Genomic DNA, 55,194 nt, shown 5'->3' on the forward strand with positions numbered 1-55,194 from the left:
AACGATCACGCAACTGCATATTGACCAGGCTCAGCAGCATGTTGACATCCATGGTGGCGAAATTGTTCAGGTTCATGACTTGTGCTCGCTATCCAGCAGGTGCAGTTGTTCGATGGCGTCGCTGACACTTTGCAGGTGTAGACGAATGGACTGACGCGCCTCGGCAGGCAGGTAATCGGTGAGGGTATGCTGCCAGCTGCCCGCTTCGGTCTTGAGCTGCTGGAACAAGGTGAGCCCGGCATGGGTGAGAGAGACCAGGCTGACCCGCTTGTCCTGTTCGCTGCTCTCGGTAAACAGTATCCCCTTCTCCACCAGTCGGTGGATTTCGCGGGAGATCCGCACCTTGTCCATCCCGCTCGCCTCCACCAGCTCTTTCTGGCTGATGGGGTAGTTGGGGCCGAGCACCATCATGAGGCGCCATTGGGGCACCGTCAGCTGATAACGCTGCTGGTAAAACTGCTCAAAGGTATCGCGCACCATCTCGGCGGCGTGAACCAGCTGATAGGGGGGGTAGTGCGCAAGCAGCTCTATGATCTTTGACATATGACATCCTGCTGTGACGGCTGCATCGAGTGCAGTTTCTCTTGATACTTTGACCTTGATGATACGTAACACAAGGGCGTTTGTCTGAACATGCACCAGAGAAATGTGCGGTTGCGCACGTCATACGCCGCAACCGGGTCTGTTCGAAGCTGATTTATACGACTGGCTGCTCAGCCTTTACGCAACCAGATCAAGGCGTTGTGCTTGAGCCAGGCCTCGCGGCTCTGCAGTGTGTAGAGCACTGCTTCATCGCGACTGCCCGCCTGCCAGCTCTGGGGCTCCTGTTTGGGCAGCTTGCGCTGGCCCAGCAGACAGGCCGGAATATGGGCATTGGCCTTGATGGCGGCGTCCAGCTGCGGCTGAGCCGCCTCGGGGCCGTCACAGACAAATGCCATCAAGGCCCTGTTGTAAAGCAGCCAGCTGGAAGCCTCGTCGAAGCGCACCAGCAAGGCGCGCAGGGCGGCCCAATCCCCTTGCAGCGCATAGAGACTGGAAAGAGGATAACGGCAGCCCAGCTCGTCGGCGATGCACAGGTCGAGCAGCGCCAGATATTCCTGGCGAGCCTGCTCCAGCTGGCCGATACGCAGCAGGCAATCGGCCCTGCCGGCCCTGGCGGCGAGCAGCGGGCGTGCCTCGTGGGCACTCCAGCCGTGGCCAGCCATCTGCTGCCAGAAAGCGGCATCGAACAGCGGCTCGGCATCGTCAATCACCTTGTCAAACCAGCCAAGACGAGCCAGGGGATCGCGGCAGGCATCGGCCAGTTCGAACCACTGCTGCCACTGTTCGGCCTGCTCGCTATCGAGGGCTGCCTGAGTGCCGGGCACAGCTTGATACTCATCCAGTTGCAGCAGCTGGTTGAGCGCCGCCTTCATGTTCTGGCGCTGGCGTTTGCAAAATTCCATAAAGGGCAGCTCACTGCCGGCGGCCGCGTGCAGCATCTGGGCCATGGGCTTGTCGCGAAACAGACTGAGTTCGGCAGCGAGGCTGAAACGGTACTGGGTGGTGGGATCGTTCAGATCCTTGGGCTTGGGCCAGCTGGCAAATCCCTGACTGAAGCCGTAGCACCACTGGCCGAGGGGGTGACTTTGCTCGAACACTTGCTCCGGGCCGTCGGTAGAGAGGCGGCACTGGCTTGGCAAGGCCAGCTGGGCCTCGTCGGCCTGAGCTTCCAGCTCGGCGATCAGATGGTGCAGCGCCTCTGCGCTCTTCTCATCCAGTTCGGCGTCATGTGGCAACAGACCGGCCAGCGGGGCCTGCCAGTCAGGGGCATCCGGCCCCACCAGACGGGCGCACAGAAAACCGTGCAGCGCCGGGTAGGTCATGTCCTGCCCACTGTGGGTCTGGATCCATTGATTGAGATGACGGGTACGAGTGGATGGATTCATCGACAGTTCCTCAGGATTTGAACAGCGGCGCAGTCTACCCAAAAGTGGGGGTATTTGCAGTAAAGCACCGGCCGAATGACGATTATATCGCCATAAACCGTGAAAACGGCCTCGAAAATCATGCGGGAGCAGGGCAAGGGGCTAGGCCCTGTTGCCGCTCTTGGGGTAACATGCGCGCCCATACGGGCAATGAAAAATTGACCATCCGGATAATGAAAGAAGAGATCAGCATGTTACAGATTGGCAAGATGAACACCCTCACCGTAATCGAGCTCGAAGACAGGGGCGCCTGGCTGGCGGCCGACGAATATGGCGAGCTGCTGCTGCCCAAGCGTCAGCTGCCTGAAGGGGTGGCTGAAGGTGACGGTGTGGAGGTCTTCCTCTATCTGGATGCCGACTGTGAGCCGGTGATCACCACCGACAAGCCGTTTGCCATGGTGGGCGACATAGTCGGTCTCAAGGTGGTCAATGCCAACAAGATCGGTGCCTTCCTCGACTGGGGCATGAAAAAAGATCTGTTTGTGCCGACCCGTGAGCAGAACAAGCCGATGCAGGTGGGCCACGTCTATCTGGTGCATCTGATGCTCGACAACGAAGGCCGCATGGTAGGCACCAGCCGGCTGGAGCGGTTCCTGCGCACCGATAACCCCCCCTTCAAGGCTGGTGACGAGGTAACAGCACTGCCGGGTGAGCACACGCCGCTTGGCATCAAGGCGATCGTCAACGGTGAATATTCCGGCATGCTGTTCAAGAACGAGGTATTTGGCCGGGTGATGACGGGTCGACCGCTGACCGCCTGGGTCAAGCAGGTACGTGACGACGGTAAGCTGGACTTGACCCTGCAAAAGCCGGGCATGGATCGGATGGACGATGCCAGTGGCCGGATCCTGACCCGGCTGATGAAGCAGGGTGGCAGTCTGGCTGTCGGTGACAAGAGCGAACCCGAGCTCATCTACAAGCTGTTCAACATGAGCAAGGGCACCTTCAAGAAGGCCATCGGCGGCCTCTACAAGCAGGGCAAAATCGTCATCGAAGACAACTGCATCACCCTGGTTGCCACAGATACCGACTCGGCAGTGGACAGCGAGTAAGTGCCGAGCCCCTGTATCGGCCACTGTCAGGCCAAGGACGGGCTCTGCCTCGGCTGTGGCCGTACCCTGACCGAGATTGGTCACTGGTCGGCCATGGAGAGCGACGCCCAGCTGGCCGTGATGGCAGAGCTGGATGGCTCGAAAAGCACCCATGCGTGCCCTGGCTGTGGCGAGCCGGCATTTTGCGCCGTGTCGGCCGGTGCAACGATCGCACAGTGCTGGTGCAGCCAGTTGCCTGCTCTGCCCATGAGCGATGCCAGCGCCTGCTGGTGTCGCCGCTGTCTGGCCAAGGCCATTGCAGCGCAGCCCTGAGCGGGGGCATACCAGAAAAGAGAAAGGCGCCGAGGGCGCCTTTTTTATGCCTGTTGCTGGCGATGCCAGCGCACATGGACATCGTGCTCGTTAAGAAAGCGGGGCAGCAGGAAGGTGGCGTAGATCACCTCAAACTCATCCTGATGGTCCAGCAAGCCAACCCACACCTCGACCCAGGACTCCATGTCGACCGGTACACCGAGTTCGGTTGACCAGTCTCCATTGGGCAGGGTCGCCTCGACGGCGCCACGCTGTTCGAACTCCAGTGTGATGTCGACGATTTGTTCGGGGGCCAGCATGTCTGCGGCCTGCTCAAGAAACTGATCATAGGCCCATTCGACCAGCTGATCCGGGGTACGTTGTTCCATGAAATCACTCCAGATACATCGAGGTTCGCTACTGTAGCAAGTATTGGCGGTGGCGGCCAGACCGGTGCGGATACCGATCCGCCACCTATCCAACGGCGTGGGTAGAAGGTATGGTTTAAGGGGGATCCACTGGAGGGGTGTCATGAAGCGACGAGTGCGGCGACAGCAGATCAAGCGACGACGGGAGGCCTGGTGGTGGCACTATCTGCCGCTGCACCAGAGCACTGTGGGCGGTCATCTGGGCCCGCCGGCAGAGACATTGCCTGATGACCCCGATCCCTGATAGGAGACTCTGATGCGCTCAGAGGCGATGTACGGCCATCGGGCATTAGTAGAAGTGGCTCTGTGCCCGATGCTCAATCGTCCTTGTATACCTTGTTGAGGGTAGCCTGGCCAAGTTGACCCATCTGGCGACGGATCCAGGCCGAGCGTTGCTGAACGTAGGGGGAGGGAGGCTGGACCCGGTAGCGCCAGGGATTGGGCAGGGCGGCAGCCAGCAGAGAAGCCTCGTAACGAGTCAAGCGGGCGGCCGATTTGCCAAAATAGTGCTTGGCGGCGGCCTCGGCGCCATAGATGCCGGGGCCGAACTCTACGATATTGAGATAGACCTCGAGGATGCGGGATTTGTCCCAGCCCAGCTCCATCAGCAGGGTAAACCAGGCCTCGATCCCCTTGCGCAGGAAGCTGCGATCGCTCCACATGAAGAGATTCTTGGCTGTCTGCTGGCTCAGCGTGCTGGCGCCACGTACCCGCTTGCTGCGCTGGTTGTGCTTGAGTGCCGAGCTGATGGCATCCATGTCAAAGCCGCTATGGTCGGCAAAGCGCTGATCCTCTGCGGCGATCACCGCCAGTTGCAGTTCCCGCGAAATACGATCTATGGGCACCCAGTCATGCTTGACCACGGCTATCTTGGCGGGCGGAAACAGGGCCCGTTCGATGCGCCAGGTCCACATGGGGGGATCGATGAAGCGCAGCAGCACCACCGAGACGATGGAGCCGAGCAGGACTGCCACCAGCAGCTTGCCGAGCCAGCTCAGCATGAGCCGTCCCAGAGCCGGACGTGCCGGCTCGGGGGCATAATAGCGGGGACGCAGATCATCGGGATCCGGAATTATTGGGGCAACCATTCGATGTGGCAGAACTTCTCGTCAACACGGCGGGAGAGCAGCATGCGGGCAAACAGGTGCTCATATTCTTGTTCGGCATTACCAAGCCCGATCCAGATCTCGGCATACTCGGTATCGCTTACGGCAAATCCCACGTCCGCTTCCCAGTCATCGGCCGGATCGGTTTCCGCCAGCAGGCCGCGACTGTTGAACTCCCGGTTGAAGACGGCAATCTCCTGCTCCGGCAAGTTGTCGGAGGCCAGCTCCATGAAAAGTTCGAGTGCGGTGTCGAGCAGTTCCTCGACGCTGTGCATTTCATCGTTCAAAGACATAGATCGTCCGTTCCAGATAATAAAAATGAGACGCCCCGTCGGCAAAGCCGAACAGTGGCGCGCGGTATTCTAGCTGGCCCCCTCTTCCTTGGCGAGATCAGGCGTGTGGCCCGCCCTGTTTGCGGCAATAAAAAACCGGACCCTGGTACAGGATCCGGTCTTCATTGGGGGAAGGGGTCACGCATGTGGCGTCAGCTCATCCCTTTTTGTCATCGGCGAAGGTGATGTTGAGCTCCAGCACAGACAGCTCATCACTCTTCTTGTCCAGCTGGACCGTGATCTTGTCAGGGTCGATCTGCACATACTTGCGGATCACATCCAGCAGGTCCTGCTTGAGCTGGGGCAGGTAATCCGGCCCCCCTCTGGATGAACGCTCGTGCGCGACTATGATCTGCAACCGCTCTTTGGCCAGTTGTGCGGTGTTTTGTTTCTTGTTGGAACGAAAATAATCCAATAATGACATGTTTAACTCCCGAACAGTCGGCTAAAGAAGCCCTTCTTTTCTTCTTCCAGAAAACGAAAATCCTTGGTGTCGCCCAACAGGCGGGCAACGGCATCCTCATAGGCCTGACCGGCATCGGACTCCTTGTCCAGAATGACCGGCTCCCCCGAGTTGGAGGCGCGCAGCACAGCCTGGGACTCCGGGATCACCCCGAGCAGCTTGATGGCCAGGATATCCTGTACATCCTGTACGCTCAGCATGTCGCCACGGTTGACGCGGGTCGGGCAGTAGCGGGTGAGCAGCAGGTGTTCCTTGATTGGGTCTTCGCCGCGCTCGGCACGACGGGACTTGGAGGCCAGAATGCCAAGGATGCGATCCGAGTCACGCACGGAAGAGACTTCCGGGTTGGTGGTGACGATGGCCTCGTCGGCGAAGTAGAGCGCCATCAGGGCACCTGCTTCGATCCCGGCTGGCGAGTCGCAGACGATGTAATCAAACTTCATTTCCGCCAGCTGATCCAGGATCTTCTCGACCCCTTCATGGGTCAGGGCGTCCTTGTCCCGGGTCTGGGACGCGGGCAGGATGAACAGATTTTCGCAGCGTTTGTCCTTGATGAGGGCCTGATTGAGGTTGGCCTCACCGTTGATCACATTGACGAAGTCATACACCACGCGCCGCTCGCAGCCCATGATGAGATCCAGATTTCTCAGACCGATGTCAAAATCGATGACCACAGTCTTGTGGCCACGCTGAGCCAAACCTGTACTCAGGGCCGCGCTGGTTGTGGTCTTGCCAACGCCACCTTTACCCGATGTAACGACTATGATTCGCGCCATTCTCGCTTCCTTGTAACTCTATTTGATATGGTCTATTCGGAGTTGTTCGTTATCCAGCCGGACATGCACCGGCTGTTGTATCAGGCCTGCCGGCAGTGCATCGCTCAGTTGGAACGTGCCTGCGATGGATAGCAGCTCGGCCTGCAATTGCTGGCAATAAATCCGTGCCTGGGTGTTGCCCTTGGCACCGGCAATGGCCCTGCCACGCAGGGCGCCATAAATATGTATGCTGTCGTCGGCGATAACTTCGGCCCCCTGGCTCACCGAGCCCAGTATCACCAGCGAGGTGCCGGCGGCGTAGAGCTGTTGGCCGGAACGCACGGGGCCCACGTGCACCTTGCTCGGCACCAGAGGCGCCGGCGCGGCCTTCACCTCGGCCACCGGAGACGGGGTAGGTTCCGGCAGTGGCAGCGGCTCGACCTTGCGGCTCTTGCCAGAGGCCATTACCGCCAGGCCCGCGGCCTTGGCTGCCGTCTTCATCGCCTCATCCCTGGCGCCCGTGATCCCGACCAGCACGAAGTCCTCTGATTCGACCAGCCCTTTGAGCTGGTCAAAGTCGGGGATATCCGCGAGTCGTTCCACATTGATGACGAGGGGGGCACAATTAAAAAACTGAGGCGCCTGGGCGACTTTTGCCGCCAGTAACTGACGGATCCGCTCAGGCTTGCCATCGCTGATATGCAACACAGAAATAGTGAAGGTAGTCCCTTTCAATTCGTTATCGCGCTCAACCATGATCTTCCCCGAGACAGAGACGGTAATCCGTTATTGTTATTCAATTCCTGATGTTATAGTTTGCCACCATCAGAGGCAATAAACCTGTCGGATTATATCAACTTCCATGTTATGTGCAGTCTATAAAAGTCGTAAAAAAGCCGAGACCTATCTTTTTGTTGAAAGAAGAGAGGATTTCTCCCGCGTACCCGAGGTGCTGATGAGTACATTTGGTCGTCCCGAGCTGGTATTGATGACCAAGCTGGATCCAGCCAAGCCCCTGGGGATCGCCTCGACCAGCCGGGTCATGGAGGCGCTCGGTAGTCAGGGCTTCTACCTGCAGGTGCCACCGCCGCCCGAGAATCTGCTGGAACAGCACAAGGCACAATTAAAGGTCAGCCGCTGATGAAGGGTCAGCTGGCACTGTTATTACTGGGGGGACTGTTAAGTACTCCGTTGCAGGCCAGCCCCGATTTTGAGCGTTACGTGATTGGCCTCAAACAGGAAGCACTGGCGGCCGGTATCAAGGCCGAGACAGTGGCGGCTGCGTTTGCCGATATTCGGGTCATCGAGCCTGCCATCAAGCACGATAAAAACCAGCCGGAATTTAAAGTGACGCTGGACACTTATATTCCCCGTGCGGTCCCGCAGTGGAAAGTCAATCAGGCCAGGGCCCTATATCGTCAGCATTTGCCGCTGCTCACAAAAATAGGGGCAGAATATGGCGTACAACCGCGCTTTATTGTCGCCTTGTGGGGCGTCGAAACCAATTTCGGTAAATTGACCGGTAAATTCCCGCTCATTTCTTCGCTGGCCACGCTGGCCTGGGATGGTCGACGTGAGGCATTTTTCAAAGGGCAGCTGTTTGATGCCCTGCATATCATAGAGCAGGGACATGTGACCCCTGCGGCCTTCAAGGGCTCCTGGGCCGGTGCCATGGGGCAGGTGCAGTTCATGCCATCTTCCTTCCTCAAATACGCAGTCGATCAGGATGGTGACGGCAAGAAGGATTTGTGGGGCAATCTCGCGGATGTGTTTGGTTCGGCAGCCAATTATCTGCATCAGAATGGCTGGCACGGGGATGAAACCTGGGGCCGTCAGGTCAAGGTGCCCAAGACGCTGGATCCTGCCTTGCTCGAGCTGGAACAGTCCAGGCCGTTATCGGCGTGGCAGGCACTGGGTGTGAGGCAGCTCGATGGCACAGCCTTGCCCCGCGCCGAGATGCATGCCTCCCTGGTTCGCCCTGACGATGGGGAAGGGCGCGCCTATCTGGCTTATCCCAACTATCTGGTACTGCGTCACTGGAATCGCTCCCACTATTTCGTGGTGGCTGTGGGAACCTTGGCCGATCGCATCGTGGAGTAGCTGACTCAGGTCTTGGCACTTCCTCTGATTGGGCATTTCATAGGATGAACAAGGGATGCTATTGCAGAGTGAATAAATCGCAGCGGTAATCCAGATGGCGGGCGTCTCCAAATAGCAGGCAACAAAAAGGCGGGAATTCCCGCCTTTTTGTGTTTTTGGCAAACACTGCTTATTCGCAGGCAACCTGCATCACCTTGATGGCCAGGCCACCACGGGAGGTTTCACGGTACTTGGAGTCCATGTCCTTGCCGGTGATGTACATGGTCTCGATGACCTTGTCCAATGACACGCGCGGCTTGGAGGTGCGACGCAGGGCCATGCGGGAGGCGTTGACCGCCTTCATGGCGGCGATGGCGTTGCGTTCGATGCAGGGGACCTGCACCTGACCGGCCACAGGATCACAGGTCAGACCCAGGTTGTGCTCCATGCCGATCTCGGCGGCTTCACACACCTGTTCCGGGCTGCCACCCATCAGTTCGGTCAGACCGGCGGCGGCCATGGAGCAGGAGACCCCCACTTCACCCTGGCAGCCCACTTCGGCGCCGGAGATGGAGGCGTTCATCTTGTAGAGCATGCCGACGGCGGCGGAGGCCAGATAGAAGCGGGTGTATTCGTCACGGCCGACCGGCTGGATGAACTTGTCGTAGTAGGCCAGCACGGCCGGTATGATGCCCGCGGCGCCGTTGGTCGGCGCGGTCACCACGCGGCCACCGGCAGCGTTCTCTTCACTCACCGCCAAGGCAAACATGTTGACCCAGTCGACGATGCTCATCGGATCGTTGGAGAGATGTTCATTGGTGGTCAGCTGACGGTAGAGCGGGGCGGCACGACGGGGCACGCGCAGCGGGCCGGCCAGGATCCCTTCGGTACGGCAGCCGCGTTCGATCCCCTCCCGCATGGTGGTCCAGATCTTGCCAAGTTTCTTGTAGATCTCTTCCGGGGTGTTGAAGCACTTCTCGTTTTCCAGCATCAGGGCGGAGATGGAGAGACCGGTCTGGCTGCAGTGGGCGAGCAGCTCTGCCGCACTCTTGAACGGATAGCTCACCGACATGTCGCCGCTGTCGGCCTTGCCGAAGTTCTCTTCGTCGACGATGAAACCGCCACCGATGGAGTAATAGGTCTTGCTGTAGATAGCCTCATCTTCGATGAAGGCGGTCAGCTTCATGCCGTTTTCGTGCAGCGGCAGCGCCTCGTCATGGAACACCATGGCGCCCTGCGGGAAGCTGACGGTGTGGCAGTGCAGGCCGATCGGCAGGCGGCCGGTCTGCTCGACACGGGAGATGAATTCGGGGATGCCGTCGATGTCGACGTTCTCGGGCAGGTTGCCCGCCAGACCCATGATGATAGCGGTATCGGTGTGATGACCTTTGCCGGTCCAGGAGAGCGAGCCATAGACATCGACCTGGATCCGGGTGATGTCACGGATCTTGCCGCCAGCACGCAGTTCATCCACGAACTGTTTGGCAGCTTTCATCGGGCCGACAGTGTGGGAAGAGGAGGGGCCAACACCGATTTTGAAGATATCAAAAACGCTGATCATGTAACAATTACCTCAGGATAGAAGGGGGCGCCATGCCCACTCGCAGAAACGGGATGATCCATGGGACGAGGGCGTCGTCGCCGAGGTCAATGAACCAGATAACCCTAGTGTAACGATTCAAAGCCTAAAAAAAGTTGAAATAGATCTATTTTTGTTGAATCAGAGGCGCGAGTATAAAATTTATTTTGATGCTTATCCATTTTGTTAAGCACTTGGCAAACGTTTTGCAAAAAAATACCCGGCCAGGCCGGGTATTGCGGGAAAAAGTGGAGTCAATTGGCTGTTTTTAACATTCTGTAATGTTAACAGCCAGGCCGCCGCGGGCTGTCTCCTTGTACTTGGTCTTCATGTCGTTGCCGGTTTCCCACATGGTTTTGATCACCTTGTCCAGCGACACCTTGTGTTCACCTGTGCCACGCAGGGCGAGGCGGGCGGCATTGATGGCCTTGACTGCGCCCATGGCGTTGCGTTCTATGCAGGGCACCTGCACCAGCCCTCCCACCGGATCGCAGGTGAGACCCAGGTTGTGTTCCATGCCGATCTCTGCGGCGTTTTCGACGATGGCGGGGCTGCCGCCCAGGATCTCGGTCAGGGCACCGGCGGCCATGGAGCAGGCGACGCCCACTTCTCCCTGACAGCCCACTTCGGCTCCCGACAGCGAGGCGTTTTTCTTATATAGAATGCCGATGGCGGCGGCGGTGAGGAAGTAGCTCAGCAGCAGCTCGTCATCCACCTTGCGCACAAAGCGATCGTAGTAGTGCAACACGGCGGGAATGATGCCGGCGGCGCCGTTGGTAGGGGCTGTGACCACACGGCCACCGGCGGCGTTCTCCTCGTTGACGGCCAGCGCAAACAAGTCCACCCACTCGATCACCATCAGGGGATCCTTGTTGAAGTTGGTCTCGCAGTTGAGCTGGCGATGGAGGGCCGGGGCCCGGCGCTTCACTTTGAGGCCGCCCGGCAACACTCCTTCGCTGCGACAGCCGCGTTCGACACAGGCCTGCATCGCCTGCCAGATCTTGCGCAGACCGGCTTTGATTTCCTCTTCGCTCCGAAATACCTTCTCGTTGGCCAGCATCAGACCCGAGATGGAGAGACCGCTCTCCTGGCAATGGGCCAGCAGCTGGGCGCCGCTCTCGAACGGGTAGGGGACGGGGTGGGCTGCATCGAAGCGGGCCGCCTCTTCCTTGGCGTTGGCAAAATGGCTCTCCTCTATGATGAAGCCACCGCCGATGGAGTAGTAGGTCTGCTCAAGCAGCAGAGCCTTGCCTGCAAATGCGCGCAGCGTCATGCCGTTGGAGTGAGCGGCCAGGGTTTTGCGGCGATTGAAGATGATGGCACCGACCCGGGCGAACTGGCATGGCTGCTCACCCGCCAGCAGCAAGGACTGGCTGCGATCCACTTCGCTCAGGAAGGCGGGAATGGCTTCGATATCCACCGATTCCGGTTCAAAGCCAGCCAACCCCAGAATGATGGCCTTGCCTGTGCCGTGACCCTTGCCGGTCTGGCCGAGAGATCCGTAGCACTCTACTTCCACCCGTTCTGTGCCGGGCAGCAGACCCTGCTGCTTGAGCGCGTTAACAAAGGCGTAAGAGGCCCGCATCGGCCCCACCGTATGGGAAGAAGAAGGGCCGATCCCGATGGAAAACAGGTCGAAGACACTGATCATGACACCACTCCGATTATGGGTTTCGTCTAAACATTGTAAATTTTTTGTAGTCGATGGAAAGCGGGGAAGCTGAGGCGTGTGATGGCGGCATACAAATGAGTGGCTGGCAGCGGGCAAAGAAGGTTGGAATGAGCGCACTGACATCAAAGAGAAGGAGCGAGACCCGGGCCCGCTCCTTTGCACTGTTCAGTCACTCATCTGCATTCGGTCACTCAGTCGAGGAATTCGCACAGATAGGCGGTGGGCGTTTTCACTTCCAGCTTGAAAGAGGAGTGGCCGGCCACCTCGAAGGATTGGCCCTGACTGTAGGTGTGCCATTCGTCCTCATCGGCCAGCTGTATGGTGAGAGCACCCTTGACCACAGTCATCCGCTCGGGGGCGGCGGTATTGAACTGGTAGTCACCGGCTTCCATCACACCAACCGTCGCTTTGTCACCTTTTTGCTCGAAACCGATGGATTTTACATTTCCGTCAAAATATTCGTTAACTTTCAGCATGTTTTCATCCCTGTATGCACGTTTGCTCAGCAAAAATAGCACAATGTTTTGCCAGTTGTCATGAATAAAGCTGGAAAAATCGTCATGTTCCTTTTGAATCTTCACTTTGTCGCAAAGTTATCAATAAGTTCCGTTAACGATTTGTCGATTTAAAACAGCAGATAAATATGAGATAAAACGCGCGCTCAGGGGAATGAACAGGTGTTTTTCCCCTGTCTGGTTAATTGCACTGGGAAAGTGTGAATTTTTGCTAATTAAAGGAACATTCTGTGTTAACAAAAGGACTCATTAAGAACATTGGCTTCCAGGTTGTGGTTGCCATGGTGCTGGGCGCACTGGTGGGGGCGTTCATGGGTGAACAAGCCAGCATCTTTGCACCGCTCGGTACCCTCTTTATCCAGCTGATCAAGATGCTGGTGATCCCGCTGGTGGCCGTTGCCATCCTGTCGGGGGCGGCCAATCTGGGCGCGAGCCCGGCTGCGGGCAAGATAGGCGTCACCACTCTGCTCTTCTTCCTCGGTACATCGGCACTGGCCGTGCTGCTGGCGCTGGTGATGGGACAAATCTTCAAACCGGGTGTCGGCGTTGAATTTGGCTCCATGGCCTCCATGTTCACCGGTGACTACGCCGACAAAGGCGCCCTGCCTGATGCGGTATCTACCCTGCTTGGCATGATCCCGACCAACGTCTTCCAGTCATTGAACGAAGCCAACATACTGCAGATCCTGGTGTTCTGCATGTTCCTTGGCATCGCGTTGGCCAAGCAGCCACGCGAGCGAGCCAAACCGCTGGTTGACGGGCTCAACACCCTGGTGGACGCCTTCGTCTGGATGATCAACAAGGTGATGCTGATTGCACCGCTCGGTGTGTTCGGCCTGATGGCCGAGGCCATAGGGACTTACGGCTTTGACGTGCTGACTCTGGTGCTCAAGTTGTTCGTGGTCTATGTGGCTGCCATCCTGATCTTCGGATTCGTGGTCTACCCGCTGCTCATCGTGCTGTTCTCCAACACACCGGTACGCAAGTACTTCTCCGCCATGAAGAAGCCGCAGATCGTGGCCTTCTCCACCGCCTCTTCCATGGCGACTCTGCCGGTCAACATGGAAACGTGCGAGCACGATCTGAAGGTGACCAACGCCACGGCTTCCTTTGTGCTGCCGCTCGGTGCCACCATCAATATGAGTGGCAATGCCATCTATTACGGTCTGGTCGCCATCTTCTTCGCTCAGGTTTACAACATAGATCTCTCCATGGGTGCCTGGGCTGCCATCATAGTGACGTCTACCCTGGGGGCGATTGGTCAGGCCGGTGTGCCTGGTCCGAGCTTCCTGGTGGTGGCTGTGTTGCTGGCTGCCGGTATCCCCATCGAGGGGCTGCCGTTGTTGTTCGCACTGGATCGTCTGTTCGACATGATCCGTACCGCGCTGAATATCACAGGGGATGCGGCCTGCGCCGTCATCGTCGACCGTTACAGCCCGGATTACGATCCGGATCGCTGGTCAAAATAACAGGTACACAAACGAGTCAATGACAAAGGGGCCTGCCGGCCCCTTTCTTTATGGTGTCTCACCCGTGTTTCGCTGCAACTGGGCCAGCGCCTGCTGACAACGCTGCTCGGCGGCGTCGAGCTCCAGCAACACCATCTTGATGTCTTCCAGCTGCTGTTGCAGTGTTTCCCGCTTGTCGGCCACCAGTCCCAGCATGGTTTGCAGCTGGGTACGGCTGCTCTTGTCTGCATCATAGAGATCGAACAGATCCCGGATATCCGCCAGGCTGAAGCCCAGACGCTTGCCGCGCAGGGTCAGTTTGAGGCGAACTCTGTCCTGCTTGCTGTAAATCCGTGTCTGTCCCTGGCGGGCAGGATTCAAAAGTCCCTGATCTTCATAAAAACGAATACTTCGGGTCGTAACATCAAATTCACGGGCCAGTTCACTGATGCTGTAGGTCCGTGAGTCATCCTTGGTTCGGTTCATGGCGCTATCTTGACTGTCATTTTGTTGTCAATGCAGGCTGGCACCTTACCCAAACGTCAACTGCCCCGCAAGTCTTGTTCCAGCAGCGGGAGCAGCATATGTTATGTCCATGTAACAAGGAGAGTGCAATTGATGGATATTGTGATTGTTGCGGCCAAGCGTACCCCCATGGGGGCCTTCCAGGGAGCCTTGGCTAACCTGACTGCCCCCGAGCTCGGCGCTTGCGCCATTGCTGCCGCCATGGCACAAGCCGGGCTCAAGGGGGAGCAGATCGATGAAGCCTACATGGGCAATGTGCTCAGTGCCGGGGTGGGGCAAGCGCCCGCCCGTCAGGCTGTGTTGAAGGCGGGTTTGCCGGAGAGTGTGCCATGCACCACTGTCAACAAGGTGTGTGGTTCCGGCATGAAGGCGGTGATGCTGGCGGCAGACAGCTTGCGTCTGGGTGACACCGACATAGTGATCGCCGGTGGCATGGAGAGCATGAGCCGGGCGCCTTACCTGCTCGACAAGGCGCGCAGCGGTTTTCGCATGGGGCATCAGAGCGTGCTGGATCACATGTTCCTCGACGGCTTGCAAGATGCTTACGAAGGCCAGTTGATGGGGCATTATGCCCAGTTGAGTGCGGATCGCGCCGGTCTGGCCCGCTCCGACATGGACGCTTTTGCCATCGCTTCCCTGACGCGTGCGCTGGCTGCCCAGCAGAGCGGTGCTTTCAAGGCCGAGCTGGCCCAGGTTACTGTCGGTGACACCCTGCTGCTCGCCGAGGATGAGCAGCCAGCCAAGGCCAGGCCCGACAAGATCTCTCATCTGAAACCGGCATTCAGCAAGCAGGGCACCATAACGGCTGCCAATGCCAGCTCCATCTCGGACGGAGCGGCGGCGCTCATCCTGATGCGAGCCGAGACGGCGGCGCAGCTGGGCCTGCCTGTGCTGGCCCATCTGGTGGGTTATCAAAGTCATGCTGCTGCGCCTGCCGAGTTTACCAATGCGCCCATCGGCGCCATCAATGCCTTGCTATCCAAGATCGACTGGCGGGCGGAAGAGGTCGATCTATTCGAAATCAATGAGGCGTTTGCCATGGTCAGCATGCTGACCATGGCGGGTTGCAACCTGCCTCATGACAAGGTGAACGTGAACGGCGGGGCCTGCGCACTGGGGCATCCACTGGGGGCGAGTGGTGCCCGTATTCTGGTTACGCTCATTCATGCGCTGCATGCGCGCAGTCTGAAACGGGGTGTGGCAAGCCTGTGTATCGGTGGAGGGGAGGCGACTGCCGTCGCCATCGAGTTGAGCTAATCTGTTTCCGCCATGGCCTGGAATTGCTGATTGACCCAGGCGGTGGCGGCCAGATAGAGCTGGCTGACCTTCTCTTCATTGAGCCCGAGTCGGGCTGTTCTGGCGGTAATGCGCTGCCAGTTCGCACTCTCATAATCTTCACAAAACGAGAGATAGAAACCCAGGTTGCCCTTGCGTTCCAGCAGGGCGACCCGGATCTCCTCGATCAGGGGGATAGTGCCGAGCAGCCTGTCCATCGGCTGCTCCATCAAGACATCCAGCAAAGAGAACAGACCCGTGATAAAGGCTTGCTGCGCCTCCTGGGTGGGGGCATGGGTGTGCGCCAGCAGCTCGCAAAAGCGGGCCCGGATCATGGACATCTGATAGAGCTCGGCACTCTTGCCATGGCCCGCGCTGGTGGCTGCGACCAGGGTCACGAAGCGCTTGAGCTGGGTGTGACCCAGATAAACGGCCGCCTGGCGAAACGAGGAGATGGGGTTGGCGTGGCTCTTCAGGTGATTGACGTAACGCAACAGCTTGAGGGATAGCGAGATATCCTGACTCAGCAGCTGTTCGATACGATTGAGATCCGGCTCCTCCTGGTTGACTACATTGAGCAGTTGCATCACCACCACCTGGGCGGGCTGCATTGTGGTCTGCCTCACCATCTCGGGCCGGCTGAAGAAGAACCCCTGGAACAGATCGATACCGAGCCGCTTCACCCGTTCAAACTCCGCCTTGTCTTCGACTTTCTCCGCCAGATAAGTGAGCTTGAGATGCTGGTGTTGCTGGATGAACACCTTGATCCGCAAAAGCGAGGTGGCGCGCAGATCGAACTTGATGATGTGAATATAGGGCAGGAAGCGCTCCCATTCGTCCGACATGGTGAAGTCGTCCAGCGCCAGCTGATAACCAAGCTCATGCAACTGCTGCACTTTGACCAGCAAGGCATCGTCAGGATCTGCATCTTCCAGGATTTCGATGACGACCTTCTCTTGTGGCAGACATTCCGCCAGCCCTTCCAGCAGCAGGGAGTGGGGAAAGTTGATAAAGCAGGGGCGCCCGCCAAGCAACTGATCGATGTTCTGTTGCAAAAACTGCTCGACCACCAGTCTGGCCGTGGCCTGCTGGGAGGAAATCACCGGAAACACATTATCCAGACTGTCGCGAAACAGCAGCTCATAGGCATAGGTGTTCAACTCCCGATCCAGGATGGGCTGCCTTGCTACGTATGAATACATGCATCTCTCCAGCGTGAGTACTGGATTGATTTTATTGTGAAGATGAGCACTATGCCAGCGCTGCGGGACCGGAAACAGTCAATAACTGGCATAGTGCTTGAATGGGAGGGTACCGGGGTTGGAAGAGCCGGTTAGAAGAGATAGTTCAGCTGCAAGCCAGCCAGCCAGGCATCCCCTTCCGAGGTGCCCTGGAAGGTAGAGGTGGTTTGCGGGATCCCTGGCTTGAGCTCCATGGTCTCGGACACATCCACTTTCTTGCCGTCGATCAGCGTCAGGCCCAGATCCAGCGAGAGGTTGCGATCAAACTGATAGCCCACACCGGCGCTGTACCAGACCCGGTCCGAGTCAGGGATGGAGATGGTGCGGCGATCGGCCGGGACCGGGCTGCGATCATAGGCAATACCTGAGCGCAGTTGCCATTGTGGTGCCAGCTGATAGGTCAGGCCCAGCGCATAGCGCCAGCTGTCTTCCCAGTGCTCATCCTTGATGTGCATGATGCCGTGATTGTCGAGCTCGGATTCGAGCTGCACGAATTTGCTCCAGTTGGTCCAGTTGATGCTTGAGTGCAGCGCCAGGGTCGGGGTCAACTGATGGAACAGAGCCAGCTCGGCCGTGGCGGGCAGGGGCAGATCCAGGCTGCCGGTGTCGGTAAACGCCTGACCATTTTGCTCGATGCCGATGGCATCGCCGGAGAGTGTCAGGGTCACATCATGCCGGTAGGAGAGACCCAGGCGAGTTGTTTCTGACAGCTCCAGCAAAGTGCCAAGGTGCCAGCCCATGGCCCAGCCATCCCCTTTCAGGTGTTTGGCTATCTTGTTGTTGGAAGGGAAGGTGCCACCCACTTCTCCCTCACCCTGAATGGCGGAAAGGCCGCCGCCGACAGACCACATCTGATTGATGCGATAGGCCAGCGAAGCACTCAAATCCAGGGTCTTGATGTCCGAGATATTGCCGAAGTGACCGGCATTGTAGTTATCCGGCATCTCGACGCCGAGGCCGTAGTAGGAGGTGGCTGCCAGCCCCAGTCGCCACTGCTCATTGAGCGGGACTATCAGATAAGCGTTCGGGACCCAGGCATCGCCAGCAATATCGTGGGCTGCTGCATCCAGATTAACCGGTCCCATGGTGGTAGGCACCCGGGTGGTCCCCTCTATGTTGACGTCGGGGCGGACATAGATGAAACCACCAGAGAAAGCCACTGTATTGAAACGGGTCATGGCGGCCGCATTGCGGGAGAGCACGCTGGCGTTGTCAGCGATGGCTGCCTCGCCTGCGAAGGCGCGGCCCATGCCGGTAGCGGATTGTTCGGCCAGCTGGAAACCTGCTCCCTGGGCCTGGCTTGACAGTACCAGCAGGGCGACAAGAGATGGCTTCATAAAGGAGTGCATTGCGTTGTCCTTGAAAATGAACGCTGGGTTCAATCGGTCTTATGGTCGGGTGCAGGATTTTATATGGTATGACCAGTAAGGCAACGGGCTCAGCCCTGTGGGGTGTAAAACAAGATTAAATGCTGAGAAGTAGGGGGCTAATGGCTTGATAAAAAAGGAAATGTGAACAGGTGTTTGCTACAGCTGTACGCTGAAAACAGGATGTTGAATAAAAAAAGAGCGCCCGTAGGCGCTCTTTTGGTTCTGCAGATAATCAGAATTTCATGTTGAACTGAGCGGAGGCCAGCAAAGCAGTACCGCTAGAGGTACCCTTCCAGCGTACCGGATCGGAGTGGCTGGTAAGGCCTTCGTTCACGTCCACTTTCTTGCCATCCAGATAGGCCATGCCGAAATCGACACTCATGTCCTTGTCGATGTTGTAGGTGGCACCAGCGCTATACCAGACGCGGTCGGAGTCCGGAATGCTTAGGCTGCGATATTCAGCCTCGATTGCGGTCTTGTCATAGGCGAAACCGATGCGGGCTTCCCAGGACGGATTGATGTACCAGGTTCCGCCCAGAGCGTAACGGGTGGAGTCCTTGAACTTCTCGTCTTTTTGCAGACAGACGCCGCCGGCGCAGGAGTTGCTGGTGGCCTTGAGCTCCTGGAAGGCGCTCCAGTCAGTCCAGTTGACGGAGTAGTGCACGGCGAACTGCGGATTCAGACGGTGGTAACCGGCGAACTCGGCCTGGGCCGGCAGATCCAGTTTCAGATTGCCATCAACAGTGTTGTAGCCTGAGCTCAAACCCTTGAAGTCACCGTCAAAGCTCAAATCCACCTGGGAGCGATAGGTCAGAGCGAAACGATGATCCTCGTTTACCTCGTACATGGTGCCGACGTTCCAACCAAAGCCCCAAGTGTCGCCTTTCAGGTGCGCTATGGCGGTGTCGCTGTTATGGACTATACCTGTCTTGGCGGTCAGGGCCGGGGCGAGGGCACCGGCATAACGGTTTAGCTCGGCCTTGGCGTAGACAGCGTTGATGCCGGCACCGACGCTGAAGTTTGAGTTGATGCGATAGGCGATATTCGGGTTAATGTTGAAGGTCAGCAGCTCGGTATCACCGGCACCTGCACCGGCAGCGAAGTTCTTGGAGTACTCGGTCGCCAGACCGTAGTTGGAGAACATGCCGATACCCCAGGCCCACTGATCGTTCAGTGGCTGGATAAAGTAGGTAGCAGGGACGAAGGCATCCGGTGCGATATCAGACTGGCTGGCGCTGGCCATTTTAGCGGGGCCTGCATAGATATCACCTTCAACATCCACATCCGGCTTGATGTAAGTACCGGAAACGGAGAGTGCCATCTTGTCAAAACGGGTCATGGCTGCCGGGTTGCGTGACAACACGGAGGCGTTGTCGGCAATGGCGGCTTCCCCTGCATACGCACGACCCAGACCGGAGGCCGAGTGTTCGTTCAGCTGGAACGCGGCAGCGAAGGTTTGGGTACTGGCCAGGGTAACGGCGGCCGCGATCAGGCTTTTTTTGAAAAAGGCAGTTGTCATAGTGTTCTCTCTTGTAGGCAGATTTTCTGTCAGCATCGGGGCTTTTTTGCCACCGTATACGACAAGATCTGTTGTTATTTCAGCTTCTTCCCATTCAATTCTGGCGTGATTCTATGGATCTGGTAGGAGGTAAGAAATCAGACCAGTGACAGCAGAATACATAAAAGTGTCTATTGTGTTAATCATTTGTTTTAACTTGGCGTTTAAACAGTCTCTTTTGCCAGTTATTGAGTGAAAATTGAACGTTGATGCTGATCTGCATCACAAAAATAATTTTGGCTATTTGTGGTGATTGGGCGCTAATGGGTGAGGATTGTGGCGTTAAAGGAGAAGAACGAGCAGACAACCGGATTGTCTGCTCGTGTGACGGACGCTACGCAGCCCGAATCAGGATCGCGTTAAATCCGGTTAAATCGACCAGTGCAAACGGGACTCCAGTTCCTGCGCCACCGGGTTCAGTGACTCCTGCATATCCCCGATCAACACCATGTTGGCTCCCTTGAGCGGCACTATCTCTCCCTTGAGCTGGCCGTCATCGAAGTTAGGCTCAAGGGTCAGTGGCACATGCTTGGGTACCAGAAACAGGGTGACAGGCCCCATCTTGCCCTGGATCACCATGTGCAGCGCCGGCCCCTGATAGAAAGCACAGTGATTGACATAGGTTACTTTCATGCCGTCCATGCCCATCAGGGTGGCGCCATATTTCTCCATCTTGGCGTTGATGGTACGCAGGCTCACCTTCTCATCCACATCCTTGATGAAGGGCTCCTCCCCATAGACGTGAGCCATGGCGACTTGACCGAGGGAAAGCTCTCCCGGTGTTGTCAGTGGCCAGTTTAACCAGCGGGTACTCATGCCAAGCAGGAAGGCGACCGACGCTGCCATAGCCAGCATACGCCAGCTGGTGCGTGGGCGAGATGGCAGCGGGACAACCCTTTCTGGCTCTGCCTCCAGCGCTTGCCTGAGCAAAATACGCTCGGCCAACCCTGCCGGAACCTCGACCTTCATGGCCTGATGCAGGTGACGATCCAGCTGTTTCATCTCGTCCATGTGCTTGCGATTGGCAGGGGAAGCCTGCGCCGCTTCGAGAAACTCGGGAGTCTTTTCCAGTGGATGGGTGATGGCCCGACGGCGAAATTCCAGCTCATCCATGGGTATGTCCTCTTTGTTGTGTCTTTGACTCCATGGCCTCTTTGATCTGGTTGCGGGCCCGAAACAGGCGAGTCATGACGGTATTTTTGTTCAATCCCAGCTGCGTCGCTATCTCGTCGCCGCTGAATCCCCCCAGCACCTGCAGCAGCAAGGGTTCCTGATATTCGGCGGGCAGACGGGCGATATGGCGTCTAAGCCATTCGTGCTCCATCTCCTGCTCGCTGTGCAAGGTATCCGGATCGCTCTGGGGATGTTCGTCGAGATCGATGAGATCAAATTGCCTGCGCTCGAAACGACGGGCGTTCTCCCGCCGCAATATAGTGATGAGCCAAGCCTTGGCGGCTTTGTCATCGACCAGAGTATCAATGGCCTTCCAGGCGCGCAGGAAGGTCTCTTGCACCAGATCTTCCGCCACCTGGGGATCACGGCACAGCCAGTAGGCGTAGCGGTAGATGTCCCCGTGCAGGGCATGCACCAGAGCCTCGTATTTGGTTTGTTTGTCTGCCATGCCTTCATAGACCGGAGCAGCCGTTGGATCCTTTCCGACCGTGGCACCTTTTTTTCTGAAAAAACCTAACGCCATCGCTGGGCTTCCTTTTAAATGGGGGATCCTGAGGGATCAGCGGCCTCGTCGTGCCAGCTGCCTGAGGCCATAGGCTATCGCAAATGTCTCGTACGCGCACAGCGGGCCGGCGAGCCCTTGCCAACAAGCCAGGTTGTCAAGTGATATCCCATGGGCGGTGAAACAGGCCCGTTCCAGCGCGGCAAGTCTGGCTGCCAGGTGGGGATCCTGGCGACAGGGCAGGGTGGTGAGGTGGGCATGGCGCCGGTGCCAGCGCAGACCGGCCCACTTTAGCAGAGCCTGTCTGGCATGGTTTGCATCTGCGCGCTGCAGCGTTTGTTGCAAGCGGTAGAAGGCGTGCCAACGTCGCCACCCTTGCCAGAGTGCGCGCAGCAGCAGGGCCCAGATAACCCAGTAGAGGCTCTCATCACTGGGGCCAACAGGTCCGCGTTCTGCGGGCGTGATCGCATCCATGTGCACCGATATGGCAGGTAGACGAGCATGTTCGATGCGCCCGTTTTGGGTGTTGAACCAGGGCACTTCTATGGCTGGCAGCAGATAGTCGCCAGGCTCGGTGGCAGTGAGGGCCTGACGCCACTGGCGCTCGAAACGCAGCGCCCCTTTGGCCAGAAAGCGCTCCTGTTGTTGCTCTCCGTCCGGCCTTGCCTGCATGCCAGCAGGCATATTCGCAGAGATCCCCGCCACTTGGGACAAGGCTCGCGTGCCATCACCCCCTTCCATTATCAGCGTCAGCGTGCGGATCACCGGCTCGCCGGCCCTGGCGCCCGAAGCGGGACTCAACTGCTGGTTCAGGGTCAGCTGGCTTGCCACGGGTTGCACCGGCGCCTTGTCAATCTTCACAAACAAGGTTGCGGCTCTGGCCGAGAGGGGGTCGCTGGTGCCGTTATCCTGCGGCAAACGGCCCTGAAAACGCGGCGAGGCCAGTGGGTGAAGTCCGGGGGCTCTGGCTTGCAACAGCCAGCTGCGGGTCAGCCGACCCGGCAATCCCGGTCCTGCCGGGGCTTGCCATTGATCATCCCCGAGTCGACGTATGGTAAAAGCGTCACTGTCGGGTTCGGTGAGATTGGGGGCCTCCATGTTGGCTGGCAGCCAGAGGCTGAGCTCATAGATGAAGGGCTGACCGGGATAGAGGGGCCCCTGATGCAGCACCCTGGCCTGCAACTCGATGGGAGAGAGAGCCGCCTGGCTGGGTGCGGGTACAAGAGTCCCGGTCTGGTTGCGTTGTGGCAACGGCACCTCAGAGGTCTGTTCCGATCCCAGTGACAGTGCAGGAACAATATGGGGACCGGCATCCAGGGTGTGCAGCGGGATCTGCCAGCGGGTCAGGCTGTGGACCGGCGTTGTGACCCGGCTGATGGTCACCTTGCCCACCGCGAACTGGCGCAGCAGGGGGGTGATGATGAGCTCGTTGCTCTGACGCTCTCCGTCCGCTTCTATGATAAGCAACCAGTCGCGGCTGTCCGCACCCGGCAGCAGCTCGGCCCGTGGCGGCGCTGCCAGCACTGGGTGTGCAAACAGCCAGAGCAGCAGCCAGCAAGGGAGCAAGAGGCGAAGAAGAGGTGCGCTTTTTACCAAGGCTCTTCTCCTTTGTACTCCTGGCCCCATTCTGTCTTGAGCAACTGACGGCGCTGCGCCTCTTTGCGCAGCCGCTGCTCCAGCAGCAACACTGGTGGCGAGGGGGGGGGCTGGCTGTCCGGCGAGGCAGCTTGCTCGGGAGCGTCTATGGGGTCGGGATCCTGCGGCTGTGGGGTCGCTTGCGGTGGCTGAGCTCGCAGCAGAGCAAGGTTGTAGCGTGCATCCTCGTGATTGGGCTCCTTCGCCAACGCAGCCAGATAGGCTTGCTCGGCAGCGACAAGGTTACCGAGTTGCACCAGTGCGTTGCCCCGGTTGTAGTGGGCTGTGGCGCTGGTTGCTTTCGCATAGGAAGCGGCGGCCTGGGCATAATCGCCGGCTCTGTACCAGGCATTACCACGCCAGAGCGGATCCTTGAAGTCGCGTGCCGCAGCCAGATAGCGTCCCTGTTGATAGGCTTGCCAGGCCTGGCTCTCCTGCACGGATAAAGAGGTGGTGGGAGCTGCCTGCAAGGGCTGTGGGTTGAGGATCCCGAATCCGGTCCCCAGCAACAGCAGCCAGAGTGTGCCGACGCGGGCCAGCAGAGCCAATGGCAGCAGGGGCAGCAACAACCAGAGGCCGAGATCCTGCGACTGATTGGCCGTCAATGTCTGGGTCATGGGGAGCGGTGCAAAGCGTGGAAGTCCCGCCTGCAACCACTGCAACTGGCCACCCAGCTCGCGTGCAAGCTGTTGCATGATCGTCACATCGGGGGCTGGCAGCTCGCGGCCGAGCGCTGCACCAAAGCCCTGCACTTCGCCGGAGACGGGGGGCAACCGGCTGGCCTTGCCGCCGCTGGCGAGCAATATATCCAGGCGTGGCGCTGCACCTTCATGGCAAAACAGCTCGCCCTGGCAGGGCCAGAGTGCGCGGATCCGGTCAGCCTGTCTTGCCGAGAGGCCGTCGCTGATCAGCAGCAGTCGTGCACGCTGGCCTGGAGCTATCTGGCTGAGGGCCAGCGCCACGGCGCGCTCGGGGGCACTCCCCTGTTTGGGCATGATGGCCGGACGCAGGTCGGGCAACAGCAGCGCTATGGCCTGATGATCCCGGGTGGCAGGCATGGCGAGGTAGGCATCACCGGCAAACAGAATAAGGGCGACGGGGCGTCCCTCTTTGTTCGGGAGGGCCTCGGCCAGCATATCTTGCAGCAGCAGGCGCACCCGGGTTGCCCGGTCCGGCAGCAGATCGGTGGCCAGCATGGAGCGGGAGAGATCCAGCAACCAGATGTCGAGGGCGGGGGATGCAATGGACTGGCTCTGCTGGCGCAGGGCGGGGCCACTCAAAGCCAGTATGACGGGCATACAGGCCAGCCAGAGCCAGGGACGGGTGCGGTGGCGTCCCGGCAGCAGGTAGGCCTGCATGGCGGGAGCAAGCAGAGGGGCCTGTTTGCGACGACGCCAGCCCTGCCACAACCAGGGCAACAGGGCCAGCAGCCAGAGCGGGCGTAGCAGTATCAGCTCCATGATAGCCATCCGGGGCCATGGCGATCAATCATGGGCGTCTCCCCGTTGCAGTTGGGGGCGCAAGCGCAGCAGGCGGGGCCAGTGCAGACTGTCGGGCCACATCAGCAACAGCCAGGCGAGTGCCAGGGGCCAGGGATAGAGCTCCCGGTTCGGCAGATAGCGGGTCCGGGCCGTGGCGGCAGGCTCCAGGGTATCCAGGGTCTGGTTGATGGCATCGAGATCGCCCTGGGTCCTGGCACGGAAATAGCGGCCCTGACCCACCTTGGCCAGCTGTTGCAGCAGGGCCTCGTCCAGCTCTGCGCTAGGGTCGCTTTGTGCCGGTTGCAGCGCTTCGACGAAGGTATCGGGGTCGGCACCCACCCCCAGGGTGTAGAGGGTCATGCCGCTGGCGGCAGCCCGCCGGGCCTCACTCAGGGGATCGGCGCTGCCCGCTGTGCTGCGGCCATCTGTGACCAGCAGCAGGGCAGTGGGGCGTTTGGGATCTGCATGTTGGCGAGCCAGCAGTATGGCTTCTCCCAGCGCAGTGGTGCGGCCAACCAGATCAAAATCGAGCTCACGGGTCAAGGTCAGCAGGGCCTTGGTCTCCTGGGTCAGGGGGGAGAGCAGGTAAGCGTGATCGGCGAAGACAACAAGGGCGATGCGATCGCCGGGGCGCGTCTCGATCAGTCGGCTTATCTGCTGGCGTACCGCGCTGAGCCTGTCCCGCTGCTCCCCCTCATCCAGCATGTCCTGGGTGCGCATGCTGTCGGAAAGGTCTACCGCCAAAATGAGATCCCGGCTGCTCTGGTAAGTGACCAGGGGGGGCTCCTGCCATTGAGGACGGCACAGGGCCAGCACCAGGGCGCACCAGCACAGCGTCATCCGCCAGAGTGGCTGGCTGGCATGGGGCCGCAGCAGGGGAAAGCCGTCGTGCAACAGCACGGTTCGGTTTTGTTTGTCAGCAGAGAGCGGCGGCAGGCCGAAGCGCACCAGCAATGGCAGCACCAACGCCAGTGCAAACCAGGGCCAGGCGAGGATCATGATGGCCTCCGGTCACGCAGGTGCCTGACACCTTGCTGCCAGCAGTTGAGCAAGACGGCCATCCCGGATGGCAGCCAGATGCAGGCTCGCCCCCAACTCAGGTAGGCGCAGCGCAGTGCCTTGAGTTGCCTGGCGTTTGGCGCCCCCTGGCCATAGAGCCATTGGGGCCACTGGAGGGCAAATTCCCTGAAGCGGCAGCCCCCTTTGCTGTCCAGAAACGCGAGCCAGGCATCCCCTTGCAAGGTGCGCACCTCGGGCCAGCGGCGCAGGGCTGCCTCGCGCAGCACGGTTTGCAATCGGGGCACCAGATCCTGCGCCTCCCAGTCAATTTGTCGCTGCCAGCGGCGATAGCGTCCAAGGTTTTTCAGCGTTATGCCGATCAGCACGGCAATCAGAAGCGTGATCAGCAACTCCCACCAGCCCTGAATACGGGGATCTGATGCTGCGACCAGCATGGGGCCCGGGTGTATGTCACGCAGTTGCGCCGCCAGAGGTGAGAGGGGGGGGATTGTGGCCACGGCAGTGGATGCGCTGGCGAGCAGCATGCTCAAAACAGACGACATGCACCCTCCTGCCACTGCTGTTGCAGCGACTGGCCGTTGTCGAGCCGGTAGAGGCGTTGTACCAGCGGCAGTAATTGCTGGTGGCACTGGCGGGCCAGACGTTCGGCAGCCAGCTGGTAGCGATGAGCAAAGCCAGGCTCAGTGGCATCGAGCCAGCCGTTCTGCCTGACTGCCTGCACGGCCAGCCGTCCCTGGCTTGGCAGGCTCGCCTCCAGCGGATCCCGGATCTGCCAGCAGTGGATGTCGTGGCACCGCCCGAGCAGTTGCAACTGCTGGCTGAGCGACTCATCGCAGGGCTGGTGGTCGGTGATCAGTGTCAATCTGGCGCCGTGAGGCAGGCTGAGTCGCGCCAGCGTCCGGGCCAGGGATTGGGATTGCAACGGCGTGCGATCCAGCCCCTCGTCATAGTGATGGCAAAGCGCTTCCAGCAAGGGCACCAGAGAGCCCCGCTGGGGGTGGATATGAAGCTCGGCGCCGTGGCAGATCAGGGTATTGGCCTGTTTCTCTCCCTGCCACAGCAGGGCCGCGGCCAGCTCGCAGCCCAGTCGGGCCTTGAGTTGTATCCGTGAGCCAAAGTACATGGCAGGGGAGAGATCAATCAGCAGCCAGTGGGCCTGATCTTGCTCCTCGCTGTAGAGTCGGGTGTAGGGGCGACCGAGCCGGGCTGTGACCCGCCAGTCGATGTGACGCACCTCATCCCCCGCCTGATAGGCGCGCAGCTCGCGAAAGGTGAGCCCCGGCATGCGGCCAAGCCTGCCCTGCTGGGCCGGTTGGACGCGAGCCCTCGGCCCCTGTCTCGCCCACAGCCTGATGGCCAGCAACTGGGCCAGGGTGAGGGCAATATCGGGGTGTGCGCGGGGCTCGTCCGGTCTGGTCATGGGCATGGGGTTGCTAGGGGCATGGTATCGCGTCCAGTAGCCGGGCTATCAGGGTGTCGTTATCGAGATTGTCGGCCAATGCCTGATAACTGGGAATGAGGCGGTGGCGCAGTATGGCGGGGGCCAATTGCTGTATGTCCTCCGGCAGCACGAAATCCCGTCCGGCGAGCCAGGCCTGGGCGCGGGCGGCGCGGGCCAGGCCTATGCTGGCCCTGGGACTGGCACCGACGGCAATGAAGGGTTCAAGCTCGGGGCACAGGCCGCTACCCGGGCGGGTGGCGCACACCAGTTGCACCAGATAGTGCTCGAGCCGCCCCTGCATCTGTACCTCTTGAACGCCGGTGCGGGCTGCCAGCAGATCGGCCTGACTCAGGGTCACTGGCGGGGGGGCTAGTTGCTCGCCCCGGGCGTTGAGCTGCAAGATGGCGAGCTCCATGGCGGGGCTCGGGTAATCCACCATCAATTTAAGCAAGAAGCGGTCGAGCTGGGCCTCCGGCAACGGATAGGTCCCCTCCTGTTCGATGGGGTTCTGGGTCGCTGCGACCATGAACAGCGGCGGCAGGCGCCAGCTCTTCTTGCCTACCGTTATCTGGTGCTCGGCCATCGCCTCCAGCAACGCGGATTGCACCTTGGCGGGAGCCCGGTTGATTTCATCGGCCAGCACCAGGTGATTAAACAGGGGGCCGGGCTGGAACACGAAGCTGGCATCTTGCGGGTGAAACACCTCGCTGCCGGTGAGATCGGCAGGCAGCAGATCGGGGGTAAACTGGATACGGGCGAAGCGCCCCTCCACCGCACTGGCCAGTGCCCTGACGGCACGGGTTTTGGCAAGGCCGGGCGCCCCCTCGATTAACACATGTCCTTCACATAGCAGGGCGATCAGTAGCCCCTCGATGAGGGCACCCTGTCCCAGGATCTGGCTTGCCAGATAGTCTCTCAGTTGTCTGAACTCGGCCGCTGCCATGGGATGAACCCGTTGTTTTTATGGACGTTGTTCTTTTTATACTCCAGTTGTTCCAAGAGGGCGAGGGAGGGGGCCAAGATGACGGCAATTTAGTTTCAATCAGCCGTATGAAATTTGTGAGTGGATTGTTAAGATGTGGCCCAATGAGGTCAGACCTCTTCCTTTTAATCTTCTCGTTTAACCAAGGAGCCAGGATGAAACAGCCATTGAAACTGACGACTCGCCAGGGCGAACGGATTGCCGTCGTGGCGGGTCTGCGTACCCCTTTTGCCAAACAGGCCACCGCCTTTCACGGCGTGCCTGCGGTGGATCTTGGCAAGCTGGTGGTGAGTGAACTGCTCGCCCGTACCAGCCTCGATCCCAAGCTTATCGACCAGCTGGTGTTCGGTCAGGTGGTGCAGATGCCGGAAGCGCCCAACATAGCCCGCGAAATCGTGCTCGGTACCGGCATGAGCGTCACCACGGATGCCTATAGCGTGTCTCGTGCCTGCGCCACCAGTTTCCAGGCAGTGGCCAACGTCACTGAATCCATCATGGCCGGCACGGTCGACATCGCCATTGCCGGTGGTGCCGACTCCTCTTCCGTGCTGCCCATCGGGGTCAGCAAGAAGCTGGCCCGCGCCCTGGTGGATCTCAACAAGGCGCGCAATCTGCAGCAGCGCTTCAATATTCTGCGTGCACTGCGACTCAAGGACCTGATGCCGGTTCCCCCTGCCGTGGCTGAATACTCCACCGGCCTCTCCATGGGACAGACTGCCGAGCAGATGGCCAAGAGCCACCAGATCAGCCGCGAGGCGCAAGATGCGCTGGCCCATCGCTCCCACACCCTGGCGGCAGAAGCTTGGGCGCAAGGCAAGCTGAGCGGCGAGGTGTTCACCGCCCACGTGCCCCCCTACAAGTCGCCGCTGGAGCGGGACAACAACATCCGCGAGAGCTCGGATTTGGCGAGCTACGCCAAGCTCAAACCCGTGTTTGACCGGGTGCATGGCACAGTCACTGCTGCCAACGCCACCCCGCTTACCGACGGTGCCGCCGCCGTGCTGTTGATGCGGGAAGGGCGAGCAAAAGAGCTGGGGCTGGAGCCGCTCGGCTATATTCGCAGCTTCGCGTTTTCCGCCATCGACGTATGGCAAGACATGCTGATGGGCCCCTCCTATGCGACGCCGCTGGCGCTGGAGCGCGCTGGCATCACACTCGCGGATCTGACCCTGATCGACATGCACGAAGCCTTTGCCGCCCAGACCCTGGCCAACCTCAAAATGTTTGCGAGCGCAGAGTTTGCCCGTGACAAGTTGGGGCGCAGTCAAGCCATCGGTGAAGTGGACATGGACAAGTTCAACGTCCTCGGTGGCTCCCTGGCCTATGGTCACCCTTTTGCCGCGACCGGTGCGCGCATGATCACCCAGACGCTTCATGAGTTGCGTCGTCGGGGTGGGGGATTGGGGCTCAATACCGCCTGTGCGGCGGGCGGGCTCGGTGTGGCCATGGTGTTGGAGGTGGAATGATGAGTGCGAAGACTTTTTCCCTGACGGTACGTCAGGATGGCATCGGTATCCTCACCATGGACGTACCGGGCGAGAGCATGAATACCCTGAAGGCCGCCTTCGTGGACGAGATCCGTGCCGTGCTGGCCGAGGTGAAAAATAACAGCGAGCTGATCGGGCTGGTGGTGGTCTCCGGCAAGAAGGACTCCTTCATCGCCGGTGCCGACATCAGCATGCTGGCGGCCTGTACCAGTGCCGAAGATGCCCAGACCCTCTCTCGCGAAGGGCAGATCATCTTCGCCGAGATCGAGTCGCTGGCCATTCCGGTGATCGCCGCCATCCACGGCCCCTGCCTCGGTGGCGGGCTGGAGCTGGCACTGGCCTGCCATGGCCGTGTGGTGACCGACCACGGCAAAACCGTGCTGGGATTGCCGGAAGTACAGCTCGGCCTGCTGCCGGGCTCTGGCGGGACCCAGCGTTTGCCGCGCCTCATCGGCGTGGCCAAGGCTCTGGATCTGATGCTGACCGGCAAGCAGGTGCGGGCCAAACAGGCCAAGAAGTTGGGGCTGGTGGACGATGTGGTGCCGCCTTCTATCCTGCTGGATGCTGCCATCAAGTTGGCCAAGCAGGGAAAGCCCCGCCATCAGTTGAAACGGGATCTGCAGGGCAAGGTGCTGGAGACCAATGCGCTGGGTCGCAAGGTGCTGTTCGATCAGGCACGCAAAGGCGTCATGAGCAAAACCCGCGGCAACTATCCGGCGCCGGAGCGGATCCTGGAGGTGGTGCGCATCGGCGTGGAAGAGGGGATGCAGGCAGGTCTTGCCGCTGAATCCCGCCACTTTGGCGAGCTGGTGATGACGGCAGAATCCGCTGCCCTGCGCTCCCTCTTCTTTGCCACTACCGAGATGAAGAAAGAGGTCACCTATCAGGGTGCCGAGCCACGCAAGGTCACCCATGCCACCGTGCTGGGCGGGGGCCTGATGGGGGGCGGTATCGCCTTCGTCACCGCCACCAAGGCGGGGGTGCCGGTGCGGATCAAGGATGTGGCGAGCGCCGGCATTGGCAATGCCATGCGCTATAGCTACGACATTCTGGCCAAGAAGCTCAAGCGCCGTCACATTCTGCGCAGCGAGCTGGAAAAACAGATGAGCCTGCTCTCCGGCACCCTGGATTACTCCGGGTTCCATCGGGTAGACATGGTGGTGGAGGCTGTGTTTGAAGATCTCGCTCTCAAACACCAGATGGTGAAAGAGGTAGAGCACGAATGCGGTGAACACACAGTGTTTGCCTCCAACACCTCCTCCCTGCCAATCCATCAGATAGCGGCAGAAGCGGCGCACCCGGAGCGGATCGTGGGGCTGCACTATTTCAGTCCGGTGGACAAAATGCCGCTGGCCGAGATCATTCCCCACGCCGGCACCAGCGCCGAGACGGTGGCCACCACGCTGGCGTTTGCCCGTGCCCAGGGCAAGACCCCCATAGTGGTGAAAGACGAGGCCGGTTTCTACGTCAACCGCATCCTGGCGCCCTACATGAACGAGGCGGCCCGCCTTGTGCTGGAAGGGGAGCCGGTGGAAGTGCTGGACAGTGCCCTGCTGGACTTCGGCTTCCCGGTCGGCCCCATTACCCTGCTCGATGAGGTGGGGATAGACGTGGGGGCCAAGATCTCCCCCATCCTCGAGAAAGAGCTGGGTGGCGAGCAGTTCCAGGCACCCAAGGCGTTCGACAAGCTGCTGCAAGACGATCGCAAAGGCCGCAAGAACGGCAAGGGTTTCTACCTCTATGGCAAGGCTGCACCACGTAATCGGCTTACCGGCAAAGAGGGCAAGAAAAAGGTCGATGAGAGCGTTTACGCCGTGCTCGGGGTCAAGCCTGCGCCCAAGCAATCCAGGATGGAAATTGCCGAGCGCTGCGTGCTGATGATGCTCAATGAAGCAGCCATGGCGCTGGACAGCGGTGTGGTAGCCTCGGCGCGAGATGGCGACATTGGTGCCATCTTCGGCATCGGTTTCCCGCCCTTCCTCGGTGGCCCGTTCCGTTACATGGACACCCTCGGCATCGACCATCTGGTGGAGCGTCTCGAGCACTACCAGAAACGCTATGGCGACCGATTTGCCCCCTGCGATCGCCTCAAGGCAATGGCTGCGGAGCAGCAGCGTTTCTACGGGTAACGCTTGTCGGAAACCTGATCCATGCTCTGCCTAATGGCCCGAGCAGGATGAAAGTGGTGGCCTGTTGCCTCGGATAACAAAAGACCCCCCTCAATGGCATGAGGGGGGTCTTTTTGTATTGCTATCCCGCTAGGGTGGCTTGCACGGGATGTGACTGCGATCGGCTAGATCCTCAAGCCGAGGAGTCAGGCCTTTTTCAGGTAGGCGGCGACCAGCACTATCTGTACGCCGTTGACCTTGCCTTCGATGTGCAGCGGGTTGTTGGTCAGGCGGATGCCCTTGACCAGGGTGCCGCGCTTGGCGGTGAAGCCGCCGCCCTTGACGTCCAGATCCTTGATCAAGGTAACCGAGTCCCCTTCGACCAGCACGGCGCCGTTGGAATCCAGAGTCGGTACGCTGTCGTCATCATCGCTGGCCATACCGGCTTCGGCCCAGGCCTTGGTCTCGTCTTCCATGTACATCATGTCCAGCATGTCCTGTGCCCACACTTCGCCCTGGCCGGACAGGGCTTTCAGCTGACGCCACGCCATGGCCTGGACGGCAGGAACCTGGCTCCACATACTGTCGCCCAGGCAACGCCAGTGATTGACCACTGTGGTGTCCGGCTGTTCCAGCTGGCCACGGCAGGTATCACACAGGGCCAGGCTGTGATCATCATCGCTGGCCGGTGAGTGGGGCACAGCGAAGGCAGTCAGTGCCTGTTCGGCGCCGCACAGTTCACACTTGGCGCCTGCGCGCGCTTGCAGGATGGCATTGATGGTCATGTTTTGGTTCCATTCATGTTGGTAAAATGGCCCGCCTTGAGCGAACCAGGGTAAAGAGGGGGCGGAATATAGCATAAAACCCCTCTCTTTGTCAGGCCAACGCCCGGGCTCCGGGTTGTTTGCCTGGTTGACGCCTGTGCTTATAGTTGCCTGCCGGGGCAAGGCCAGGGTTAATGACCGCCGGTCAGGCTCAAGCCCGGTCTCATGGCGGCCGATCCGCATTGGCGAGTGCTTTTTGGGAAGGGATCGCTAAAATGAGCCTCTTTTTTGACTGCAAGGCAGGGGCAAGCGTGCTGGCTCAACGTTTTCAACAACTGGATAGATTGCTGACCGAGACCCGGCGCTGGTGGCAATACCAACCCTATCATCACCTGAACCTGGCTTTTGCCGACGAGGCTCCCGCGCTGGCCGCACAGCTCAACGCCATGCCCCTCGAGCAGGTCAATCGGCTCGATGGTGACATGGGGGCCCTGTGCGACCTGCTCGCCCCCTGGATCCCGGCGGGGGAGACGCTACACGCCCTGAGTGAACTTGCGCTATTTACCCCGGAGCCCATCCAGTGCGCCAAGGAGATGGCGCTGCACATGCCGGGTCGCAAGCAGGCGCAGATAGAAGCCTTTACCGGTTGCCTGCCACCCCATCAAGGCCCCTATCTGGAGTGGTGCGCAGGCAAGGGCCATCTGGGGCGGCTGGTCTCCCTGCATCGCCAGGCAGAGATCCTGAGCTTGGAGCTGCAAGGCCCGCTTTGTGAAGAGGGACGTCGGCTGGCGGCCCGCGACGGGGCTCGTATGCATTTCGTGCAAGCGGATGCCTTTGCGGCCGATGCCGGCCAGTTGCTCGTCACGGATCACCACGCCATGGCGCTGCACGCCTGTGGCGAGCTGCACACCCATCTGTTGTCGCTGGTGGCAGAACGTGGTGCCCAGGGAGTGACCATATCCCCTTGTTGCTATCACCTGATCCGCGGCACCCACTATCGCCCCTTGTCTGCTGCTGCCAAGGCCAGCGCGCTTGCGCTTGCCAAGGCGGATCTGCGGCTGCCGCTGCAGGAAACGGTCACGGCTGGCGCGCGCATCTCCCGCCTGCGCGAGCAGGAGGTGGTATGGCGGCTCGGCTTTGACTGCCTGCAACGCCAAGTGCGCGGAGTGAACGAATACCTGCCGGTACCCAATATGCAAAAAAGTCTGCTCACCGGCAGCTTCGAGGCGTTTTGTGAATGGGCGGCCGAGCGCAAGGGGATAGCCCTGCCTGCGGGGATGGATCTTGCCGCTTTTCTGGCGCAGGGGGAGGCGCGTTATGGCGATGTCGCTCGCATGGAGCTGGTGCGCCATCTGTTTCGTCGTCCGCTCGAGATCTGGTTGGTGCTCGATCGGGCGCTCTTCCTGCAAGAGCATAGCTACCAGGTGGAAGTGGGAGAGTTCTGCGACAAGCCCATGACGCCGCGCAATGTTTTGATCCGTGCCGTGCGATCCTCGCTCGCATGAACCTGTGAGTGGCGTGCCCCGGATTACCCTGCGGCCAGCGGGGCAATCCGGGGATCATCAGACAAGTCATTGTCATGGCCAGTGGCCAGGATAAGAGGCTGAGGCAGGGCGATTATCATGCCGTTCCTGTCTTTCTCTATCCTGTTTCGACATCCCTGTGGTTTGCCCACGTATCAGGCCGACATTCAGTCTCTCTTTTTATATGCTTTTCATGGCCACGGCCACTAAGTGAAATGGCTCACAGAATCGTTTTATTTCTTAATTTTTGATGAGAATTTAGTTATGAAAAGGCCTATTCTCGGGATGAACTTCTCCGAGACAAGGACTGTGACCCATGTTCAAACCCAAGCACTCAGCCTGGTTAGTTGCTGCTGCCTGTGCATTGCCAAGTTATGCCGCCATGAATATTCAGCCCGATCCACAAAATGCCGGTGGATATGTGATTGCTGCGTCAGAATTGGCCGTCGTTGAAAAAAGCAAAACTGCCAATCCCATGTATGGCGTCTGGTCAAAAGCATTGGCGACTCGGCCCAATAATATTGTCGATGCCATCATGCCAAGAGCTGCCAGCAACCCGGATAACGTCAAGCGGGTCGAGCGGGTGTTCACGGAGTCTGACTGGGAATATTTAACCCAGATGGCGGCGCCGGAATATACCTATGAACGCTTCTTGCGGGCCATAGGTAAATTCCCAGCTTTTTGTGGTGAATATACCGATGGCCGGGATTCGGATGCTATCTGCAAAAAATCCATAGTGACCGCCTTCGCCCATTTTTCCCAGGAGACGGGTGGTCATATCAGCAAAGACAATATTTCTGATAATCCGCTGGCGCTGGAGGAGTGGCAACAGGCACTGGTGCATGTGCGTGAAATGGGTTGGTCAGAGGGGCAGGCGGGTTACACCACTGGGTGTGGGCAAAATGACTGGCAGAACAAGAAGTGGCCCTGCAGTACGGGTCAGGGCTATTTCGGTCGCGGCGCAAAGCAGCTCTCTTATCACTTCAATTACGGCGCCTTCTCCGAGGCGATGTTTGACGGCGATGCCTCTGTGCTGCTCAACAACCCGGGGCTGGTGGCCGACTCCTGGTTGAACCTGGCATCCGCCATCTGGTTTTTCCTCACCCCCCAGGCGCCCAAGCCCGCCATGCTGCATGTGATTGACCGCACCTGGGTGCCCTCCCAGCGCGAGATAGCGGCCGGCATCGGCTATGGCTTTGGCACCACCATCAACGTCATCAATGGCGGCATAGAGTGCGGTGAACAAAACAAGGACAAGGGCCAGCCGGTCAACCGGATCCGTTATTGGGAGGGGTTGGCCGAGCATTACCAGATCCCCGTCAAGGCCGACGAGAAGAACACCTGCTGGCAGCAGACCCCCTACGGCAGCCTGAATCTGAACGGTGTCACCGATGTGCTTTATACCAACTGGGATGGCAACTGGAAGTACTACCCGGACAGACCCGGCGGTTACTCCTTCGAATGTGAGCTGGTGGGTTTTCAGACTGCCTATTCGGCCCTGGTGCCGGGAGACTACGAAAAGTGTGTGACCAACTTTTACGGCTCCCATGCCAACTGGCCGAAAGTGCGTATTGTCGCCAAGCTCGATCCCGCACCGATCGATCCGGTTGACCCGCCCGTTGACGGCCATGCAGCCTGGGATATCACCAAGGTTTATACGGCGGGGGCCAAGGTCAGTCATAAGGGTGCGATTTATCAGGCCAAATGGTGGACTCAGGGTAATGAACCCGGCAAGGGCGACCCCTGGGCGTTGGTGCCGGCCAAGTAATGAGGGCTCGGCTCCGTCACTGGAGCTAACGAGAGCAATACAAGGGATCCTTTATATATCTGGTTGGACGGCAAGGGGGAGGCATATTGCCTCCCTCCTTTCATGATATAGAGGCCATTTATTCATCCGGGAGGAAGATGCATTACCATGCTTGCATATCCTGTTTATCAAGATATAACCATCATCTGATGGTGACTGTTCATTTATCCTCTGTTCATACCCAGCATATTATGGTTGTTTCGTGTCGTGAATATATGTCTGGCGGGACGCCATTTTCCTGTTTGGTTATGGGCTCTAGACACTAGATTGATGATGAGCTGGCAGAAACGGGATAAACAAGGAGGGGTACACAATGAATATCGCCATGCATTTTGAAATTCCGGTGACAGATATGACACGAGCCATCGGGTTCTACTCTCGCGTATTTGGCATCACGTTCGAGCGAGCCGAGATAGATGGCAACGAAATGGCGTTATTCCCGCTCTCGGAAGGGGGTGAGGGGTGTTCCGGTGCGCTGGTCAGGGGAGAGACGTATGTTCCGAGCCTGGATGGTACGCGGATTTATCTGGCGGTGGCCGATATCGAGCAGGTGATGGCGAGCGCCTTGCTGGCCGGTGCCCAACGTCTGTATCCCGTTACCCGGGTTGGCGACACCATCAGGGTGGCGGAATTCGAGGATCTCGAGGGCAACCGGATCGCCCTGCAGGAAACTGCCAGGCGCTGATGCAATGGCTGAATGGCGGATTGCATTCAGGACACTGGATAAGTGTGCTTTAAGAAATGTTTGCGGGAGTATGGGTGAAGAGCAGGACGTGGCGAGCGTGTCCCTCTTTGGCAGACAGCGTGTCCCTCTTTGGTAGACAGATAGAGGCGCCGCCACCCCAGATGCGGTGAATATGCCGGATCCGTGCCGCGTTTTGTGAGGCAGTTAATGGCGAGGGTGCGACAGGAATGGTAGTCATCTGATGCGAAATCTGGCCGAAGAACGGCTTGGATCCATCTTGTTAGGGAGGCGTTATGCAAGGACATTGTTTGTGCGGTGGCATCGTTGTGTCGACCGGAGATCACCAGGAGGTCAATCTCTGCCACTGCACCACCTGCCGGCGCTGGTCGGGTGGGCCGCTGTTTGCGGTGCATTGCGGTGCGGACGTGCGCTTCACCGGGATCGCCCCTGTCGCCTATCGATCATCGGAGTGGGCGGAGCGTGGATTTTGCCCCACCTGCGGCACTCACCTCTTCTATCATCTGCTGCCGACGGATGAGTACATAGTGCCAGCCGGTCTTTTCCAGATGGAAAGGTTCCAGCTAACGAGCCAGATCTTCATCGATGAGAAGCCTGACTTTTACGAGTTGAAGAACGAGACGCCCACCCTGACCGGCCAGCAGGTGTTCGAGCAGTTTGCGCCCAAGCCATGATGTCGCCTTCTTGATCAGCTCATGTGTTATGACGTGCCGGGTGCGGATCACTCAGCCACCTCATTGGTGCAGGCTCGGCAGGACTTCCCTGAGCAGGTCTGGATCGAGGCAGGTATTGAAAATGATCAACCCGCAGGGCCTTTCGATGGGGTGGTTATCTGGGATTCACTGTTTCATCTGCCAAGAGCTGCGCATCAACCCTTGTTGCAAAAAGCGTGTGAGGTGCTGGCAGGTGCAGGTGGGCTGATCCTCTCCAGTGGTGGGCGGGACAAGGTCCGGTTAGCTGTGCTGCTGCGTCAGACCTGAATTCAACATCATTCAGGCCTGACGCGGGGAGTCTTTGGTGTGGTCACATTCCGGCTTACGGCTGCTCAGTTGCCTCTTTGATGCAGCAGTTTCGCCCCTGTTTTTTGGCCAGATAGAGCGCTGTATCGGCCCGGCGCACCATGTTGTCGACGTTATCTTGTGGGCCTTGACTGGCGCTGATGCCGATACTGACGGTAAGCGGGATCTCGATGTCGGCGCCCAATGGGTGGCTCTCTGACGCTATGGCTAGCCGGATCCGCTCTGCACTGGCCCAGGCCAGATCCAGCGAGGTTTCCGGCAGCAAGATGATGAACTCCTCGCCACCCCAGCGGCCCAGTATGTCCACCTCCCGCAGTTGCTTGGCAATACGCCTCACCAGACTGAGGATCGCCTGATCCCCTTGCTGATGGCCGTGTGTGTCGTTGACTTGCTTGAAGTGATCGATGTCGAGCAGCAGCAGACTCATGGTATGGCCGAAATGCTGGCAGCGCTGCACTTCCTGCTTGACCAGCTCATCGAAGCGGCGCCGGTTGGCGATCCCGGTCAGGGGATCCGTGGTGGCCGCCACTTTCAGCTCTTCCACCAGACGGGCCCGTTCCGAAATGTCTCGCAGTATGGCGGTCATCTCAGTGGTTTGGCCCAGATTGATCTTGGCGATGGTCACTTCCAGCGGAAATTCGCTGCCATCGCGGCGCAGACCCATGACGGAGGCGCGGGCGTGCATGGGGCGCGAGTTGATGGGAGAGTTGCTGAAGGCTCTGAAATAGCTCTCGTGGTTGGAGCGAAAGCGCAGTGGCAACAGGGTTTCCAGCCGTTTGCCCACATAGCTCTCATCGACCCCGAACATCTCGCAGGCGGCGGTATTGATGAGCTCGATACGGGATTCGCTGCTGACGCTGATGATGCCGTCATAGGCCGAGTTCACCACGGCTTCAAAACGCTTTCGACTCATTTTGAGTGCATCTTCCAACTGCTTTTTGGCCGTGATGTCGATGGCGGTGACTATGATGCGGGTGATCCGGGACTGTTCGGGAATGATGATGGGGGAGAGGATGAAACGCCACCAGCTGGTACGCGACAGGGTATCGATGGGGAGCTCGCTCTCCAGCCCGGTTTGCTGGCTGACACAGTCATGCATCGGCTGCTCTATGCTGCCGGTGATGTAGCGGGGAAACATCTCGTTGAGTCGTTTGCCTATGGTGCCCGGCACATCCAGCTCGAATGCCTGGGCAAAGGTATCGTTGGCCGAGACCAGAATGAAGCGATCATCCGCATCCAGGGAAAATACCGCCACCGCCGCACCGATGGCATCGAGAGATGATTTGATCTCGGCATGAGAACCCTTTGTAAACATGCAACCTCCATGACGAATAACACATTGATATTCAGTATAGTGCCGCCGATTTACTCGTTGCGGGAGGCATATGGAGCTTTGATGTGAAGGTGGAGGCCGAGTGCCTTGCTGACGTCACCAAGACGGCAACGGCAGCTCGTCGAGAAGCGAGCGCTATTCCTCTATGTCCAGCAGCACCAGGATGGCGCTGTCGCCGCCCCATTCACGGGGGGCCTGATGGAAGGCGCGCACATTGGGGTGCTGGGCCAGCCAGCTCGGGATCCGCTGCTTGAGGATGTGTTTGCCGATGCCGTGCATCACGGAGGCGACATGGATGTTCTCTTTCTGGCAGAGGGTGAGCAGGGCGGCCAGCTCCTGTTTTGCCTGATTCTGGTTCATGCCGTGCAGATCCAGATAAATCTCCGGCGGATAGATGCCGCGTTTGAGCTTTTTCAGCTCGAATTTTGACACATCGTCACGCACGTAACGGGTCGGGCCATCCTCATCGAGATGGGGCTGGTACTCGTCGCTGAAAAAGTGGCCAACCCCAAGCTTTTCGCGGCTTTCCCGCAGTTCGCGTTTCTGCTTGACCGGGCGCAGGTCGGCCCTTATGGTATCTTGCTTAATTTTCCGGGTACCTTTGACTGCATCGCGAAACAGCAGGCTTTCCTCGATCGTCGGTGAGGGCGTTTTTTTCATCAGAGGCTCATTTGTCAGGTATGCGTCTTGCCCGCTATACAGTGGGTGCTCGGGCCGGATATTACTCGACTTGGAGGTGGATTTGGACAAGATATTTATCGATGAGGTGGTTGCCGAGATGCACACCATCCAGGACATGTTGCGCTGGGCCATGAGTCGTTTCAACGACGCCGGGATCTTCTACGGACATGGTACCGACAACGCCTGGGATGAGGCCGTGCAGCTGGTACTGCCCGCGCTACATCTGCCGCCGGACGCGGATCCCGGCATGCGCCATTCCCGTCTGACCACCAGCGAGCGTCATCGCATCGCCGAGCTCATCATTCGCCGCGTGCAAGAACGCGTGCCGGCCGCCTACCTGACCAACAAGGCCTGGTATGCCGGTTGGGAGTTCTACGTGGACGAGCGGGTGCTGATCCCGCGCTCTCCCATCGCTGAGATGGTGGCCAACCGCTTCGCCCCCTTCCTCAAGCATGAGCCGACCCGGATCATGGATCTCTGTACCGGTTCCGGTTGCATCGCCATCATCATGGCCCACGAATTCCCGGATGCGGAAGTGGACGCCATCGACATCAGCGTGGATGCGCTGAACGTGGCCGAGCGCAACATCACCGATCACGGTCTGGAGCAGCAGGTCATTCCGATCCGCTCCGATCTGATGCGCGATCTGCCCGCCGGTGACAAGTACGATCTCATCGTCTCCAACCCGCCCTATGTGGACTCCGAAGACATGTCGGATCTGCCGGAAGAGTTTCGTCACGAGCCGGAACTGGCGCTGGCCTCCGGCTCCGATGGCCTCAAGCTCACCAAGCGTCTGCTGGCCAATGCTGCCGACTTCCTCAAGGATGATGGCGTGCTGGTGGTCGAGGTGGGCAACAGCATGATCCACCTGGAAGCCCAGTTCCCGGAAGTGCCCTTTACCTGGGTCGAATTCGAGAACGGCGGTCACGGCGTGTTCGTGATGACCAAGGCCGAACTGGAGCAGTACCAGGATCATTTCGCGATTTACAAGAGCTAAGCAGGAGCACTCATGGCAGGGAACAGTTTTGGCCAACTCTTTCGGGTCACCACCTTTGGCGAGAGCCATGGCCTGGCGCTGGGCGCCGTGGTCGATGGTTGCCCGCCCGGACTCGAGATAAGCGAAGCGGATCTGCAGATAGACCTGGATCGGCGCAAGCCGGGTACTTCCCGCTACACAACGCCGCGGCGCGAGCCGGATGAGGTGAAGATCCTCTCCGGTGTGTTCGAGGGCAGGACCACAGGCACCTCCATCGGGCTGCTTATCGAGAATACCGATCAGCGTTCCAAGGATTACTCCGACATCAAGGACGTATTTCGTCCGGGCCATGCGGATTACACCTACCACCAGAAATATGGTCAGCGGGATTATCGGGGGGGCGGTCGCTCCTCCGCCCGTGAAACTGCCATGCGGGTGGCGGCGGGTGCCATTGCCAAGAAGTACCTCAAGCAGATGCATGGCATCGAGATCACCGGCTTTCTCTCACAGCTCGGCCCCATCAAGGCGGAAGGCTTTGACGCGGCGCAAATTGAGCAGAACCCCTTCTTCTTCCCCGATGCGGGTAAGCTGGAGGCGCTCGATCAGTACATGCGCGATCTGAAAAAAGAGGGCAACAGTGTCGGTGCCAAGGTCCAGGTCATCGCGACCAAGGTGCCTGTGGGCCTCGGCGAGCCAGTCTTCGATCGCCTTGACGCCGACATCGCCCACGCCATGATGGGCATCAATGCGGTGAAAGGGGTGGAGATAGGCGACGGTTTCGCGGTGGTGGAGCAAAAAGGCTCCGAACATCGCGACGAGATGACCCCGGCCGGCTTTGCCAGCAACCATGCGGGTGGCATTCTGGGCGGTATCTCGTCGGGTCAGGACATAGTGGTGAGCATGGCGCTCAAGCCTACCTCCAGCATTACCGTGCCGGGCAAGACCATCAATACCGAAGGCGAAGCCATAGAGATGATCACCAAGGGGCGCCACGATCCTTGTGTTGGCATTCGCGCCGTGCCCATCGCCGAAGCCATGCTGGCGCTGGTGTTGATGGATCACCTGCTGCGCCATCGTGCCCAGAATCAGGGTGTGCTGACCCAGACGCCGCAGCTGCGCTGATCGGTTTTTCGAATGCCCGGCTGATCCGGGTGTACGATCAAGATGCACTGTCAAGAACAGAGCGAGAAGGCGACCTCAGGGTCGCCTTCTTTATGGGTTTGTGTTTAATGCTTAGCGACTGTCAGCCTGGCTGGGGTTGTGCAGATGCTGGCCGAGGGATTGCTTCGCCCTCTGGATTGCCAAAGCGACAGGGAGGCGGGGCAAAGCGAATGTTTGGCGGGGGCAGGGTGGCGATGGCCTCATTGACTCGAGCTATCTCGGCCTCGCTTACTGCCTCTTTGGCAAACATCAGGCTGACTGGCTGGTGGTGCAGCAACAACTGACAGCTGATAACCTTCTCGGCCCCCAGCTGTGTCAGGCGATAGCGTGCGTATTGCCACTCCATGATGACCCCGTCCAGACGGCGGGCCAGCAACAGATCGATCAACCTGTCGTCGGCGTTGTATTCGGTGGCGCTCTTGAGGGCAGGGCAGTCCTCCATCTGCTGGGTGGGGCGGGTGCCGCGCAGCTTGCCCAGGCGTAGTGCTGTCTGCTGGCACAAGTCGGGGAGGCTCTGGATACGCTGCCAGGGATTGGCATGGCCCGGTATGGGGTTGTTGCTCAAGAGCACGAAGGTGCTGCGCCGGTAGGGGACAGAGAAACGCGCGAACTGGCGTCGCTCCGGCGTATCGAGTGCTCCCATGGCCAAGTCCAGCTGTTGCAGCTCGATGAGATGCAGGGCGCGGGCCCAGGGCAGATTGCGAAAACGCGTCTCCAGCCCCGCTTGCCTGAGGATCTGGCTGGTCAGGGTGACGTCCAGCCCATCCAGGGTGCCTTGTGGATTGATGTAGCTAAAAGGGGGCCAGTGATTCCAGGCGACCGTCAAAGGGGGCTTGGCGCCAAGGGGCAGACTTGCCCCCAGCACTATGAGCAGCAGGGCAACGGGTCGCCATGCCCTGTGGATGCGTGTGATATGAACTGCCATGAGCCTGAACCTCCTTGTTCCGGTACTGAGATGATGGTCGCATCTTATCTGGCATCCAGCATAGCTTGATTCGAATGAGTTCTGAGGTGGGCGGGCTGAATAGGACGCTGACCCACTTTTTGGGTTTGTGCTGGGATGAATATCACATTTTTCTCGTTTATCCACAGCAACTCCGTTAGACTGCGCCTCTATTCTTTCCCCTTTGCTCTGCTCCCCGGGGAAATCGTTGTTTTCTCAATAGGCCCAGTTCTTGTGAGATGGCATCGGCTCAGCAGAGGAGCCCCACCACAAATCCCCGGCGCCACTATCCCTAGCAGGTAATTATGAGTTTTTCTTCCCTCGGTCTGGCCGAACCCTTGTTGCGTGCCGTTGCCGAGCAAGGCTACGACACCCCGTCTCCCATTCAGCTGCAAGCGATCCCCGCCGTTCTGGCTGGCCGCGACCTGATGGCGGCGGCCCAAACAGGGACTGGCAAGACCGCAGGCTTTACCCTGCCGATGCTGCAGCGTCTGATGGAGAGCAAGCGCAAGGTTTCTCCGAACCGTATTCGCGCTCTGGTACTGACCCCGACCCGTGAGCTGGCTGCCCAGGTGGGCGAGAGCGTGCGTAATTACGGCAAACATTTGCCGATGCGCAGCCATGTAGTGTTTGGCGGCGTCAGCATCAATCCGCAGATGATGGCGACTCGCCGTGGTCTGGACGTGCTGGTGGCCTGCCCGGGCCGCCTGATGGACCTCTACAACCAGAATGCTGTCAAGTTCGACGAAGTCGAAATACTGGTGCTGGACGAAGCGGATCGCATGCTCGACATGGGCTTTATCCGCGATATCCGCAAGATCCTGGCCCTGATGCCCAAGCAGCGTCAGAACCTGCTCTTCTCCGCCACCTTCGCCGAAGAGATCCGCGAGTTGGCCACCGGCCTGCTCAACAATCCGGCCGTGATCGAAGTGGCGCCGCGCAACAGCACGGCCGAGCGTATCGAGCAGCTGGTGCACCCGTGCGACAAGGCCAACAAGATAGGTCTGCTGAGCCATCTGGTCACCAGCAATGACTGGCAGCAGGTACTGGTCTTCACCCGTACCAAGCACATGGCCAACCGTGTTGCCGAGACCCTCGACAAGAACGGCGTCAGCGCCGCCGCCATCCATGGCAACAAGAGCCAGGGTGCCCGTACCCGTGCCCTGGCCGGTTTCAAGGATGGTAACGTCAAGGTGCTGGTGGCGACCGACATCGCCGCCCGTGGTCTGGACATCGACAAGTTGCCGCAAGTGGTCAACTTCGAGCTGCCCAACGTGGCGGAAGACTATGTTCACCGTATCGGTCGTACCGGTCGTGCCGGTGCAGCCGGTCACGCCATCTCCCTGGTCGCAGCCGACGAAGGCAAGCTTATCAAGGCCATCGAGCGTCTGACCAAGCAGAACATACCGTGCGAGCAGGTGGCCGGTTTTGAAGCCTCCCGCGAAACCCTGGACAACATTGCCCGTGGTATCGGCGCGCCCCTGCGCAAAGAGCCTCGTGACCCGAGCGAGCCGCGCCGTGCAGCGCCGCGTCCGCAAGGTCAAGGCCAGCGTCAGGGCGCCGGTCGCTCTGCCAATGGTGGCAACGCTGGCGGTGCTCGCACCGGCAACAGTGGCAAGCCCAAACCGCAAGGTGCGCAGCGTCCGGTTGATGCTGCTGGCAAACCGGCCCAGGCTCGTCGCCCCCGTCGCGCTACCCACAACCAGTAAGCAGGTGAGGGGACACCCTCACGCTGCATTGGTTGATGTAAAAAGCCCTGCCAATCCGGCAGGGCTTTTGTCATTTCTGGCGGGCAGTTTATTGCCGCGTTTCGTCTCGATATCACTCCCCATACAGCTTGATCTCCAGCACATTGGCGATGGCACTGCCATTCCAGTGGTACTCCAGATGCTGGGCCTGATGGATCCGGGTAATGAGACAGGGGCGGTAGAGTACATGGCAATTGTGGCCGCTGTGACGCACCGAGCGGTAGTGGATGCCATCCACCCCCCGGGTTTTCTGCTCCAGGGCAAAGACTTGAGACTGGCTATAGCTGGTGGCGTGATAGAGAGGGGTGGAGAGAAATGCGTCCCCTGTGATATCGACCAAGTTGGCACTGAACTCGGCACAGAGCACCCGCATCTGCACTTTCTGGGCTGGTTCTCCGGTGTAGCCGAAGATCCGCTCCTGATGGTAGACAGTCTCCTTGACGGCGGTATCGAGCAAGGGGGCACAGTAATAGCCACTGAAATCGCCCGTGGTAAAACGGGCCCCTTCCGGATTGATATGGGTAAAGGCGGCCATCACATAGCTGCCCCCGTGCAAGCCCACCAGCCAATCTGCCCTGGGGACGCGAGACAAGTCTCCTGCCTCCTCCCGCAACCTGTCGTTGGTCAGTGCCTCTATGGCCCATACCGCCTCCAGTTCGTCCGCATTGGCCACATCTTCATAGACACAGATAGTGGGGTAGCGGCTCGGAATAATCCGGTAGGCCCGCTCTCCCTTGAATGGGATCAGTGGCGGCTCCTGCATCAGGCCATACCCCCGCGCCAGGCGTGCAATCGGGTTGCCACTTCATAGAGATCCGCCACCCGACCACCCTTCATGATCTCCATCGCGCTGCGGCCGGCAAAGAAGGGGTGGCTGTTGGGCTTGCGTACCCAGCCATAGATGCTGTCATCGGCGCTGAACAGCACCCTCAGGCTCTTGTGGATGTTGAGGAGGTAGCTCATCCGCTCCTGCATATCCACGCTGAGGCGGATCCCGCCGTTTGACTCCTTGTATTTGTTCAATGTTGAACGTGATGAAATGCCGAGCAGTGTCAGTTGTTCATCAGTGTTGCACTGCCACTTGTCCAGGATGCGGAATACCACAGGCAGCGCCTTGCTGGGGTCTATGGCGCCTTCTTTCATTGCTTTTTGTGCTGTTGCGGCCATATCTCCTCCTTGTATTGTTCACGCCGGATAAGAGAGCATGAAGGGTTAATCTGCACTCAGTGTAGAAGACTTGTACATATGTGTACATATCTGCGTGGTTGGTGATGAATATGTACGTCGATGTGTGTGCTGAAGAGAGCGGTATGACGGGGCTAAGTGATACCGACCACGATAAGGAGTCATCATTGGGTTTTACTGTACCCCTGCTGGCAAAAAGCCCCGCCAACTGGGTTGGCGGGGCTTTCGTTATCCATCATGGGGCGAGGGTTACAGAGCTGGCAGTAATCCCAGGCTGACACTCACCTGTACGCCGACGATCAGCACCCCCATGGCACCGGCAAGGCCCAGGGCCAGTACGCCACCCGGGGCGCGGTAGTGGTGCGCCTCTGCCTGTTTGCGGCTCTGCCACACCAGGGTGACCGGCAGCAGTACCGCCAGTACCGCCAGTGCAATGGCGGCGTAGCCCAGTGCCATGATGAAGCCTTGCGGGAAGTAGAGGGCAAACAACAGGGGCGGCACGAAGGTGATAAGCCCGGTCTGGCTGCGGCCCTGCCAGTTGTCCTTGCGACGAGTCACTTTGGCCATGAAATCAAACAGCCCAAGGGTCACGCCGAGGAAAGAGGTCGCCAACGCCAGATCGGCAAACAGGTGCATCGCCTGATTAAACGCAGGCCAGCTCACCAGATTGCCGACGCTGGCCAGGAGGCTGTCGAGCGCGCCGCCGGTCTGGATCAGGGTTTGCTGACCGAGCAGCCCCAAAATGGCCACTTGCCACAGCACGTAGAGGATGAGCGGCAGGGCGGAGCCCCAGACAAAGACCCGGCGCAGCTGCTTGGGGCAATCCCCCAGATAAAGCATGACGCTCGGGATGGAGCCGTGAAAGCCGAACGAGGTGAAGATGACGGGCAAGCCTGCCAGCAGCAACCCCTGGCCGAGCGGCAGGGAGAGCAGGTGCTGCCCTTCTGCACGGGGCAGCAGCAGCCCCAGTACCGCCACCATGATCACCAGTTTGACGGTGAACATCAGTCGATTGAGGTAATCCACCGAGCGGGTACCGACGCAGACCATGCCACCGAACAGCAAGGTAAAGGCCCAGGCAGCCTGCTCCTGGCTAATGGTCATGCCCGCATCGTCCAGCGCCTGGGCCAGCAGGCTGCTGCCGCCACTGATGTAGGCGGAGGCCAGGGAGTAAAACAGCATCAGGATACAAAAAGAGGCGATGCCCTTGCCCCAGGGGCCGAGCAGGTGATCCGCCAGCTGGTGCAGGTACCATTTGCCGGTGTTGAGGCTGGCTTCCACCTGCAACATGGCGGTGAAGGCCATCAGGGCCCAGAGCCCTATCATCAGCAGCAAAGTGGCTGGGCCACCCAGAGATGAGGAAGCCAGCGGCAGGGCCAGCATGCCGGCGCCTATGGTGGTGCCGGCAATCAACAGGGTACAACCCAGGGTTTTGGTGTTCATTGTGTCCATCCGGATCGAGAAACTGCGTGTTCATAAAGAGTGAAAGTGGCGGTGTCATCAAGACGCCTCCGGGGTTGAAACCGGAGGCTAGCAATATCGGAGTGGACGCATCGTTACGAAAAACCCGTTGGTTGTAAAAGTTGGTTGCCAAGTTAACGGATCAAAATAGTGGAAACAAGCCTGTAAAGGCGGATTTTGTACTGGAAGGGAGCAATAGGTGGAAATAAAAGATGACAGCTCTATGTGCTGGGGAGTGAAAAGGGCTGACAAGCCAATGGATGGAAAACGCGCTGGCGAAGATCGCGGTCGCCGCCAGCGCGTGAGGGGGCTGCTTAGCGACGGCGTTTGAGGGTCCGGCTTACGTAGTGCAGCCCGCATTGGTACTCGCCATTGATGGCCTTGAGGGCGAGCTCCAGCGCCTGGCTGGCCAGTGCATCGTGTTGCTGGGGCAGGGAGTTGATGCCAAAGGGGAGGAAATCGAGCAGGCGATCGTCGCCGAAGGTGGCCATGGCGAGCTGGCTCATGTCGGTCTCTTGTTCCAGCAAATAATCCAGCACCCCCTCCATCAATATGTAGGAGGTGGCAACCAGCGCTTCGGGCAGCTGGCCGAGTTGCTGGTGAAGTCCCTTGATCAGGCGATAGCCCTCGACGCGGGAGAAATGTGCTCCTTCGCACAGGTGACGGGCCGTGGTGTGGCTGGCGACAGCCTGCTCGAAGCCCGCTTTTCGTTCCTGACTGATCGTGAGTGCTGGCAGTGCGGTGATCAAGGCGATGTGCTTGAGCGCCGGGGTGAGCAGGGAGGCGGTGAGATCAAAGCTCGCCTTCTGGTTTTCACTGGCGACGGTCACGAACTTGTCGGCGGCCATGGCCCGGTCGATGGCCAGCACATGGATGCCGCGCGCCTGCTGGCGCGGATAGAAGGGGTCGTCCGGCGGCAGGCAACTGGCCACCAGCAGGGCATCCACATGGCGACTGGCCAGCATCTCGGCCAGTTCTTTCTCGGTGGCGGGTTCATCTTCCGAGCAGACGATCAGCAGCTGATAACCCTGGGCTCGGGCCCCCTGTTCGAGGCGCTTGGCGAGTTTGGCATAACTGGCGTTCTCGAGGTCGGGCAGGATAAAGCCGAGGGTCTTGGTCTGGCCGCCGCGCAGGGAGGCGGCGCGGCTGTCAGGTTGGTAGTTGTGGGCGGTCACCACCGCCATCACTTTGTCACGTGTTGCCTGACTGATGCGGTATTGATCGGCCTTGCCATTGATCACATAGCTGGCCGTGGTGCGCGAGACACCGGCGAGGGCGGCGATTTCATCCAGTTTCATCATATCGGCTCTGTTTGAGTTGCAAGGCCCACGGTCACTGCCAGGTGAGGGCACCGAAAAGTGTGCGCGGGATCATATCATTGAAAAGCACTCTTTGCGGGTACTTGATCAATTGGCTGAAACGATTCAGTCTGAGTGTAAGTGAAACGATTCAGCTTGTCAGCAGACAATCGATGTCCGGGTATAAAAATGCGATACCGCTCCGGCGGGATGCAATCCGGTCTATTGTCAGCAGGCAAATTACCCGAATTTTCAATTGTATTGATCCGGTGAGCCGCACGGCCAGCCCGGAACCTGATGGAGAATATCTATGTTGAAGTTGGCACAGCAGCAGATTTTGCTGGGGCAGTCGGTGGCGACCAAGGCGGATGCTATCGCTCTGCTGGCAAGCAAACTGACCGAGGCCGGTCTGGTGGAAGCAGGTTATGTGGACGGCATGCTGGCGCGGGAAGCGCAGCACGCCACCTACCTTGGCAGCGGCATCGCCATTCCCCACGGCACCACGGACACCCGCCATCTGGTCAAGAGCACCGGCGTCATGGTGGCCCAGTTCCCCAAGGGGATCGAATGGGACGAGGGGCAGATCGCCTATGTGGCCATCGGCATCGCCGCCAAATCCGACGAGCATCTGGGTATTTTGCGCCAGCTTACCCATGTACTGGGTGACGAGCAGGCGGCCGAGGCCCTTAAAAATGCCACCGATGCCGACACCATCATCAATATCCTGACCGGGGCCACGACCGCCAAAGAGGTGCAGTTCCTGACCCTGGCCGACTTCCCGGCCGATGATCGCGACCAGCTGCTGCTTGGCGCCGCCGCCCGCGCCAAATCCGCCGGTTGGGGGGAGGCCGCCATGGTCAGCTCACTGCTGGCAAGTGACCCTGCCTATCTGGGGGAGGGCGTCTGGCTGGCCCGTACGCAGGCGGCCCAGACCGGCTGGGTCGTGGCGACCCCGAGCGCGCAGTTGCAGGCAGGGGAACTGCCGGTCAGTGCCTTGCTGCTGCTGTGCGCCGCCGATGCCAGCCATCTGCCGCAGCTGGACAATCTGGCCAAACTGGCCGCCGCAGGCCAACTTGCGACGCTGGCTGGCGCCGAGGGTCTTGCCATGTTGCAAGCAGGGCCGGCGAGCGGCCTGTCTGATACCTTCACCATCATCAACCCCCATGGCTTGCACGCCCGTCCGGGCGCCATGCTGGTCAAGGTGGCCAAGGAGTTCGAATCCGACATTCGCGTTGCCAACCTCGATGGCAGCGGTGAAGCCGTCTCCGCCAAGAGCCTGATGAAGGTGATCGGCCTTGGGGTCAAGTGCGGTCATCGCCTGGCATTTCGCGCAGAAGGGGCGGATGCCGAAGCGGCCCTCAAGGGCATTGGTGCCGCCATTGCCGCAGGCCTGGGTGAGGGGGCGCACTGATGGATATCGTCACCATCACCCTCAACCCAGCGCTGGATCTCACCACCCGCCTGGGCGCCATGGCCCTTGGTGAAGTGAACCTGGTGAGCGAAGCCAATTTGCGCGCCGCAGGCAAGGGGATCAACGTTGCCATGGTGCTCAAAGACTTGGGCCGTGACGTCGGGCTGACCGGCTGGCTCGGCGCTGACAATCAGCAGAGCTTCGTCTCGCTGTTTGCCGAGCGAGCCCTGGATGATCACTTCGTGCGCGTGGCGGGCAATACCCGCATCAACGTCAAGATCTCCGAGCAATCTGGCAGGGTCACCGACCTCAACTTGCCGGGGCTCGTCATTGACGAGTGTGAAGTGAAGGCCCTTGAGGCCGCGATTGACGAGTTGGCACCACAGGCAGACTGGTTTGTGCTGGCGGGCAGTCTGCCCAAAGGGGTGGCGCCTGACTATTGCGCCCGCCTCATTACCTTGCTCAAGGCCAAAGGCAAGCAGGTGATCTTCGATTGCAGCGGCGTGGCTCTGAAAGAGGGCATCAAGGCTGCACCGACTCTGATCAAGCCCAATCTGGAAGAGCTGAGCCAGTGGGCCGGTCGTCCCATCAAGACCCTGAGCGAGCAGGCCGAGTGTGCCCGCGAGCTGCAGGCTCAGGGGATAGCCCATGTGGTGATCTCCAACGGTGCAGATGGCCTCGTCTGGTTTGGTCCGGATGCCACCTGGCAGGCCATACCACCCCGTATGCAGGTCGTCAGTACCGTCGGTGCTGGTGACTCCCTGGTAGCGGGGCTGGCCCATGGCCTCAGCCTCGGCTGGGCGCCGGAGCAGACCTTGCGTCTGGCCACCGCCGTTTCGGCGCTGGCAGTCAGTCAGGTGGCAGTCGGTTTTAGCGATATGAATGTGTTGACACCCTTACTCGAGCAGGTGCGTGTGCAACGTCTGGATGACCTTGCCCCCGCTCAACTCAATACCTATTCCCCTTCAATGGAAAACTCAGGAGATGCCCAATGAAAGCAATCTTGGTCACGGCTTGCCCGGCGGGCATTGCCACCAGCTTTCTCGTTGCTAAACGGATAGAACAACAGGCCAAACTGGCGGGTTGGGAGCTCACACTCGATGTTGGCTCCAGCGTACAACCGCGCCAGATCCCCTCAAAAGAGCAGATAGCCGCCGCTGACCTGATCCTGGTGGTGGCAAGTGCCCCCGTGGATCTCGCCGCCTACGATGGCAAGCGTCTCTATCAGGGGAGCATGGATCTCGCCTTGCAGGATCCGGCCGCCGTGCTCGACGCCGCCGCCAGTGGTGCCAGTGTCTATCATCATCAGGCTGCACCGGTTGCCGCCGCCCAGCCGGCCTCGGCCAAACGCATAGTCGCAGTCACCGCCTGTCCGACCGGGGTGGCTCACACCTTCATGTCCGCCGAAGCACTCGAGACCATGGCCAAGCAGCTGGGTTACCAGATCCGTGTCGAGACTCAAGGCTCGGTCGGTGCCCAGAATGCCCTGACCGCGGACGAAATCGCCGCTGCCGATCTGGTGTTCCTCGCCACCGACATCGAAGTGGACATGACCCGTTTCGATGGCAAGCAGGTGTATCGCACCAGTACCGGTGCTGCGCTGAAGAAGACCCGCGCCGAGCTAGACAAGGCGTGGCTGGAAGCCAAGGTCTATCGCCACAGTGGCGCCAGTCAGCCCAAGAAGGAGGAGAAGGCGGGCCCCTACAAGCACCTGCTGACCGGTGTCTCCTTCATGTTGCCCATGGTGGTGGCAGGTGGTCTCATCATTGCCATCTCCTTCATCTTTGGTATCGAAGCGTTCAAGGTGGAAGGTAGCCTGGCCGCCGCCTTGATGACGATTGGTGGTGCCTCAGCCTTCGCCCTGATGATCCCTGTGCTGGCCGGTTACATTGCCTACTCCATCGCCGATCGTCCGGGTCTGGCGCCAGGCATGATTGGCGGTATGCTGGCAAGCTCCCTGGGCGCCGGTTTCCTCGGCGGTATCGTCGCCGGTTTCCTGGCCGGTTACAGTGCCAAGTACCTGAGCGACAAGGTGCGCCTGCCGGTGACCCTGGAAGCGCTCAAGCCCATCCTCATCATCCCGCTGTTTGCCAGCCTGTTTACCGGTCTGGTGATGATCTACGTGGTGGGTGGTCCGGTTGCGGGCATCATGAGTGCCATGACAGAGTTCCTCAACAACATGGGCTCTGCCAACGCCGTGCTGCTGGGTGTCATCATAGGTGCCATGATGTGCTTCGACATGGGTGGTCCGGTCAACAAGGCGGCCTACGCCTTCGGTGTCGGACTGCTCGCCTCCAAAACCTATGCCCCCATGGCTGCCGTGATGGCCGCCGGTATGGTACCGGCACTGGGGATGGGGATCGCCACCTTCCTGGCGCGCGCCAAGTTCATCAAGACGGAGCAGGAAGCAGGCAAGGCCTCCTTCGTACTGGGTCTGTGCTTCATCTCCGAGGGAGCCATTCCGTTTGCTGCCAAGGATCCGATGCGCGTCATCCCGGCTTGTATGGCGGGTGGCGCCCTGACTGGCGCGCTCTCCATGTTGTTCGGCTGCGAGCTGGTTGCTCCTCACGGTGGTCTGTTCGTGCTCTTCATTCCGAACGCCATCAGCCACGTGTTCATGTATATCCTGGCCATAGCGGCAGGTTCCCTGGTGACAGGGGTTGGCTATGCCATGCTCAAGCGCGGCGAAGAGCAGGCCAAGCTGGCGACTACCTGACAACGTCAAGGGTGTAAATGACAAGGCGACCTGCGGGTCGCCTTGTCTGTTTCTGATGGGGGTAAACAAGCGGAAAGAAACGGGCCAGTCCGTGGGCAAGTTAAAAATCCCAGCCGGACTGCGCTGGCTGGTTGGCTTGCTCGGCCTCTTGTGCCTTGCGGCGCGCGGCCTCAACCCGTGCCTTGCGGCCACGGCAAAGACGCATCACCTCCTGCTGCTGGGTTTGTGTCATGGTGAGCCAGTTGAAACGCTCCTCCCGATTGCGCAGGCAGCCCTTGCAGTAGCCCTTATTGTTCACTTCGCATACCCCGATACAGGGGCTCTGTAGCGGGAAGATCTCGAGCTGTTCCATCCATGGCCTCTCACACCTTGTTACCTTGTTATAACCCAGAAGATCCCCTTTGGAGAAATCCGTCGCCAAGGGGGTGAAGGCGTTTGCTTTCCCCCAGCAAATTTGGCATCTTCCCCGCCAAGCATGAGGCTTGGTGTTATATGAGGACATATGAACAAACACGCGTACTGGCTGACCGCTGCCGTGCTGGGGCTGGCCGGTTGTGCGGGCAATCCTGAGCAGGCGCAGGTGCCCAAAAAGAAACCCGATGCCGGATGTTTTCTCAACTGCGAGGTGCCGGAAAACCTGGGCAAGCAGTATCTGGACGGTGCCCTGCCGGGCGATCTGGTGCGGGTAGAGCGCATCAACAGCCGCCAGCGTTCTGATTTCAGCAAGTTCGGCCCCCAGAGCCGGTTGGTATTGGAGCGTTCCGGCAAGATGACCCGCCGTTATGGCGAGCTCTATCATCAGCTCTCCCGCTGGGTGGCCAATGGTGGCAATCCGGCTCATATCACCCAGTACGGCATCAGCCTGGCCCAGCTGGGCGGCGCCGATCGCATGGGCAACGTGCTGTTCACCGGTTATTACTCGCCGGTGCTGGAGGTGCGCCATCGCCCGGATGCCAAGTACAAGTACCCCATTTATGCCATGCCAAAATGTGGTGGCCGCTGCCCAAGCCGGGCCGATATCCATCGGGGGGCGTTGGCCAACCGTGGGCTGGAGCTGGGTTATAGCAAGTCTCTTATCGACAACTTCCTGATGGATGTGCAGGGCTCGGGCTTTGTGCATTATGGGGATGACGATCGGTTGCAATACCTGGGTTACAGCGGCAAGAACGGTCACGGCTATGTGAGCATAGGCCGGGTGCTGATCGACCGGGGCGAGGTACCCAAAGAGAAGATGTCGATGAAGGCCATCAAGGATTGGGCCAACGCCCAACCGGAGGAGAGCGTCAAGGAGCTGGTTGAGCAGAATCCCTCTTATGTCTTCTTCGAGCGTCGCCCCACCAATGACGTGATTGGCGCCGCCGGTATTCCGTTGCTGCCGCTGGCGGCCGTTGCGGCCGACAAGAGTTTGCTGCCGATGGGCACCCCCATCCTGGCGGAAGTGCCTTTGCTCGACAAGGCCGGCAACTGGACCGGCAAGCACCAGCTGCGGCTCTTGATTGCGCTGGATGTGGGTGGTGCCGTGAAGAAGGGGCACCTGGATCTTTACCACGGCATGGGTGAGAAGGCGGGTGTGGCGGCCGGTCACTACAAGCACTTTGGCCGGGTCTGGAAGCTGGGTCTGCACCATGGGCCGACTGCTGCGCCCTGGTTATAAGCAAAACAGGATATAAGCGAAACAGGGATTGTAATGGAATAAGGCGACTGTGGCGGGTGATGCCGCTTTGTAGCTAACCCACACAAGGCCTGATGACCCTTTCCCTGCTCCTCCTCCTTCGAGGGGAGGCGCCAAAGAAAAAAGCCGCCGGAGGCAATCCGGCGGCTTTTTTGTATGTGCTTATGTCCACAGTCTGCCGAGGAGGCTCAACCCTTCGTCAGGTCCAGCCGGATGGCACCGACCGGTTTGCAGCAACAGGGTAGACATTCACCCGGGGAGACAAACGCCAGCGGCACATTGGGGTAGTGCACCGAGCCTGCTAGCAAGGGCGTGCGGCAGGCGCCGCAATAACCGCTGCGGCACTGGAACTCCAGCTGATGGCCGTGACGCTCCAGGGTCTCCAACACGCTCTCGCCGGGATGGGCGAGCAGGGTGCCATCACAGGTATGTACCAGCGGCGCCTGTGGTGCCTCCTGCTGCGTTGCAGGCTGTAGGGCAGGGGCCAAGGTGTTGGTTGCGTCACTCACAGTTCAACGTCACCTGATAAATTGTCTGCATCTAGGTTTCTGCCGGTCTGACCGAGCAGCATATCGGGTCGCTGACTCACAGCTCGAAGTCACCGAGATCATCGGCATGTACTTCGCTGTCGATCTGGCCGACCAGGTAGGAGCTCACTTCCACTTCCTGCGGGGCAACCTGCACGTTGTCGGACGACAGCCAGGTGTTGATCCAGGGGATCGGGTTTTGCTTTGCGCCGGCAAAGGCTGGCTGCAGACTGACCGCGTTCATGCGCAGGTTGGTGATGTACTCCACGTATTGGCAGAGGATGTCTTTGTTCAGGCCGATCATGGAGCCGTCCTGGAACAGGTACTCTGCCCACTCTTTCTCCTGAATGGCTGCTTCCTTGAAGATCTCGAAGCAGGCTTGCTCGCACTCGGCGGCAATCTCGGCCATCTCGGGGTCATCCTGGCCGGTGCGCATCAGGTTCAGCATATGCTGGGTGCCGGTCAGGTGCAGTGCTTCGTCACGGGCGATCATCTTGATGATCTTGGCGTTGCCTTCCATCAATTCGCGCTCGGCGAAGGCAAAGGAGCAGGCGAAGCTGACGTAGAAGCGAATTGCCTCCAGGGCATTGACGCTCATCAGGCACAGATAGAGCTTCTTCTTCAGCTCGCGCAGTGTGATGGTGCGCATCTGTCCGGCGACGCTGTGGGTCCCTTCACCGTGCAGATTGTAGAGCGCGGTCGCTTCAATCAGGTCATCGTAGAAGCAGCTGATGGAGCCAGCGCGTTTGAGGATCTGCTCGTTGGTCACTATGTCATCGAA

The 55,194-nt window shown here is 59.4% G+C and carries 56 protein-coding genes (2 of these 56 only partly in view); 21 read left to right on the plus strand and 35 right to left on the minus strand.

Features of this window, described 5'->3' with window-relative positions:
• From ONZ54_RS10825 to ONZ54_RS10835, 3 genes are all read right to left on the minus strand, one after another.
• On the minus strand, positions 1-76 hold the beginning of the coding sequence (locus ONZ54_RS10825) for a DUF4250 domain-containing protein (protein WP_058393964.1). It extends 113 nt beyond the left edge of the window; 76 of the gene's 189 nt are visible here — the first part of the coding sequence; it begins with the start codon at positions 74-76; its stop codon lies off the left edge, out of view.
• On the minus strand, positions 73-543 hold the full coding sequence (locus tag ONZ54_RS10830; protein ID WP_005311250.1) for a MarR family winged helix-turn-helix transcriptional regulator: 471 nt from the start codon (positions 541-543) through the stop codon (positions 73-75). The genes ONZ54_RS10825 and ONZ54_RS10830 overlap by 4 nt, the downstream gene beginning before the upstream one ends.
• A gap of 170 nt (positions 544-713) precedes the next feature.
• Positions 714-1,928: a UPF0149 family protein gene (locus tag ONZ54_RS10835; RefSeq protein WP_271788133.1), complete on the minus strand. Its 1,215-nt coding sequence runs from the start codon at positions 1,926-1,928 to the stop codon at positions 714-716.
• Between the two features lie 212 nt (positions 1,929-2,140).
• On the opposite strand from ONZ54_RS10835, the gene ONZ54_RS10840 reads away from it, so the two are divergent.
• Together ONZ54_RS10840 and ONZ54_RS10845 are read left to right on the plus strand one after the other, a co-directional pair.
• Positions 2,141-3,019 (plus strand): CvfB family protein, encoded by an 879-nt coding sequence (locus ONZ54_RS10840; RefSeq protein WP_271788134.1) that lies wholly within the window; start codon positions 2,141-2,143, stop codon positions 3,017-3,019.
• Positions 3,020-3,331 (plus strand): DUF1289 domain-containing protein, encoded by a 312-nt coding sequence (locus tag ONZ54_RS10845; RefSeq protein ID WP_111587797.1) that lies wholly within the window; start codon positions 3,020-3,022, stop codon positions 3,329-3,331. It begins immediately after the preceding gene.
• A 44-nt stretch (positions 3,332-3,375) separates the two neighbouring features.
• Here the strand turns inward: ONZ54_RS10845 and ONZ54_RS10850 are convergent, their stop codons facing one another.
• A complete protein-coding gene (locus ONZ54_RS10850; RefSeq protein ID WP_005311259.1) occupies positions 3,376-3,699 on the minus strand; it encodes an HI1450 family dsDNA-mimic protein in 324 nt (107 codons plus the stop codon).
• A 142-nt stretch (positions 3,700-3,841) separates the two neighbouring features.
• On the opposite strand from ONZ54_RS10850, the gene ONZ54_RS10855 reads away from it, so the two are divergent.
• Positions 3,842-3,982 (plus strand): hypothetical protein, encoded by a 141-nt coding sequence (locus ONZ54_RS10855; protein WP_271788135.1) that lies wholly within the window; start codon positions 3,842-3,844, stop codon positions 3,980-3,982.
• A gap of 73 nt (positions 3,983-4,055) precedes the next feature.
• Here ONZ54_RS10855 and mtgA read toward each other — a convergent pair whose 3' ends face one another.
• From mtgA to minC, 5 genes are all read right to left on the minus strand, one after another.
• Positions 4,056-4,826 (minus strand): monofunctional biosynthetic peptidoglycan transglycosylase, encoded by a 771-nt coding sequence (gene mtgA / locus ONZ54_RS10860; RefSeq protein ID WP_271788136.1) that lies wholly within the window; start codon positions 4,824-4,826, stop codon positions 4,056-4,058.
• Entirely contained in the window at positions 4,811-5,137 is a 327-nt protein-coding gene (locus ONZ54_RS10865; protein WP_005311263.1) for an HI1450 family dsDNA-mimic protein, read from the minus strand. Before ONZ54_RS10865 ends, mtgA begins: the two co-directional genes overlap by 16 nt.
• Positions 5,138-5,333: 196 nt before the next feature.
• Entirely contained in the window at positions 5,334-5,600 is a 267-nt protein-coding gene (minE, locus tag ONZ54_RS10870) for a cell division topological specificity factor MinE (RefSeq protein WP_005311265.1), read from the minus strand.
• Between the two features lie 2 nt (positions 5,601-5,602).
• Positions 5,603-6,415: a septum site-determining protein MinD gene (gene minD, locus ONZ54_RS10875; protein WP_005311266.1), complete on the minus strand. Its 813-nt coding sequence runs from the start codon at positions 6,413-6,415 to the stop codon at positions 5,603-5,605.
• Positions 6,416-6,433: 18 nt separating this feature from the next.
• The gene (minC, locus tag ONZ54_RS10880) at positions 6,434-7,150 is read right to left on the minus strand and encodes a septum site-determining protein MinC (RefSeq protein ID WP_005311268.1); all 717 of its coding nucleotides are present in this window, start codon (positions 7,148-7,150) and stop codon (positions 6,434-6,436) included.
• A gap of 106 nt (positions 7,151-7,256) precedes the next feature.
• Between minC and ONZ54_RS10885 the strand changes: the two genes are divergently transcribed.
• Together ONZ54_RS10885 and ONZ54_RS10890 are read left to right on the plus strand one after the other, a co-directional pair.
• The gene (locus ONZ54_RS10885; RefSeq protein ID WP_059167725.1) at positions 7,257-7,535 is read left to right on the plus strand and encodes a YcgL domain-containing protein; all 279 of its coding nucleotides are present in this window, start codon (positions 7,257-7,259) and stop codon (positions 7,533-7,535) included.
• A complete protein-coding gene (locus tag ONZ54_RS10890) occupies positions 7,535-8,494 on the plus strand; it encodes a lytic murein transglycosylase (RefSeq protein WP_271788137.1) in 960 nt (319 codons plus the stop codon). Before ONZ54_RS10885 ends, ONZ54_RS10890 begins: the two co-directional genes overlap by 1 nt.
• Before the next feature lie 169 nt (positions 8,495-8,663).
• Here ONZ54_RS10890 and ONZ54_RS10895 read toward each other — a convergent pair whose 3' ends face one another.
• The 3 genes from ONZ54_RS10895 to ppnP form a co-directional block, all read right to left on the minus strand.
• Positions 8,664-10,034 (minus strand): L-serine ammonia-lyase, encoded by a 1,371-nt coding sequence (locus ONZ54_RS10895; RefSeq protein WP_005311275.1) that lies wholly within the window; start codon positions 10,032-10,034, stop codon positions 8,664-8,666.
• Between the two features lie 286 nt (positions 10,035-10,320).
• Positions 10,321-11,703 carry an L-serine ammonia-lyase gene (locus ONZ54_RS10900; protein WP_059167727.1) on the minus strand — a complete coding sequence of 461 codons (1,383 nt, stop codon included), beginning with the start codon at positions 11,701-11,703 and terminating at the stop codon, positions 10,321-10,323.
• A gap of 212 nt (positions 11,704-11,915) precedes the next feature.
• Positions 11,916-12,200 (minus strand): pyrimidine/purine nucleoside phosphorylase, encoded by a 285-nt coding sequence (ppnP, locus tag ONZ54_RS10905; RefSeq protein ID WP_005311279.1) that lies wholly within the window; start codon positions 12,198-12,200, stop codon positions 11,916-11,918.
• Positions 12,201-12,469: 269 nt separating this feature from the next.
• On the opposite strand from ppnP, the gene ONZ54_RS10910 reads away from it, so the two are divergent.
• A complete protein-coding gene (locus tag ONZ54_RS10910) occupies positions 12,470-13,708 on the plus strand; it encodes a dicarboxylate/amino acid:cation symporter (protein WP_271788138.1) in 1,239 nt (412 codons plus the stop codon).
• 48 nt (positions 13,709-13,756) lie between these two features.
• Here the strand turns inward: ONZ54_RS10910 and ONZ54_RS10915 are convergent, their stop codons facing one another.
• Positions 13,757-14,173 (minus strand): MerR family transcriptional regulator, encoded by a 417-nt coding sequence (locus ONZ54_RS10915; RefSeq protein WP_005311283.1) that lies wholly within the window; start codon positions 14,171-14,173, stop codon positions 13,757-13,759.
• 132 nt (positions 14,174-14,305) lie between these two features.
• Between ONZ54_RS10915 and ONZ54_RS10920 the strand changes: the two genes are divergently transcribed.
• Entirely contained in the window at positions 14,306-15,469 is a 1,164-nt protein-coding gene (locus ONZ54_RS10920) for an acetyl-CoA C-acyltransferase (RefSeq protein ID WP_271788139.1), read from the plus strand.
• Here ONZ54_RS10920 and ONZ54_RS10925 read toward each other — a convergent pair.
• The 11 genes from ONZ54_RS10925 to ONZ54_RS10975 all read right to left on the minus strand — a co-directional run bounded on the left by ONZ54_RS10925 (position 15,466) and on the right by ONZ54_RS10975 (position 27,851).
• A complete protein-coding gene (locus ONZ54_RS10925; protein WP_271788140.1) occupies positions 15,466-16,689 on the minus strand; it encodes an EAL and HDOD domain-containing protein in 1,224 nt (407 codons plus the stop codon). The two genes, ONZ54_RS10920 and ONZ54_RS10925, sit on opposite strands and share 4 nt — an antisense overlap.
• A gap of 131 nt (positions 16,690-16,820) precedes the next feature.
• Positions 16,821-18,077, minus strand: coding sequence for an outer membrane protein transport protein (locus tag ONZ54_RS10930; protein ID WP_271788141.1), 1,257 nt, complete (start codon positions 18,075-18,077; stop codon positions 16,821-16,823).
• A gap of 253 nt (positions 18,078-18,330) precedes the next feature.
• Entirely contained in the window at positions 18,331-19,617 is a 1,287-nt protein-coding gene (locus tag ONZ54_RS10935; RefSeq protein WP_087755651.1) for an outer membrane protein transport protein, read from the minus strand.
• A gap of 408 nt (positions 19,618-20,025) precedes the next feature.
• Positions 20,026-20,769: a DUF3379 domain-containing protein gene (locus ONZ54_RS10940; RefSeq protein ID WP_271788142.1), complete on the minus strand. Its 744-nt coding sequence runs from the start codon at positions 20,767-20,769 to the stop codon at positions 20,026-20,028.
• Positions 20,762-21,352, minus strand: coding sequence for a sigma-70 family RNA polymerase sigma factor (locus tag ONZ54_RS10945; protein ID WP_271788143.1), 591 nt, complete (start codon positions 21,350-21,352; stop codon positions 20,762-20,764). Before ONZ54_RS10945 ends, ONZ54_RS10940 begins: the two co-directional genes overlap by 8 nt.
• 36 nt (positions 21,353-21,388) lie before the next feature.
• Positions 21,389-22,927: a hypothetical protein gene (locus ONZ54_RS10950; RefSeq protein ID WP_416995685.1), complete on the minus strand. Its 1,539-nt coding sequence runs from the start codon at positions 22,925-22,927 to the stop codon at positions 21,389-21,391.
• Positions 22,921-24,426 (minus strand): VWA domain-containing protein, encoded by a 1,506-nt coding sequence (locus tag ONZ54_RS10955; RefSeq protein ID WP_271788144.1) that lies wholly within the window; start codon positions 24,424-24,426, stop codon positions 22,921-22,923. The genes ONZ54_RS10950 and ONZ54_RS10955 overlap by 7 nt, the downstream gene beginning before the upstream one ends.
• A 24-nt stretch (positions 24,427-24,450) precedes the next feature.
• Positions 24,451-25,446, minus strand: coding sequence for a VWA domain-containing protein (locus tag ONZ54_RS10960; protein WP_271788145.1), 996 nt, complete (start codon positions 25,444-25,446; stop codon positions 24,451-24,453).
• A complete protein-coding gene (locus tag ONZ54_RS10965) occupies positions 25,443-26,009 on the minus strand; it encodes a DUF4381 domain-containing protein (RefSeq protein WP_271788146.1) in 567 nt (188 codons plus the stop codon). Before ONZ54_RS10965 ends, ONZ54_RS10960 begins: the two co-directional genes overlap by 4 nt.
• Positions 25,994-26,893: a DUF58 domain-containing protein gene (locus tag ONZ54_RS10970; protein ID WP_416995687.1), complete on the minus strand. Its 900-nt coding sequence runs from the start codon at positions 26,891-26,893 to the stop codon at positions 25,994-25,996. The genes ONZ54_RS10965 and ONZ54_RS10970 overlap by 16 nt, the downstream gene beginning before the upstream one ends.
• A gap of 7 nt (positions 26,894-26,900) precedes the next feature.
• The gene (locus ONZ54_RS10975; protein WP_271788147.1) at positions 26,901-27,851 is read right to left on the minus strand and encodes an AAA family ATPase; all 951 of its coding nucleotides are present in this window, start codon (positions 27,849-27,851) and stop codon (positions 26,901-26,903) included.
• Positions 27,852-28,045: 194 nt separating this feature from the next.
• Here ONZ54_RS10975 and fadI point away from each other — a divergent pair, with 194 nt between their 5' ends.
• Both fadI and fadJ read left to right on the plus strand, forming a co-directional pair.
• Complete coding sequence (gene fadI / locus ONZ54_RS10980; protein WP_219597298.1) at positions 28,046-29,356, plus strand: acetyl-CoA C-acyltransferase FadI; 1,311 nt, start codon at positions 28,046-28,048, stop codon at positions 29,354-29,356.
• Positions 29,356-31,506 (plus strand): fatty acid oxidation complex subunit alpha FadJ, encoded by a 2,151-nt coding sequence (gene fadJ / locus ONZ54_RS10985; RefSeq protein WP_271788274.1) that lies wholly within the window; start codon positions 29,356-29,358, stop codon positions 31,504-31,506. Before fadI ends, fadJ begins: the two co-directional genes overlap by 1 nt.
• Positions 31,507-31,691: 185 nt before the next feature.
• Here the strand turns inward: fadJ and ONZ54_RS10990 are convergent, their stop codons facing one another.
• The gene (locus tag ONZ54_RS10990; RefSeq protein ID WP_271788148.1) at positions 31,692-32,270 is read right to left on the minus strand and encodes a PhnA domain-containing protein; all 579 of its coding nucleotides are present in this window, start codon (positions 32,268-32,270) and stop codon (positions 31,692-31,694) included.
• Between the two features lie 254 nt (positions 32,271-32,524).
• Between ONZ54_RS10990 and ONZ54_RS10995 the strand changes: the two genes are divergently transcribed.
• The 5 genes from ONZ54_RS10995 (at position 32,525) to ONZ54_RS11015 (ending at position 37,262) form a co-directional block, all read left to right on the plus strand.
• On the plus strand, positions 32,525-33,754 hold the full coding sequence (locus tag ONZ54_RS10995) for a methyltransferase (protein WP_271788149.1): 1,230 nt from the start codon (positions 32,525-32,527) through the stop codon (positions 33,752-33,754).
• 334 nt (positions 33,755-34,088) lie between these two features.
• Positions 34,089-35,540, plus strand: a complete 1,452-nt coding sequence (locus ONZ54_RS11000; protein ID WP_271788150.1) for a chitinase — start codon at positions 34,089-34,091, stop codon at positions 35,538-35,540.
• Positions 35,541-35,892: 352 nt separating this feature from the next.
• A complete protein-coding gene (locus ONZ54_RS11005; RefSeq protein ID WP_271788151.1) occupies positions 35,893-36,264 on the plus strand; it encodes a VOC family protein in 372 nt (123 codons plus the stop codon).
• Between the two features lie 293 nt (positions 36,265-36,557).
• A complete protein-coding gene (locus tag ONZ54_RS11010; RefSeq protein ID WP_011898674.1) occupies positions 36,558-36,956 on the plus strand; it encodes a GFA family protein in 399 nt (132 codons plus the stop codon).
• A 21-nt stretch (positions 36,957-36,977) separates the two neighbouring features.
• A complete protein-coding gene (locus ONZ54_RS11015) occupies positions 36,978-37,262 on the plus strand; it encodes a class I SAM-dependent methyltransferase (RefSeq protein WP_005315459.1) in 285 nt (94 codons plus the stop codon).
• 55 nt (positions 37,263-37,317) lie between these two features.
• Here ONZ54_RS11015 and ONZ54_RS11020 read toward each other — a convergent pair whose 3' ends face one another.
• Together ONZ54_RS11020 and smrB are read right to left on the minus strand one after the other, a co-directional pair.
• Positions 37,318-38,616, minus strand: coding sequence for a sensor domain-containing diguanylate cyclase (locus ONZ54_RS11020; protein WP_271788152.1), 1,299 nt, complete (start codon positions 38,614-38,616; stop codon positions 37,318-37,320).
• A gap of 153 nt (positions 38,617-38,769) precedes the next feature.
• The gene (gene smrB, locus ONZ54_RS11025; protein ID WP_005315464.1) at positions 38,770-39,294 is read right to left on the minus strand and encodes an endonuclease SmrB; all 525 of its coding nucleotides are present in this window, start codon (positions 39,292-39,294) and stop codon (positions 38,770-38,772) included.
• A gap of 82 nt (positions 39,295-39,376) precedes the next feature.
• On the opposite strand from smrB, the gene prmB reads away from it, so the two are divergent.
• Positions 39,377-40,312: a 50S ribosomal protein L3 N(5)-glutamine methyltransferase gene (prmB, locus tag ONZ54_RS11030; protein ID WP_271788153.1), complete on the plus strand. Its 936-nt coding sequence runs from the start codon at positions 39,377-39,379 to the stop codon at positions 40,310-40,312.
• A gap of 12 nt (positions 40,313-40,324) precedes the next feature.
• Positions 40,325-41,413: a chorismate synthase gene (aroC, locus tag ONZ54_RS11035; RefSeq protein WP_021140549.1), complete on the plus strand. Its 1,089-nt coding sequence runs from the start codon at positions 40,325-40,327 to the stop codon at positions 41,411-41,413.
• Positions 41,414-41,534: 121 nt separating this feature from the next.
• Here aroC and ONZ54_RS11040 read toward each other — a convergent pair whose 3' ends face one another.
• A complete protein-coding gene (locus tag ONZ54_RS11040) occupies positions 41,535-42,377 on the minus strand; it encodes a substrate-binding periplasmic protein (protein WP_059167739.1) in 843 nt (280 codons plus the stop codon).
• A 323-nt stretch (positions 42,378-42,700) separates the two neighbouring features.
• On the opposite strand from ONZ54_RS11040, the gene ONZ54_RS11045 reads away from it, so the two are divergent.
• Positions 42,701-44,104 (plus strand): DEAD/DEAH box helicase, encoded by a 1,404-nt coding sequence (locus ONZ54_RS11045; RefSeq protein WP_058393941.1) that lies wholly within the window; start codon positions 42,701-42,703, stop codon positions 44,102-44,104.
• A 112-nt stretch (positions 44,105-44,216) separates the two neighbouring features.
• On the opposite strand, the gene ONZ54_RS11050 is transcribed toward ONZ54_RS11045, so the two are convergent.
• From ONZ54_RS11050 to cra, 4 genes are all read right to left on the minus strand, one after another.
• Positions 44,217-44,906 carry an RES family NAD+ phosphorylase gene (locus ONZ54_RS11050; RefSeq protein WP_271788154.1) on the minus strand — a complete coding sequence of 230 codons (690 nt, stop codon included), beginning with the start codon at positions 44,904-44,906 and terminating at the stop codon, positions 44,217-44,219.
• Positions 44,906-45,310: an MbcA/ParS/Xre antitoxin family protein gene (locus ONZ54_RS11055; RefSeq protein ID WP_005315478.1), complete on the minus strand. Its 405-nt coding sequence runs from the start codon at positions 45,308-45,310 to the stop codon at positions 44,906-44,908. The genes ONZ54_RS11050 and ONZ54_RS11055 overlap by 1 nt, the downstream gene beginning before the upstream one ends.
• 267 nt (positions 45,311-45,577) lie before the next feature.
• Positions 45,578-46,771, minus strand: coding sequence for an aromatic amino acid transport family protein (locus tag ONZ54_RS11060; protein ID WP_087755666.1), 1,194 nt, complete (start codon positions 46,769-46,771; stop codon positions 45,578-45,580).
• A 332-nt stretch (positions 46,772-47,103) separates the two neighbouring features.
• Positions 47,104-48,090 (minus strand): catabolite repressor/activator, encoded by a 987-nt coding sequence (gene cra / locus ONZ54_RS11065; protein ID WP_165484249.1) that lies wholly within the window; start codon positions 48,088-48,090, stop codon positions 47,104-47,106.
• A 307-nt stretch (positions 48,091-48,397) separates the two neighbouring features.
• On the opposite strand from cra, the gene fruB reads away from it, so the two are divergent.
• From fruB to fruA, 3 genes are read left to right on the plus strand one after another with little or no spacing between them, the layout of a single operon-like run.
• Positions 48,398-49,498 carry a fused PTS fructose transporter subunit IIA/HPr protein gene (gene fruB, locus ONZ54_RS11070; protein ID WP_271788155.1) on the plus strand — a complete coding sequence of 367 codons (1,101 nt, stop codon included), beginning with the start codon at positions 48,398-48,400 and terminating at the stop codon, positions 49,496-49,498.
• Positions 49,498-50,493: a 1-phosphofructokinase gene (gene pfkB, locus ONZ54_RS11075; protein WP_271788156.1), complete on the plus strand. Its 996-nt coding sequence runs from the start codon at positions 49,498-49,500 to the stop codon at positions 50,491-50,493. Before fruB ends, pfkB begins: the two co-directional genes overlap by 1 nt.
• Positions 50,490-52,214 carry a PTS fructose transporter subunit IIBC gene (fruA, locus tag ONZ54_RS11080; RefSeq protein ID WP_017411671.1) on the plus strand — a complete coding sequence of 575 codons (1,725 nt, stop codon included), beginning with the start codon at positions 50,490-50,492 and terminating at the stop codon, positions 52,212-52,214. The genes pfkB and fruA overlap by 4 nt, the downstream gene beginning before the upstream one ends.
• A 100-nt stretch (positions 52,215-52,314) precedes the next feature.
• Here fruA and ONZ54_RS11085 read toward each other — a convergent pair whose 3' ends face one another.
• Entirely contained in the window at positions 52,315-52,566 is a 252-nt protein-coding gene (locus tag ONZ54_RS11085; RefSeq protein ID WP_005315494.1) for a DUF1289 domain-containing protein, read from the minus strand.
• A gap of 150 nt (positions 52,567-52,716) precedes the next feature.
• On the opposite strand from ONZ54_RS11085, the gene mltA reads away from it, so the two are divergent.
• Complete coding sequence (gene mltA / locus ONZ54_RS11090) at positions 52,717-53,868, plus strand: murein transglycosylase A (RefSeq protein WP_058393933.1); 1,152 nt, start codon at positions 52,717-52,719, stop codon at positions 53,866-53,868.
• Positions 53,869-54,074: 206 nt separating this feature from the next.
• On the opposite strand, the gene yfaE is transcribed toward mltA, so the two are convergent.
• Positions 54,075-54,395, minus strand: coding sequence for a class I ribonucleotide reductase maintenance protein YfaE (yfaE, locus tag ONZ54_RS11095; RefSeq protein WP_059112689.1), 321 nt, complete (start codon positions 54,393-54,395; stop codon positions 54,075-54,077).
• 76 nt (positions 54,396-54,471) lie between these two features.
• Positions 54,472-55,194, minus strand: partial view of a class Ia ribonucleoside-diphosphate reductase subunit beta gene (nrdB, locus tag ONZ54_RS11100; protein ID WP_271788157.1) — the 3' portion only. It continues 411 nt past the right edge of the window; the window shows 723 of its 1,134 coding nt (coding positions 412-1,134); its start codon lies beyond the right edge, outside the window; the stop codon is at positions 54,472-54,474.

This window comes from Aeromonas salmonicida, assembly GCF_028355655.1.
GTDB classification, from domain to species: domain Bacteria; phylum Pseudomonadota; class Gammaproteobacteria; order Enterobacterales; family Aeromonadaceae; genus Aeromonas; species Aeromonas salmonicida.

Bases quoted from the DNA above. Each gene is read 5' to 3' on its own strand.
- ONZ54_RS10830 (WP_005311250.1), bottom strand. From the start codon at position 543: ATGTCAAAGATCATAGAGCTGCTTGCGCACTACCCCCCCTATCAGCTG.
- ONZ54_RS10835 (WP_271788133.1), bottom strand. From the start codon at position 1,928: ATGAATCCATCCACTCGTACCCGTCATCTCAATCAATGGATCCAGACC.
- ONZ54_RS10840 (WP_271788134.1), top strand. From the start codon at position 2,141: ATGAAAGAAGAGATCAGCATGTTACAGATTGGCAAGATGAACACCCTC.
- ONZ54_RS10850 (WP_005311259.1), bottom strand. From the start codon at position 3,699: ATGGAACAACGTACCCCGGATCAGCTGGTCGAATGGGCCTATGATCAG.
- ONZ54_RS10855 (WP_271788135.1), top strand. From the start codon at position 3,842: ATGAAGCGACGAGTGCGGCGACAGCAGATCAAGCGACGACGGGAGGCC.
- mtgA (WP_271788136.1), bottom strand. From the start codon at position 4,826: ATGGTTGCCCCAATAATTCCGGATCCCGATGATCTGCGTCCCCGCTAT.
- ONZ54_RS10865 (WP_005311263.1), bottom strand. From the start codon at position 5,137: ATGTCTTTGAACGATGAAATGCACAGCGTCGAGGAACTGCTCGACACC.
- minE (WP_005311265.1), bottom strand. From the start codon at position 5,600: ATGTCATTATTGGATTATTTTCGTTCCAACAAGAAACAAAACACCGCA.
- minD (WP_005311266.1), bottom strand. From the start codon at position 6,415: ATGGCGCGAATCATAGTCGTTACATCGGGTAAAGGTGGCGTTGGCAAG.
- minC (WP_005311268.1), bottom strand. From the start codon at position 7,150: ATGGTTGAGCGCGATAACGAATTGAAAGGGACTACCTTCACTATTTCT.
- ONZ54_RS10885 (WP_059167725.1), top strand. From the start codon at position 7,257: ATGTTATGTGCAGTCTATAAAAGTCGTAAAAAAGCCGAGACCTATCTT.
- ONZ54_RS10890 (WP_271788137.1), top strand. From the start codon at position 7,535: ATGAAGGGTCAGCTGGCACTGTTATTACTGGGGGGACTGTTAAGTACT.
- ONZ54_RS10895 (WP_005311275.1), bottom strand. From the start codon at position 10,034: ATGATCAGCGTTTTTGATATCTTCAAAATCGGTGTTGGCCCCTCCTCT.
- ONZ54_RS10900 (WP_059167727.1), bottom strand. From the start codon at position 11,703: ATGATCAGTGTCTTCGACCTGTTTTCCATCGGGATCGGCCCTTCTTCT.
- ppnP (WP_005311279.1), bottom strand. From the start codon at position 12,200: ATGCTGAAAGTTAACGAATATTTTGACGGAAATGTAAAATCCATCGGT.
- ONZ54_RS10915 (WP_005311283.1), bottom strand. From the start codon at position 14,173: ATGAACCGAACCAAGGATGACTCACGGACCTACAGCATCAGTGAACTG.
- ONZ54_RS10920 (WP_271788139.1), top strand. From the start codon at position 14,306: ATGGATATTGTGATTGTTGCGGCCAAGCGTACCCCCATGGGGGCCTTC.
- ONZ54_RS10925 (WP_271788140.1), bottom strand. From the start codon at position 16,689: ATGTATTCATACGTAGCAAGGCAGCCCATCCTGGATCGGGAGTTGAAC.
- ONZ54_RS10930 (WP_271788141.1), bottom strand. From the start codon at position 18,077: ATGCACTCCTTTATGAAGCCATCTCTTGTCGCCCTGCTGGTACTGTCA.
- ONZ54_RS10935 (WP_087755651.1), bottom strand. From the start codon at position 19,617: ATGACAACTGCCTTTTTCAAAAAAAGCCTGATCGCGGCCGCCGTTACC.
- ONZ54_RS10940 (WP_271788142.1), bottom strand. From the start codon at position 20,769: ATGGATGAGCTGGAATTTCGCCGTCGGGCCATCACCCATCCACTGGAA.
- ONZ54_RS10945 (WP_271788143.1), bottom strand. From the start codon at position 21,352: ATGGCGTTAGGTTTTTTCAGAAAAAAAGGTGCCACGGTCGGAAAGGAT.
- ONZ54_RS10955 (WP_271788144.1), bottom strand. From the start codon at position 24,426: ATGGAGCTGATACTGCTACGCCCGCTCTGGCTGCTGGCCCTGTTGCCC.
- ONZ54_RS10960 (WP_271788145.1), bottom strand. From the start codon at position 25,446: ATGATCCTCGCCTGGCCCTGGTTTGCACTGGCGTTGGTGCTGCCATTG.
- ONZ54_RS10965 (WP_271788146.1), bottom strand. From the start codon at position 26,009: ATGTCGTCTGTTTTGAGCATGCTGCTCGCCAGCGCATCCACTGCCGTG.
- ONZ54_RS10970 (WP_416995687.1), bottom strand. From the start codon at position 26,893: ATGCCCATGACCAGACCGGACGAGCCCCGCGCACACCCCGATATTGCC.
- ONZ54_RS10975 (WP_271788147.1), bottom strand. From the start codon at position 27,851: ATGGCAGCGGCCGAGTTCAGACAACTGAGAGACTATCTGGCAAGCCAG.
- fadI (WP_219597298.1), top strand. From the start codon at position 28,046: ATGAAACAGCCATTGAAACTGACGACTCGCCAGGGCGAACGGATTGCC.
- fadJ (WP_271788274.1), top strand. From the start codon at position 29,356: ATGAGTGCGAAGACTTTTTCCCTGACGGTACGTCAGGATGGCATCGGT.
- ONZ54_RS10990 (WP_271788148.1), bottom strand. From the start codon at position 32,270: ATGACCATCAATGCCATCCTGCAAGCGCGCGCAGGCGCCAAGTGTGAA.
- ONZ54_RS10995 (WP_271788149.1), top strand. From the start codon at position 32,525: ATGAGCCTCTTTTTTGACTGCAAGGCAGGGGCAAGCGTGCTGGCTCAA.
- ONZ54_RS11000 (WP_271788150.1), top strand. From the start codon at position 34,089: ATGTTCAAACCCAAGCACTCAGCCTGGTTAGTTGCTGCTGCCTGTGCA.
- ONZ54_RS11005 (WP_271788151.1), top strand. From the start codon at position 35,893: ATGAATATCGCCATGCATTTTGAAATTCCGGTGACAGATATGACACGA.
- ONZ54_RS11010 (WP_011898674.1), top strand. From the start codon at position 36,558: ATGCAAGGACATTGTTTGTGCGGTGGCATCGTTGTGTCGACCGGAGAT.
- ONZ54_RS11015 (WP_005315459.1), top strand. From the start codon at position 36,978: ATGTGTTATGACGTGCCGGGTGCGGATCACTCAGCCACCTCATTGGTG.
- ONZ54_RS11020 (WP_271788152.1), bottom strand. From the start codon at position 38,616: ATGTTTACAAAGGGTTCTCATGCCGAGATCAAATCATCTCTCGATGCC.
- smrB (WP_005315464.1), bottom strand. From the start codon at position 39,294: ATGAAAAAAACGCCCTCACCGACGATCGAGGAAAGCCTGCTGTTTCGC.
- aroC (WP_021140549.1), top strand. From the start codon at position 40,325: ATGGCAGGGAACAGTTTTGGCCAACTCTTTCGGGTCACCACCTTTGGC.
- ONZ54_RS11040 (WP_059167739.1), bottom strand. From the start codon at position 42,377: ATGGCAGTTCATATCACACGCATCCACAGGGCATGGCGACCCGTTGCC.
- ONZ54_RS11045 (WP_058393941.1), top strand. From the start codon at position 42,701: ATGAGTTTTTCTTCCCTCGGTCTGGCCGAACCCTTGTTGCGTGCCGTT.
- ONZ54_RS11050 (WP_271788154.1), bottom strand. From the start codon at position 44,906: ATGCAGGAGCCGCCACTGATCCCATTCAAGGGAGAGCGGGCCTACCGG.
- ONZ54_RS11055 (WP_005315478.1), bottom strand. From the start codon at position 45,310: ATGGCCGCAACAGCACAAAAAGCAATGAAAGAAGGCGCCATAGACCCC.
- ONZ54_RS11060 (WP_087755666.1), bottom strand. From the start codon at position 46,771: ATGAACACCAAAACCCTGGGTTGTACCCTGTTGATTGCCGGCACCACC.
- cra (WP_165484249.1), bottom strand. From the start codon at position 48,090: ATGATGAAACTGGATGAAATCGCCGCCCTCGCCGGTGTCTCGCGCACC.
- fruB (WP_271788155.1), top strand. From the start codon at position 48,398: ATGTTGAAGTTGGCACAGCAGCAGATTTTGCTGGGGCAGTCGGTGGCG.
- pfkB (WP_271788156.1), top strand. From the start codon at position 49,498: ATGGATATCGTCACCATCACCCTCAACCCAGCGCTGGATCTCACCACC.
- fruA (WP_017411671.1), top strand. From the start codon at position 50,490: ATGAAAGCAATCTTGGTCACGGCTTGCCCGGCGGGCATTGCCACCAGC.
- ONZ54_RS11085 (WP_005315494.1), bottom strand. From the start codon at position 52,566: ATGGAACAGCTCGAGATCTTCCCGCTACAGAGCCCCTGTATCGGGGTA.
- mltA (WP_058393933.1), top strand. From the start codon at position 52,717: ATGAACAAACACGCGTACTGGCTGACCGCTGCCGTGCTGGGGCTGGCC.